The organism is Paenibacillus sp. LK1, assembly GCF_002750415.1.
Lineage (GTDB): Bacteria > Bacillota > Bacilli > Paenibacillales > Paenibacillaceae > Paenibacillus > Paenibacillus taichungensis.
Genome location: NZ_PEII01000007.1, coordinates 343,331 through 384,112, shown reverse-complemented (window position 1 = coordinate 384,112; position 40,782 = coordinate 343,331). Strand labels below are relative to the sequence as shown.

Annotated in this window: 30 protein-coding genes (1 of these 30 running past the window's edge); 2 read left to right on the top strand and 28 right to left on the bottom strand. The window is 44.8% G+C overall.

Translation table 11 applies throughout. From position 1 onward, the window contains the following. Together CS562_RS18050 and CS562_RS18045 are read right to left on the bottom strand one after the other, a co-directional pair. Positions 1-1,947 (bottom strand): S-layer homology domain-containing protein (locus tag CS562_RS18050; RefSeq protein ID WP_180287174.1); only part of this gene is annotated, 1,947 nt, incomplete at its 3' end. Between the two features lie 799 nt (positions 1,948-2,746). Further along, the gene (locus CS562_RS18045; RefSeq protein WP_024631599.1) at positions 2,747-2,944 is read right to left on the bottom strand and encodes a cold shock domain-containing protein; all 198 of its coding nucleotides are present in this window, start codon (positions 2,942-2,944) and stop codon (positions 2,747-2,749) included. Between the two features lie 326 nt (positions 2,945-3,270). Here CS562_RS18045 and CS562_RS18040 point away from each other — a divergent pair, with 326 nt between their 5' ends. Together CS562_RS18040 and CS562_RS18035 are read left to right on the top strand one after the other, a co-directional pair. Continuing rightward, complete coding sequence (locus CS562_RS18040) at positions 3,271-3,834, top strand: hypothetical protein (RefSeq protein ID WP_099857677.1); 564 nt, start codon at positions 3,271-3,273, stop codon at positions 3,832-3,834. Positions 3,835-3,847: 13 nt separating this feature from the next. Beyond that, on the top strand, positions 3,848-4,174 hold the full coding sequence (locus tag CS562_RS18035; protein ID WP_099857675.1) for a hypothetical protein: 327 nt from the start codon (positions 3,848-3,850) through the stop codon (positions 4,172-4,174). A 309-nt stretch (positions 4,175-4,483) separates the two neighbouring features. Here the strand turns inward: CS562_RS18035 and fliT are convergent, their stop codons facing one another. From fliT to CS562_RS17900, 26 genes are all read right to left on the bottom strand, one after another. Continuing rightward, positions 4,484-4,819 (bottom strand): flagellar protein FliT, encoded by a 336-nt coding sequence (fliT, locus tag CS562_RS18025; protein WP_099857671.1) that lies wholly within the window; start codon positions 4,817-4,819, stop codon positions 4,484-4,486. Next, entirely contained in the window at positions 4,812-5,207 is a 396-nt protein-coding gene (gene fliS, locus CS562_RS18020; RefSeq protein ID WP_099857670.1) for a flagellar export chaperone FliS, read from the bottom strand. The genes fliT and fliS overlap by 8 nt, the downstream gene beginning before the upstream one ends. A 30-nt stretch (positions 5,208-5,237) precedes the next feature. After that, on the bottom strand, positions 5,238-6,782 hold the full coding sequence (gene fliD, locus CS562_RS18015) for a flagellar filament capping protein FliD (RefSeq protein ID WP_099857668.1): 1,545 nt from the start codon (positions 6,780-6,782) through the stop codon (positions 5,238-5,240). A 45-nt stretch (positions 6,783-6,827) separates the two neighbouring features. Beyond that, complete coding sequence (locus CS562_RS18010) at positions 6,828-7,211, bottom strand: flagellar protein FlaG (protein ID WP_099857666.1); 384 nt, start codon at positions 7,209-7,211, stop codon at positions 6,828-6,830. Positions 7,212-7,346: 135 nt separating this feature from the next. Beyond that, on the bottom strand, positions 7,347-9,008 hold the full coding sequence (locus tag CS562_RS18005; RefSeq protein ID WP_099857664.1) for a flagellin N-terminal helical domain-containing protein: 1,662 nt from the start codon (positions 9,006-9,008) through the stop codon (positions 7,347-7,349). Positions 9,009-9,153: 145 nt separating this feature from the next. Further along, complete coding sequence (gene csrA, locus CS562_RS18000) at positions 9,154-9,399, bottom strand: carbon storage regulator CsrA (RefSeq protein ID WP_099857662.1); 246 nt, start codon at positions 9,397-9,399, stop codon at positions 9,154-9,156. A 1-nt stretch (position 9,400) separates the two neighbouring features. Next, positions 9,401-9,832 carry a flagellar assembly protein FliW gene (fliW, locus tag CS562_RS17995; RefSeq protein ID WP_257219530.1) on the bottom strand — a complete coding sequence of 144 codons (432 nt, stop codon included), beginning with the start codon at positions 9,830-9,832 and terminating at the stop codon, positions 9,401-9,403. Between the two features lie 103 nt (positions 9,833-9,935). Further along, complete coding sequence (locus CS562_RS17990; RefSeq protein ID WP_099857660.1) at positions 9,936-10,505, bottom strand: DUF6470 family protein; 570 nt, start codon at positions 10,503-10,505, stop codon at positions 9,936-9,938. Between the two features lie 17 nt (positions 10,506-10,522). After that, positions 10,523-11,443 carry a flagellar hook-associated protein FlgL gene (gene flgL, locus CS562_RS17985; RefSeq protein WP_099857658.1) on the bottom strand — a complete coding sequence of 307 codons (921 nt, stop codon included), beginning with the start codon at positions 11,441-11,443 and terminating at the stop codon, positions 10,523-10,525. A gap of 24 nt (positions 11,444-11,467) precedes the next feature. Further along, positions 11,468-13,021 carry a flagellar hook-associated protein FlgK gene (gene flgK, locus CS562_RS17980; protein WP_099857656.1) on the bottom strand — a complete coding sequence of 518 codons (1,554 nt, stop codon included), beginning with the start codon at positions 13,019-13,021 and terminating at the stop codon, positions 11,468-11,470. A gap of 19 nt (positions 13,022-13,040) precedes the next feature. Then, complete coding sequence (locus CS562_RS17975) at positions 13,041-13,544, bottom strand: flagellar protein FlgN (protein WP_072733605.1); 504 nt, start codon at positions 13,542-13,544, stop codon at positions 13,041-13,043. An 11-nt stretch (positions 13,545-13,555) separates the two neighbouring features. Further along, positions 13,556-13,840: a flagellar biosynthesis anti-sigma factor FlgM gene (gene flgM / locus CS562_RS17970; protein ID WP_053779526.1), complete on the bottom strand. Its 285-nt coding sequence runs from the start codon at positions 13,838-13,840 to the stop codon at positions 13,556-13,558. Between the two features lie 153 nt (positions 13,841-13,993). Then, positions 13,994-14,401 carry a TIGR03826 family flagellar region protein gene (locus tag CS562_RS17965; RefSeq protein WP_072733606.1) on the bottom strand — a complete coding sequence of 136 codons (408 nt, stop codon included), beginning with the start codon at positions 14,399-14,401 and terminating at the stop codon, positions 13,994-13,996. Positions 14,402-14,550: 149 nt separating this feature from the next. Further along, entirely contained in the window at positions 14,551-19,536 is a 4,986-nt protein-coding gene (locus CS562_RS17960) for a fibronectin type III domain-containing protein (RefSeq protein ID WP_099857654.1), read from the bottom strand. Positions 19,537-19,851: 315 nt separating this feature from the next. Continuing rightward, positions 19,852-20,334, bottom strand: coding sequence for a ComF family protein (locus CS562_RS17955; protein ID WP_099857652.1), 483 nt, complete (start codon positions 20,332-20,334; stop codon positions 19,852-19,854). A 728-nt stretch (positions 20,335-21,062) separates the two neighbouring features. Continuing rightward, positions 21,063-22,955 carry a helicase-related protein gene (locus tag CS562_RS17950; protein ID WP_099857650.1) on the bottom strand — a complete coding sequence of 631 codons (1,893 nt, stop codon included), beginning with the start codon at positions 22,953-22,955 and terminating at the stop codon, positions 21,063-21,065. A gap of 563 nt (positions 22,956-23,518) precedes the next feature. Then, complete coding sequence (locus CS562_RS17945) at positions 23,519-23,932, bottom strand: hypothetical protein (protein WP_125477297.1); 414 nt, start codon at positions 23,930-23,932, stop codon at positions 23,519-23,521. A 292-nt stretch (positions 23,933-24,224) separates the two neighbouring features. After that, complete coding sequence (locus tag CS562_RS17940) at positions 24,225-24,947, bottom strand: response regulator transcription factor (protein WP_063567747.1); 723 nt, start codon at positions 24,945-24,947, stop codon at positions 24,225-24,227. A gap of 4 nt (positions 24,948-24,951) precedes the next feature. Further along, on the bottom strand, positions 24,952-26,112 hold the full coding sequence (locus CS562_RS17935) for a sensor histidine kinase (protein ID WP_024631628.1): 1,161 nt from the start codon (positions 26,110-26,112) through the stop codon (positions 24,952-24,954). A gap of 47 nt (positions 26,113-26,159) precedes the next feature. Beyond that, a complete protein-coding gene (locus CS562_RS17930; protein WP_099857648.1) occupies positions 26,160-28,883 on the bottom strand; it encodes a stalk domain-containing protein in 2,724 nt (907 codons plus the stop codon). Positions 28,884-29,477: 594 nt separating this feature from the next. Continuing rightward, complete coding sequence (locus CS562_RS17925) at positions 29,478-33,209, bottom strand: Ig-like domain-containing protein (protein ID WP_180287173.1); 3,732 nt, start codon at positions 33,207-33,209, stop codon at positions 29,478-29,480. 206 nt (positions 33,210-33,415) lie between these two features. Further along, positions 33,416-34,618: a methionine adenosyltransferase gene (metK, locus tag CS562_RS17920; RefSeq protein WP_063567744.1), complete on the bottom strand. Its 1,203-nt coding sequence runs from the start codon at positions 34,616-34,618 to the stop codon at positions 33,416-33,418. Between the two features lie 257 nt (positions 34,619-34,875). Further along, a complete protein-coding gene (locus CS562_RS17915; protein WP_099857644.1) occupies positions 34,876-35,148 on the bottom strand; it encodes an alpha/beta-type small acid-soluble spore protein in 273 nt (90 codons plus the stop codon). A gap of 137 nt (positions 35,149-35,285) precedes the next feature. Further along, a complete protein-coding gene (locus tag CS562_RS17910) occupies positions 35,286-35,855 on the bottom strand; it encodes a hypothetical protein (RefSeq protein ID WP_099857642.1) in 570 nt (189 codons plus the stop codon). Positions 35,856-35,999: 144 nt separating this feature from the next. Then, complete coding sequence (locus CS562_RS17905) at positions 36,000-38,600, bottom strand: hypothetical protein (RefSeq protein ID WP_099857641.1); 2,601 nt, start codon at positions 38,598-38,600, stop codon at positions 36,000-36,002. A 168-nt stretch (positions 38,601-38,768) separates the two neighbouring features. Beyond that, a protein-coding gene (locus CS562_RS17900) for an S-layer homology domain-containing protein (RefSeq protein WP_180287172.1) crosses the window boundary here: on the bottom strand, positions 38,769-40,782 show its 3' portion. 1,565 nt of this gene lie beyond the right edge of the window; 2,014 of the gene's 3,579 nt are visible here — the last part of the coding sequence; the start codon falls outside the window, past its right edge; the stop codon is at positions 38,769-38,771.

Genomic DNA, 40,782 nt, shown 5'->3' with positions numbered 1-40,782 from the left:
CATTGCAATTTTAGCGGCTTTGACCTTCGTACCATCCTCCACCAAGGTAATACGGTACGGAATTGTTTTATTGCCGTTCGCCTTCACTTTGGCCCAATCCGCTGGACTCAACACACTTCCTGTAATGGAGATTTTTCCATCTACAACCGAAATGACATTTGCATTGAATGATACTTCATACTTATCCTCGATATAATCTTTGATTTCTCCCAAGGTGCTCGGCACTTCGGCACCACTCTCATTAACTAAACCTGCTGCGAGGAACTTCGCTCCAGTTTCGGTTACTCTGGCAACGTTAAGCGTTTTTAATCCGTTCGCTGGCGCGGCTAAATGCCATTGTGCGTATAGCATAGTGTTCTCGTTGATCACTGTTGTACCGTTTACAGATGTTCCGCTTCCATCTGCTACTGTGTTCCAACCTGCAAAAGCATATCCCTCTCTCGTAGGTGCAGCTGGCAAAGTCACTGTTTTTCCTGCTTCTACGGTCGCTGCAGTTGGGATATTACCACTTCCTCCATTAAGGTTAAAGCTCACTGTATACGTCACCTTCGGCTGGTCACCGCCTCCACCTGAAGAAGACCCTCCGCTAGGAGCTGAAACCGTAGTTGATGGTGTGTTTACAATAATGCTACCTTTCTGGTCACCCTGGACATTGCTCGGTCTTGCATCAAAAGTAGAATTTTGAGAACCAAAATTAAGTGTTACTGTTGTAATATTGGAAGCACCCAGTAGTTTAGAGATGGCGTTCAATACCAAGTTTACAACTTGCGCACCACTGCTCAGTTGGATTGTATTGTTAACAGCTTCAGCATCAACTGTTACATCCTGAATCGAACCACTGAGCAATTTCACGGATACGGATGCGCTAAAGATATCAACATCGTCAAATTTACCGTTCAATTGTACTGTTGCGTTGGCTGGCAGTTCTTTGGCCAATTCAACATCGGTGAAACCTTCGCCGTTCAGATCGCTCTCTTCCAATTTAGCTGATGATTGAACAATAACCTTCTGGGCTTTAGTGGTACCTTCAGCTACTAGACGAACTGTACCATCCTTTTTATTAACTAAAATGTTGACCAGCACTGAATCCACGAAATGAATAGAGTTCTCACCGCCACCCTCGACGTTGGTGGTGCCGTGAACTTTTACGTTTTTAATTGTTACGTCTCCACTGCCAATACCTGCTGCAAGTAACAGATTCCCCTTAATTTCGTAGTTTTCCAGAGTTACACCAGGCACATTAATAATCACATCGCCGTTGACTATCTTTGTCTCTTGCGTACTACCGTAAATTCCAGCCTTATCAATAGTTACTGTTTCTGCAGCAACTTCCCGGTTACTCATGGCAGATTCAATAAGCACAACCGCTTCTGCACGAGTTAACTGCTTCTGGGCTTGGAATGTACCATCTGGATACCCTTTCATGATTCCTTTCTCAATTACTGCCGCAACGCTCCCCTGGCTCCACGTAGGAATCTTTCCTGCATCTGTGAATTGTTTGACCCCTTCGGTGTTGCTAGTATTCAATCCAAGAATATTTGAAATCATTGTCGCAGCTTCCTGACGACTTACGTTGGAACCAGGGTGGAAGGTGTTATCCGAGTACCCTTTCACATAACCAGCATTGACTGCTTTTGCTACATCGTTATATGCCCAGTTGGACGGGGACAAATCTTTAAAATTAGCTGCGCTTGGGTCTGTGAATCCAAACATGCGATTAACCAATGTAATGAATTCGGCGCGCGTAATAGAATTATTCGGTTTTACTGAACCATCTTGATAACCTTTCAAGGTACCATTCTCAATCCAGCTTTGAATTTGTTGCTCTGCCCAGTGTCCTTGTACATCATTTACAGATTGTGCAGATACAGCACTCAGCGAAGACAATGCCATACTCAAACTTAGAGCACTAACAACTGCTCCTTGTAGTTTCTTCTTTTTACTCATGTTATCCTCCTAAAGTCTTATGTAATATCCATCCAAAATCGTTTTAACAGGTTGTTAGCTGATTGATAGAAATATAACAATCTGTTGTATGAGTCTAATTAACTACCAAACTAGATCTATACTACCATATGTTAATAGAATTATTCTACTATATTTTAACTTTTTAATAATAGTTCAGGAAGGGAACTAGTATTCTTTCCCACAAAACCTCACTATTTACAAGCCTTGTCCAGCTACTCAGCGTCAAATTTGCATATTTACCCCATATACCTTTCAGTTTTGTGCACTGATATAAATGATACCAAGTCTGATTCCAGAATGAGCTCTTAAAGTACCTCAAGTAGCATGATATAACTATTAAAAACAATTGGTACTATAAAATCATGTTGAAATCGTTTTATCCAAATAGTCTTGATATATCACTAGTTCTAGAGATTTTTGTTATTAGTAGAATAGGAAACAGAAATTTCATTGCAGGGGTAAGCCCTCTGTTTTACTTTTCTATTTTTCTAGCTCCCCTTCATCAAACTGCGCATGAGGTTTCAAACTGCTTTCTCATGTTCTTCTTCTTGTATCAATACGATTTTTTTCATACTTCAAAACATAACAATTAACCACCGGTTGCCTGCCAACTACGAGGTAACTTGGCTCTTTCCTCAACCGGAGTTTTACCGGCTTATTGTGTCTAACTTGGCTAAACGCAAACAAAAAAAGACCCCGGAAAAACCGGAGTCTGATGCTAGCGATAATTCAATTGGTAACCATCTAACCATATATGTAGGTCGGATTGTCCGGATGATTATAATTTGATTACGTTAGCCGCTTGCGGTCCACGCGCGCCTTCGACGATGTCGAATTCTACGGATTGACCTTCTTCCAAAGTTTTGAATCCTTCGGATTGAATTGCGGAGAAATGTACGAATACGTCGCCGCCGTCTTCAGTTTCAATGAAACCGTAACCTTTTTCTGCGTTGAACCATTTTACTTTACCTTGCATGCACTAACATTCCCTTCGTCATCAAATGAAGTGAGGTTGTGTCAAAGACCCTTGCCCACAACTCAGATAATACCATCCAAAGTTATCCATTGTCAATTGGTAAAGTAAATGTTTTCTTGGAATTTTTTGTAGATTAATTGGGGATTGTGTTGAACGATGGGGTATTGCTAATATATCAGTTTACTAGACGAGTGATAAGACAATTTTTAAATATTAATTACAGATTTATTGGAATTCTTCTACTGTGCGAATAACATCAAAAATGATACAATTTATAAAGTTTAAAATTACATATTTTAACTACAATAGCCAGAGGATAATCAACGATGATCTATTCAAAGTATTACAGAAAGTGGAGCTTACTAGCAATACTAATTTTCGCCAGTATCACATTATGCACATTACTAATGCTACCGACAACTGCCGCTGCTAAAGAAAAACAAATCTCAGCCGATCAACTCAAAAGTAAAAGCCGTCTCTCCTTCACACTGCGGGATGCAAATCAAACGCCTTATACCGTTTATCTATTCGCGGACGATGAAAAGAAATCTACCCTTACAGAGCCTAATGACTGGACAAACAATAAAACAGGCGACAAAAGTTATTCTGGAACGTATCGTGCAGCGCTTCTAAAAAAAGGTGCCAAGTATGGAACCGTTCAAACCACTAAGTTAACCATCGAAACCATTATTTTGCCTCAGACCTGGAATTACACAATTAAAGGGAAAGAAGCAGGAACACCTGACATGTTAATGCTTACAGATTGGGGAACTTCCAACTTCAATGAGGTGCACACTTATATAATCCGTTCTGGTGTGTTACAACCAATAAAATTCACCGACAATAAAGGCAAAAAGATTTCCGACACATACTGGGCTCTAAAGAAATAATGGTATCCGCAGTTTGTCAGGCTCCAGAATACAATTCAAATATTATAACAATGTGCAGTTCAAGTATGCAGTCGATACGTTCAAGCTAAATGTCAGCAAGCTGGAGCTGCGTCTCAACGATACCCGCTATCTGGATCAATCATCTTGGCCAAACTCCGGGATGGGGGATCGTGCCTATCTGGAGAATCTTAAGGCCGCTGCATCAAAGGGCATGTTGCCAGGTCGCTCTGACATCAAGATTGGAATGACTCTCAAGTCTGTGCAGAGTAATCTAATTAAACCTAAATCTCGTGGAAACGGGGAATGGGGAGCCTTTTATTACTCCCTCAATTTGGCTTAGGCTTTGATTCATATATGCATGGACTGAATGCCAAGTCACGTATAGCCATTCTGCAACTTTACAACGAGAAACAAAATCTTGCTCCACAAAATGTGAGGCTATGGCTGGGTAAACCTAATAATGAATATTATAACGAAACAGCCGGTGGATATGAAATGACCTGCAGACTGGGGAAACATACAATAGTGTTTAATTATGAGGAAGAGGACGATTTAATCGATTTTACAAATATTTATTAGAAAACATTAGAAATTAATAAAAGGATGAAGAAATGTCCCCTCAGGGATATTCCTCATCCTTTATCATATTTTAATACCTTTTAGTATCTACAATGATACTGTCTACTGCGTAAGATATCTCATATGCGTTCTTTTGCACCTTAGCCTGTTTACGTTGGATGAGCCAATCTTTGGCTTCAACCTTCAGGCTACTCATCTTCATCAGAATTGCATGATCGTTTTCCATAATGCTTTTAAGCCTAGCTTGTTGAGGTAGAGAAGCCTCACCTGAGTATTGTTGTAACATGGCATCAATAATGACCTGACGCTTGTCCACGAATTGCTCCAATGTTTCTGAGTCTGCCTCTTCAATGGTAAGCATAATATCATGTGTTAATTGTTCTAACTTTGTAATCAGATCATCCATGAACGGCTCCAAGCTCAGATGAAGATACCATTTTGCTTGCCTGAACCCAAGTTTCTTTCAACTCTTTCAAATAACCCAAGGCTTCCTCAGCAGGTTCAGCATTCTTCTTCGTGTTGGCATCAATAAGCAGAAAATTAATATATTCGTACAGCGCATTAAGATTCTCTGCAATATCAGCAGAGCGATCCAAAGTAACTGATAATTCACTTACAATGGTTTGTGCTTTCCCGAGGTTTAGACTAACCTTCTGATAATCCTTGGCACTTAATCCATCAATCGCTGTCCGCACAAAACGAATAGCTCCATCATACAACATAATCAACAACTGACCCGGGGAAGAAGTCTGAACGGACGACTGACGATATTGATCATATGGAGACTTAATCATATTTACACCCTTTCACTCTCAAGTAAAAATTTAACTAGCAAAGAAGCTGGATAAACTAGACGACTGACTTTGATATTTATTCATTGCAGTTTCCATTGCAGTAAATTGCTTGTAATAACGATTTTCAAGATCACTCAGACGTTTTTCCAAGGCTGTGATTTGAGTATTGTAACCTTTGAGTGTTTTACCCATAACACTTTCTTCCTTGTAAATGCTGTTAACATCACCGCTATATTTAGTCGTACCCGCACGTTCTGCAACTTTGGTCATTGCTGTATCCATCTCTTTGTATAACTTACCAAAAATGGAGCTATCAGTATTTGTCCCTGTACCTTGCAATATATCGGAGACCTGCTGTGGATTTCCAATTATAGCTTTTTTGAACTTCTCTTCATCTAGATAGATTTTCCCATTTTCATAATACTTACCACCCGTGATGCCAATGTTGCTTAGTTCCCCCATTTTCTCGCCCATAATAATTCTCATTGTTGAAGCGAGGTTTGAGAGAATATCATCGTTCTTGAGTAGACCACTCTTGGCCTTTTCCTCCCATAACTTAATATCACTCTCTGTCATGGCACTTCGTTGTTCTGAGGTAAGCGGTTGGAAGCTGCGATACTTTTCTTCACCAACCTTGGTGTTCAATAAGTCCAACATCGTATTATAATCCGCTATAAAAGCCTTCACCGTCTCTAGTGCTTTGTCCGGATCGCTCTGGATATTTATCGTAAAAGGCTTGTCGCTAGTTATAATTCCGTTAGAATCTCTTGTAACAGTCTCTGCCAAAAGATTCATTTGCACACCGTTGTAGGTAATTATATTACTAGTAGGTGGAGGATCTAACTTTTTTCCATTAATTAGAACAATAGCATCTTTCGCCGCGATGTCTGTGACCACTGCAGTCGATCCTTGTCCAAAAACATCCATTAATGAATTATTCCCAGCATCCGGTGCCTCAACGTCAAGTTTACCTGTAGAACCTAGATCTTTAGATGCGATGGTAAACTTGCCTGTCAGATCATCGAAACTAGCTTTTACATTCAAGTCAGTTTTACTATTGATTTTCGCAATAATAGAAGAAACCGTATCTTGCCCGGTAAACGTCATTTCTACATCATTAATTTTAATTTTGTATTCTTTGGAATAATCACTAGTACCTAAACTTGTTGTTGGTTGTCCAAATTTTATACCGTTAGCAAGTTCGGCAAGTGACTGCCTTGAGCTATAGCCTTGACCCTTACCGTCAGTTTCTTGCGCTTTTGCAGTAGCTAATTGTTCAATTGACACTTCCATCTTAATACCATTAGCTGTTGCACCCGCTTCTGCTTTAACGGCATCCGAGTTACCTGTAACAACAGCTTTTTGTGTATTAAGTGCCGCAGACTGTCTGTATGTTTGCTGTAACTTGGTGTTTCGGAATTCATACATCTTACTATTCAATTCTCGATAACTATCACGCTGCCATTCCAGCAATGTTTTTTTCTGGTTCAACTTATCTAGCGGAGCTCGTTTGGCTGTCATAAGTTCTTTGACCATGCTATCAATATCCATACCGGAGAACCCGTTTATACGCATAAATTCAACTCCTCGCACGTTAGAATATAATTTGTACTTTGTACTTTATACTTTCTCGTCGATCAGGATTCCAGCTATTTCCATCATCTTGGCTACCAGATCCAGTGTCTTCTCAGGCGGAATCTCGCGAAGCACTTCACCTGTTTCCTTATTTAGCACCTTCACCATAATATCATGTGTCTTCTCATGGATGCTGATGTCCAGCGTCGTTTCTGGACCTTGGAGGGCTTTTACCGCTCGATCAATGTTACGGATCAGCAGTTCTTCTCCCACAGATAGATTCATACCCTGTTTTTCTTTGTTATAGGCTTCTTTCGCTGTCCTGATGTTTGCTATGTCGGCTCCCGCTTGAGAAGCGCCCGCCGGGTTCTGTAATTCTATAGCAGGGTTTGCAGATGAGGCAGCAGATAAGGAAAATTGAATGTTCACCCTTGAACGACCTCCAACTATTTCGCATTTATAGTATATATCGGCTTATGGACTATTTAGCTTTAGCAAATATGTAAAATCTAATAAAAAAACCTTGGATCATAGATCCAAGGTTTAGGATGAAGCAAGATAAAATTAACGAAGCAATTGCAGAACGCCTTGTGGCTGTTGGTTTGCTTGCGCCAACATTGCTTGAGCTGCTTGAGCCAAGATGTTGTTTTTCGTTTGGCTCATCATTTCTTTAGCCATGTCAACGTCACGGATACGGGATTCAGCAGCTGTCAGGTTCTCAGAAGCTGTTCCTAAGTTGTTGATTGTGTGCTCCAGACGGTTTTGAACAGCACCCAGTTTAGAACGCTCGCTGGATACAGTTGCAGTTGCTTTATCCAGAACTGCGATTGCAGCAGCTGCACCTTCTTTAGTGGAGATGTTCAGAGCAGCTTCGCCTTTAACATCGTTAGTTCCATCAGTTACAGTGTTTTCTTTAGTGAAACCAGCATCGCCAGCTTTACCAGTGATACCCAGAGCGGAAGAACGCATGTCGCCGATAGAAAGGCTCATGGATTGACCAGTGTTAGCACCAATTTGGAAAGAAGTTTCAAAGTTCTTCTGAACTCCGCCATCTTTCAAAGTGATTCCGTTACCAGCTTCACCTTTAGCATTAGATGTGATCACCAATTTATTTGCATCAGCACCTGTACCTACGGAAAGTGTTACACCTTCAATTTTAGTAGCAAGAGTGTCAACAATTGCTTGAGCAACATCACCAGCACCTACAGTAGCACCAGCCTTAGTCAAGGCACTAATATTAACTCCTAGTGCGCTTCCTTTGTACTCACCTTTTGTTGCATCGTAGAACTCAACCTGTTGACCATTAATAGTCACACCAGTACCAAGCAATTTCTCTGCTGCTGCCGGAGAAGTTATGCTCGAGAAGTCAAGTGTACCTTTTGCAGCGGTATAAGTTGTAGTACCAACCGAAACTGCACCACCTGCTGCATCTGTACCATTTATTTTCGCAACGGTCATATTACCCTTGGATCCATCAAATTGACCGCCATCTTCTTGTTTAACTGCAGAGATAGTAACTTTACCAGCTGCATCAGCTGTTGCTGTAAAGCTACCTTTCAATGTATCATTTGCATCAATAGCTTTTTGTAATTCAGCAGCATATTGGGCTCCAGTTGCAGCTTCATCAGCAGGCAATGTAGTCAACTTAGCAGACAGATCTTGACCATTGATAGTAACTGTCAGTTCATCACCAATTGCGCCAACAGCAGCAGGAGCATCAAGGGTTTGGCTTGCTTGTGCATGAGTAGTCAAACCACCACTTACAAATCCGTCTTTAGCAACGCCAGTACCTGTAAGGTTAGTTTTACCATCACCTTGCAACAATTTTTGAGTATTGAACTCAGTCGTGTTACCGATACGGTTGATTTCGGAAGTCAATTGGTTCATTTCGTCTTGCAGAGCTTGACGATCGGAATCCGTGTTTGTTCCGTTTGCGGATTGGTTAGCAATCTCGCGTTGACGTTGCAGGATAGAGTGAGTTTCGTTCAAAGCACCCTCAGCTGTTTGGATCAAAGAGATACCATCTTGAGCGTTACGGGAAGCTTGATCCAAACCGCGGATTTGACCGCGCATTTTTTCGGAAATTGCCAGACCTGCAGCATCGTCACCAGCACGGTTGATGCGAAGACCGGAAGACAATTTTTCGATATTTTTGTTAGTGTTAGCAGTGTTTGCAGACAGTTGACGGTGTGTGTTCAATGCCGCGATATTATGGTTGATAATCATTAGAGTGTTTCCTCCCTGAAAATAAATTAGTTCCACATCCATGTGGTAAACGCCGCGACATTAAGGTCGGCCGCCCTGCCGAAGCAGCGTCTAAATTATATATCGACGGAAGGTGAACAACTGTTTATAGCAAATTGGAATATTTTTAATCTTTTTTTATTCCACCATTACGTAGTCGCTCCATAAATGCCTCAACATTGGCTGCCAAAGGCGTAGCAGACTCACGATTTGTCTCCTGAATGGACGCATAAATCTCTTGGCGAAAGATATCAATATGCTTAGGTGCAGAGATCCCGATGCGGACGGTATCTCCTTCTACAGCGAGTACGGTCACCTCAATATGATCCTGAATGACAATGGACTCACCCTTTTTTCTTGATAGTACCAGCATGTCAGACCCCACCCTTCACGGATTTAGCTTCTTCGTCTTCGGTCCAGATGAGATGACGCGTCTCATATAGTGACTGATGGAGTACAACTTGCTTGCCCAGGCGCTGCTCAGGATTGAGGACAACAGGTGCAAGAAGGTTCATTGTGGATTTATTTGTTTGCGAATGGATCGTGACCATAGAGTAGACAGACACCCGTTCAGCAATCTCCAATTCTTCCTTATCTACCTCGCTCAGCTCAAAACTATAATTTGGAACGAACGTAAACGGGCTTACCAGCAAAAAAGAAAGATCCTTTTCTCTAACAGACTGTAGATAACTAAAAGGCGTATCTTCCCATGCAATTAATGCAAATTCAGTTTCTTCTTCAAATCCAGGTAACCCTTTGGGAAATTGATATATGTCTTTCTCTTGAACCTCTACTTCTCCCCACATGCTTGTCTGAATATGAATAATAAACGCCTCCTTGGCGGTGAATTTATACAAAAAGAGCTATAGAGGGCTGCATCCGAGACCGTCTATAGCTCTACATTATAACTTACAACTCCATATCTATGGCAGGTGGAGTATATTGTACTGATGCATATTGTTTAACATAAATATCTAGCTTACCTCTCTGATACTCAATCTCCGGTTTATTCACAATAACATTCATTTCAGAGACTGCTGGTTCATAGCTGATGTTAGGTGGTCTTTTAATAACTCGAGTATCTACGTTATCAAATGAGGCCGGGGTTCTTGTTTCTGGAAACGGTTGAGGCTGCCAGTCTGAACCAATGATGTTGGCAATTGTGTTGCCAGGTTTGTGAATCGCGGCCAACTGGTTGCCCTGTTGTACACGCGAGGCTATATTTTGTAAAAAGTTTTGTTCAATACCTGAGTAAATTCGAGCATTCATATCAATCATATTCCCACCTGTATAAGCAGAAAAAGCTTTGCTCTGATCCACATGGAGCTCGATTGGATGGCTCTCGACCGTCAGTTTCGCCGGCTTAGTATTTAACTGAACTTCCGCTTTAGGCTGACGAATCGAATATTGTCCTGGGTCGGCATCAATATTTAATATAGATGGCGTAGTTCGGAACTGAACGATAGGAAGAGTCTTCATAAGTTAACTCCTCCTTTTTATCTCAGGAAGTCCACCAGAGATGGCGATATAATTTTCGCACCTGCAGACAGAGAAGCATTATAAATATTTTCCTGAATTTTAGATTGCATTGCAAGTTCCGCATAATCCGCGTCTTCTACCTTGGATTGCAGATCTGTTAAGTTAATACCAAGATCCTCCAATCGACCCATCATGAGGTCAACACGGTTGGTTTTTGCACCAATCTCGGAGCGAATTGACAGCATTTTATCCATACGAGTATCGATGTTATTCAACTGATTGGATAGCTCCTTTTGATCGCCCTCAGTCAAAGCCTTCATAATCGTGTTTACTATAGTAAAGAAATTATCTTCTTCTGTCTCCGTTCCAAACACTTCATTTCCGCTCACATTGATAGGCAGTTGTACACTCTCACCTACAATAAAATTAATTTTCCCTTTATCGGTCACAACGGAAGCAGCGTTTGTTGTATCTAGAGTACCATCAGCATTGGCCGGGAAGTCATACGGTTTTACATCATAGGTTTCACCATTAAAAATGTACTTGCCGTTTAGCTTACTGTTGGAGATATCAATGAGTTGTTCCTTAAGCTGCTTCACTTCCTCATTAATGCTATCAAGCGCAGACTGAGGGTTCGTTCCCGTCGATGCATTTACTGTTAATTCACGCAGTCGCTGCATAACTTCCCCTGCTTGGTTCATGACGGTATCGTTAAATTCAAGCCATGATACAGCAGTGTCCACGTTTTTCTGATACTGCTCATTGGAAGATAGTTCAGCACGATATCGAAGGGAGTACGTGATCCCTACTGGATCGTCAGAAGGCTTGTTAATTTTACGACCTGTCGCCAACTGGGTTTGGGTGTTGTTCATCTGCTGTGCATTCCGGTTCAGGTTCAAAAGTAGTTGTGAACTGAGCATATTATTAGTTATTCTCATGGTCTGTTAAGTCACTCCCTTCTATTATCTGCCTACCGTTCCGGTGGAGTTAATCAATTTATCTAGCAATTCATCATATGTGGTCATAAAACGAGCAGATGCGCTGTAGGCATGCTGGAATTTGATCATATTTGCCATCTCTTCATCAAGGGATACGCCGCTGACCGATTGCCGTCTAGTATCCACTTGCTCCACCAGGAATTCAGAGTTCGAAGTCTGACGAGCGGCTTCCTGAGACTGAACACCAAGTTGACCTACAATTGCGCTGAATTGAGCACCAATTGTTGCATTACGAAGTCCATCAGCTGACTTCATTGGTGTATCCTTGAGGTTAGCAAGCAGAATAGCAAGTGTATTATTCCCTTTAATTACGGTCTCCGTTCCAGAAGCATCCGTTGTCCGTAGCGAGGTAGCAATCTTGTTAGGATCAGCCAAAATTTCGGCATTCAATGAGATATTTCCAGCTGTAATCGTAGGCCCACCACCAGCTGCTGTAAAGAACGGTACTCCTGGTGAATTGGTTCCGTCCATGCTGTACCCAAGCTGATGCAGACCATTCAAACCTTTAACCGTAACCTTCAGATCTGTAGCCAATGTCCGCGCCGCACCAGTATATGTAACACCATCCAGTACAGTATTATCTGGTAAGACAGAACCGGCAGGAAGCGTGATCTCAATATCTCCGTTGGCAAGCGTGTTAGCCAGGTCATCCATTTGTTTCTGGTAGTCACTGACCAATGTATCTCTGGATTTAATCATCCCGTGAACTTCGCCGTTGGTAAGATTACCTGCCGTGTAAGCTGCATTGAGGTAAGCGGGGTCAACGACAGCCTGGACCGCCCCACCTGTAACCAGCGCTTGTCCATTCATCTGAATGGAGTATCCTTGTGGCGAGTCGGTAACGGTAATATTCATAATCTTGGACAGCTTGTCCGCCATCAGGTCACGCTGGTCACGCAAATCGTTGGCATTGTCGCCAAGCGATTCGATCTTAACGATCGAACTATTCAGGTTAGCAATGTTACCCAGGTAGCCTTGGATTTCACTACTTTTCACAGAGATGTTACTGTCCAGATCCTCACTGAGTGCACCCAACTGACGGCTAATCTGATTCATCGCATCTGTCAGAGCCAGCGTGGTTTCTTTAACAATACGACGTGCCGTTACATCCTCTGGATTTTTGCTCAGATCGGACCAGGATTTATAGAAGTTATCCATTACAGTCCTAAATCCGGTGTCCGAAGGTTCATTCACAATGGCTTCAAGTTTTTCCAACGTATCTCGCTGAATGGACCAACTTCCGAAGTTGGTATTTTCATTACGATATTGATCATCAAGGAACTTTTCACGCACACGGGTAATGGAGTCGAACTCCACCCCTGTTCCGAGTTGTCCTGGTGTTGTACTGTGCAAAAATGCAAACGGCTCCATAGGAATAGACGCCTTCATGTTTACCGTTTGCCGGGAGTACCCTTCCGTGTTGGCATTTGCCACGTTATGTCCTGTTGTGCTAAGCGCTGTCGTCTGTGTGAACAAGCTGCGTTTAGCCGTTTCGATTGAATGAAAAGTAGATGTCACCTTGTTTCCCCCTAATTAATCAGGCACGTGTATCAAAAAGACCAATTCGCCCTGGATTACCGTTCTTATCAGCAGGATGCTGATATGTGGCATCCTGTTCCGGCCGAGAAGCAAATATGTCCATTGAGAGATCAATAAACATCAATGATTGCTCGATCAGTTTTTGATTCAATTGATTAATTTCTTTCAATTCCTGCAATGTTCCCGCTAGCTTCTTCTGGACTTCAAGCAATCGCTGTTTATCAGCCGGATCAAAGATTAGCTTGGAGATCTCTGTGATATTCAGGTTAAGCATCGACTTGATGCCCCGCTCCTGAAGCAGTTCATGAACTGCACTCAGTCGTTCGCTCTCAAGTGGCTCCTGCTGTTTCATAAACTTGGATTCCTTATTCATTACAGCAATGAGTTGATCCACATCGTTTTTGACAATAACCTGTCTCTTGATCTCGCTGAGTGCCAGCATCTCGCGGTGACTTTGTTCCATTTGCTGCAAAACTGCAATTAATCTGTCCAGTGCTGCCATTACGTGATCACCTATTCCTTATCAAAAGACTTAAAGTACGGCAGTAACTTGTCAGCAAGCTTGCTACTGTCCACTTGGTAAGTTCCCGAACTTACCTGTTCTTTCAGTTCCTGTATCCGTTGTATACGTCCTGCATCCTGTGTACGACCTTGTTCCTCAAGCATCTTCATCGCCTCCGGAGAAATGGATACCTCGTCCTTACGGCGGCTCTTTTTGGCATCAGCCTGCTGATTGGATTCAACGTTCCTCTGATATGAATTGATTGCACCAATTCTACTCGGTTCATTGATTTTCATACGAATTGCACTTCCTTCCACCTTAGGATTTTTAACATTATCTTTATGTTCTCGAACGATTAGGATAATAAAAAAAACCGATAATCTTTAATAAGTTTATCGGTACGTTCCAAAACATTTGTTATAGCAAAACTTGTATTTAAGCCCTCATTCCTATAGATCCCGTAGTTTGTCGACAGCATTATAGGTTCGTCCGCCTATGCTGCCGTTATCCTTCTGACCTACTTCTCTAGCCGCTCCAGCCAAATCTTTGGTCAAACGATTCCGGCAAGAGTCGCACATATGGCCATCACGAATCAGGGTTCCGCACACTTCACAAGGATACATCATATTTGGGGCGTTTTCGATGGAAATACGTCCCTCACGAATGAACTTGGTAATATTTTTAATTGAAACGTCTGTTGCATCAGATAGTTCCTGTATGTTAGTGCCCTTGTTTTCGCGCAGATATTCCACACAAGTCTGGTATTCCAGTTCAATTTCCTTGATACAGTTCGAGCACACATCCCGAAAATTCAACGCATATAATTTGCCACAACGCGGACAATTACCCAGATTCATCGCTAAAACGCCCCTCTCAAACTTCCTCTTCCGAATGGATAATAACTATACATTACCTTATTTTCTCACTTCAAGTCCATAGCCTCTTTGCGAATAAAAAAGGGGTATAGGGTGCATGTATGCGCAACCTATACCCCTGATCTAAATCCTTAATTCAATGTTTTGATGCTTAGTACAGAAGTCCATGCACTTATATTTTGATCGTTCAGTGCACGAATGCGATATTTATGAAGGCTTGATGGAAGCAAATCGGAATGAACAAAGGTTGTATCATTTATAGTCGCTACGATTTGACCATCTGCTTCAATTTCATATGAAGAGGCACCGTTCACTGCATCCCATGTTAATACAATACCCGTTCTGTCTGAGGTGCCTTTCAATACTGGGGTGCTCAATTGTGTTGTTCCTTTAATCAAATCACTCCATGTCCCTACCCCAGCTGCATTCTTCGAGCGGATGCGGAAGGTGTGATCCGTGTTGGCTGTAAGACCACTTTTCGTGAAGGCAGTAGCAGTTGTGGATAATACGGTGCCATCTATCTCCAGATCGTAACCAGTTGCTCCAGTTACTGCGTTCCATTTCAAAGCTATTGCCACATTCGTGACGGAGTTTATAGTGAATCCAGTAACGGAAGCAGGCAATGTGCTTTGCGTCAAAATGGCTGTCCACGCACTTGTATTGGTGTCGGTCAGCGCACGTACGCGATATTTATGTGCTGTTCCTGCGAACAGACTGCTATGCGTATATGAAGGGTTGTTCACTGCCCCCACGACCACGCCATCAGCTTCTACTTCATATTTGGTAGCGTCGGCGATTTCTGCCCACGTCAGGTTAATAACCGTTTCTTCCGATGTCGCTTTCAACACTGGGGTGTTCAATTGCGTGGTTCCACTAATCAAATCACTCCATGTTCCTACACCTGCAGCATTCTTCGAGCGTATGCGGAAAGTGTGATCTGTATTGACTGCAAGACCACTTTTCGTGTAGGCAACTCCGGTGACAGCAACAACTGTTCCGTCGATCTCCAGATCGTAACCAGTTGCTCCGGTTACTGCGTTCCATTTCAAAGCTATTGCTGCATTCGTTACCGAGCTAATAGTCAATCCGCTCACGGATGCTGGAATTGTACTTTGTGTCAAAATGGCTGTCCACGCACTTGTGTTGGTATCGGTCAGAGCACGTACGCGATATTTATGCGCTGTTCCTGCGAGCAAGCTGCTGTGCGTATACGATGGTTCGTTCACGATCCCCACGACCACGCCATCGGCCTCTACCTCATATTTCGTAGCGTCGGCGATTTCTGCCCATGTCAGATTAATAGCCGTTTCTTCCGATACAGCTTTCAATACTGGTGTGTTCAATTGCGTGGTTCCGCTAATTAAATCACTCCATGTTCCTACGCCAGCAGCATTCTTGGAACGGATGCGGAAGCTGTGATCTGTATTGGCTGCGAGACCACTCTTCGTGTAGGCAACGCCAGTAACAGCGACAACTGTACCGTCGATCTCCAACTCGTAACCTGTCGCTCCAGTTACTGCATTCCATTTTAAAGCTATTGCCGTATTGGTTACGGAGTTTAAAGTGAATCCAGTAACGGAAGCAGGCAACGTGCTTTGCGTCAAAATGGCTGTCCACGCACTTGTGTTGGTATCGGTCAGAGCACGTACGCGATATTTATGCGCTGTTCCTGCGAGCAAGCTGCTGTGCGTATACGATGGTTCGTTCACGATCCCCACGACCACGCCATCGGCCTCTACCTCATATTTCGTAGCGTCGGCGATTTCTGCCCATGTCAGATTAATAGCCGTTTCTTCCGATACAGCTTTCAATACTGGTGTGTTCAATTGCGTGGTTCCGCTAATTAAATCACTCCATGTTCCTACGCCAGCAGCATTCTTGGAACGGATGCGGAAGCTGTGATCTGTATTGGCTGCGAGACCACTCTTCGTGTAGGCAACGCCAGTAACAGCGACAACTGTACCGTCGATCTCCAACTCGTAACCTGTCGCTCCAGTTACTGCATTCCATTTTAAAGCTATTGCCGTATTGGTTACGGAGTTTAAAGTGAATCCAGTAACGGAAGCAGGCAACGTGCTTTGCGTCAAAATGGCTGTCCACGCACTTGTGTTGGTATCGGTCAGAGCACGTACGCGATATTTATGCGCTGTTCCTGCGAGCAAGCTGCTGTGTGTGTACGAAGGTTCATTCACTGTCGCTACTACCACACCATCGGCTTCTACTTCATATTTCGTAGCGTCGGCGATTTCTGCCCACGTCAGGTTAATGGTCGTCTCTTCCGATGCGGCTTTCAAAACTGGTGTATTTAATAATGTGGTTCCGTTAATCAAATCGCTCCATGCTCCTACACCTGCAGCATTCTTCGAACGGATGCGGAAGGTGTGATCTGTGTTGGCTGCAAGACCACTCTTCGTGTAGGCAGTAGCAGTAGTGGATACTAACATGCCATCAATCTCCAGGTCATATCCCGTAGCTCCAGTTACTGCGTTCCATTTCAAAGCTATTGCTGCATTCGTTACCGAGCTAATAGTCAGTCCGCTCACGGAAGCTGGAATTGTGCTTTGCGTCAAAATGGCTGTCCACGCACTTGTGTTGGTATCGGTCAAAGCACGTACACGATATTTATGTGCTGTTCCTGCCAGTAAGCTGCTATGCGTGTACGAAGGTTCGTTCACTATCGCTACTACGCCATCAGCCTCTACTTCATATTTCGTAGCGTCGGCGATTTCTGCCCATGCCAGGTAAATGGTCGTCTCTTCCGATGCGGCTTTCAAAACTGGTGTGTTTAATAATGTGGTTCCGTTAATCAAATTGCTCCATGCTCCTACACCTGCAGCATTCTTCGAACGGATGCGGAAGGTGTGATCTGTGTTGGCTGCAAGACCACTCTTCGTGTAGGCAGTAGCAGTAGTGGATACTAACATGCCATCAATCTCCAGGTCATATCCCGTAGCTCCAGTTACTGCGTTCCATTTCAAAGCTATTGCTGCATTCGTTACCGAGCTAATAGTCAGTCCGCTCACGGAAGCTGGAATTGTGCTTTGCGTCAAAATGGCTGTCCACGCACTTGTGTTGGTATCGGTCAAAGCACGTACACGATATTTATGTGCTGTTCCTGCCAGTAAGCTGCTATGCGTGTACGAAGGTTCGTTCACTATCGCTACTACGCCATCAGCCTCTACTTCATATTTCGTAGCGTCGGCGATTTCTGCCCATGCCAGGTAAATGGTCGTCTCTTCCGATGCGGCTTTCAAAACTGGTGTGTTTAATAATGTGGTTCCGTTAATCAAATTACTCCATGCTCCTACACCTGCAGCATTCTTCGAACGGATGCGGAAGGTGTGATCTGTGTTGGCTGCAAGACCACTCTTCGTGTAGGCAACGCCGGTGACAGCGACAACTGTGCCGTCGATTTCAAGATCGTATCCAGTGGCTCCAGTTACAGTTGTCCATTTTAACGCTATAGCCGTATTGGTTACAGAGTTCACTGTTAGTCCTGCAACAGAACCTGGTAGCGTATTTTGACTCAGTACGGCTGTCCACGCACTTGTATTGGTATCTGTCAAAGCACGCACACGGTATTTATGAGCTGTACCCGGTGTGAGTCCGGTATGCGTAAATGTCGGATCTACAACAATACCAGCAATTACTCCATCGGCTTCCACTTCATATGAAGTAGCACCCTCAATAGAAGGCCAAACGAGAATAATTTCTTCCTGTGAAGGACTTGATTTTAATACAGGTGTGCTCAATTGAGTTGACACGGTTAACAGATCAGACCAACTGCCTGCCCCTCCTGTATTTTTTGGTCTCAACCGGAAAGTATGTTCTGTATTAGGAATGAGTCCTGTTTTGCTATATGTGGTACCAGTCACAGCCACGATGTTACCGTCAATCTCCAAATCATAGCCCGTCGCACCTTTTACAGCGGTCCAGGATAGTGCAACTTTATTAAATGTTGCTTCTGTTACTTTCAAACCACTGACGGAGTCCGGAACTACCAGTTGCGTTATTGTTTTACTCCAGTCGCTCTCATTGTTGGAGGACAGAGCTTTTAGCGTGTACGTATGACTTGAATTTGCTGCGAGACCCTCATGCTCATACGATGTCACATGGCCAAGCTCGATAGGCTGCTCATCATCAATTTTTAATTGATAATGAGTAGCTTGGTCAACTGCATTCCACTGGATAATATTTTTACCTTCCTGGGAGCTTGCCGAAATCACCGGTTGTTGGAGCAAGGTTTTGATCTCATACAAAGGGCTCCATTCACTTGTACCTATTGAATTTAGAGCACGTACTCTATAGGAATACAACGTATCAGGCAATAGTGAATTGCTGCCAAAGGTTGTCCCATAGTAAGGCCCCTTAATGATTCCATTCTCCTCAATTTCATATTGCACGGCTTGCTGCGCATGCTGCCATATCAAGTTAACTGTATTTTCACTTTGTTTTCCTGTGACCCCAGCCGGAATAGAAGGGATGTTGCTAATCGTCACCGGGTCTACCAGCTGTTTGGTAAAAGAAGCCGGTTCCGCTTTGCGTGTATAATACGGGTTCAGTTCAGAATAGAAGTCCACTACCTCCCCCGTATCCGCATTAACGACCAAACTTAACTGCCTAACATCATAATTGTATACATCAACCGGTGTAAGCTGACCCAGAACATTATAGTTCGAGATCGTCCATTGCCCCACTTCCATGCCGGATTGTCTATACGTCATCTCAGTGAAGTAATCACGAACTTTACTTAGATCAATAAGAAATGCATTGTCGATCTGTCCAGTATACTTGGATGTATACGAGCCGAAACTTATATTCGTAATATCACTGGTAAATCCCAAGATGGACTGCCTTCTTGTAAAAGAGTAACCTGTTGTTGAAATATTGTAGGATCTAACCCAACTGAGATTAACATCTCTCTGGTTCACCTGTAATTTACCGTTGTTATTCGTCATTACATATTGATAATCATTACTTGATGAAACAATACCATTACTCGTTGCGGCATCAGCACGGTTCCCCCCGTACACGCCAAACTGTCCGAATACCAGCATTAGCACCAGTAAACGGACGGTCCATAAGTAAAACCCATTTTTTCTTTTTCCTGCAACCACCGTTGTTCTCCCCTTCAAAAGATATGTTGTGCCACTCCCTGTGCTGTCACCAATGGTGAACGGCAGAACTATCTATTCTACACGGCAGAACAAATTCCTCTTTTTTACATGTAAAATTATTCTTGTCTAATTCATGTTCAAGGTTTCTTCAAACAACTAACATCCAAATCATATGCATGTATATGAAAATCCATAATAGTGATGACGCTGTACATACAAGAACGTACTTTCTCTTTTCTATATAAAAGATATTAATTATTATCATCATATAATTTGAGTATGATAGCCATTTATTAAGTAATATTCATATTCCGGTCAGGATCTGGCCAAAGTCAGCGTGTAAATTTCGATTGGAATGTTCAAGGAATATCCAGCGTTCAAGATCACCTGTCCGCAAGCATCCAAGGTGCTACCGGTTGTGTAAATATCATCAAGCATCAGCAAGCGTAAGGGACCAATTTCCCAACCTTGTTTTGTTGGTCTGAAATTCGAAGAGGCTCCTTGAATCGTAGATGAATTAGCTGGCTGTGAATGCATCTCCTTTTGCGCGAATTGAGAGTTGGCTTGATAGAGGTCATATATCAACTCCAGTCCATCCGGCTGCATTGCAAATGCATCTTGCATGGTCTGAATACGCTCGCCGCGTGTTTTGAAGCTTTGTTTGGTCGTGTTGATCCGACGCTGGAGCAGATCAACAACAGGTAGCCGGACGGCTGCGGCAAGTCCTGCTGCGAGCCGCTCGGCCTGGTTGAAGCCGCGCTCGGCAAGACGTTCGTTGCTGACGGGGACATAGGTCACCGCGTCTGGCCGCCATCGCGGCTTGTTGTTTTGGAGCAGCGACTGGCGGCTGAGGGTCGCTGCTCCGGTAAGAGCGTGCGTGTAGTACGCGTCTGAGCTGTGGTTGTTGTGTTGCGCGTGTATATGCACAGGCGCTAACGCGGTAGGTAAGTGAACGGGCGCGGGCGTTGTTACGCGCCCGTTAGTTCGGTGAATGAGTGCGTTTGTTGTCGCGCTCGAGCCGGGTGGGTGTGAACCAACATCCACCTGGTATTGAGCAGGCGTGGCGGGATGAGCCACGGGAGTCAGGGTCTCTTTTGCCACAACAGGGTTGAGTTCTTCACTCATTGCTTGAAATGCTTGAACAGTAAGAGCCGTTAACAGTGGCGCGTATCGCTCGTGGCCTCTGAATTTGTATATCCCAATCCATTCCTTCATTAAAGCGTTATACTGGACGGCGCTGCGGTTGCATATGAAAGAACGGTTTTGCATGTGTGGGCGGACGCAGTCCGGGCAGCCGATCCCTCGACCACAACGCAGACAGCGAATGGAACGAATCCATGGAATTTGCTGCACACAACGCGGACAGATGCCGGGGTAGATCGGAGACAATATCGCTCGTGTACCACAGGTTAGACAAGTCGCTCCGGGTGGAGCGAGCAATCCATGCAGGCGATGGGTGAGTTGGTGCACGTGGTCTGTTATGCTGCTTAGCCAGTTCGACATTAGGTTGTTGCCTCCCTCAGTATCTATTGGTGTGTTGGCGGGTGAAGGTAGCCTTTGCGTTTTGCGATGGTGTTCATTTTTTGGATCTGGGCCACCGCTTTCACCTGGGAACGCGTACGACGGGATGATGCGAAGACGACTCTTCCTGCTGGATCATCCATAGATCGACCCGCTCTACCCGCCATCTGTACCAGAGAAGCTTCGTCAAAGAGACCATTATCCGCATCCAAAATAAATACATCGCTACGTGGAATGGTGACGCCCCGCTCCAAGATAGTGGTGGTCACGAGCAAACGTATGGTCCGTTCACGAAACGCAATCACTTTGCTCGCGCGGTCCGGATCTTGGGATGATGTTCCTTCGATATGGATGTGTGGAAACATGCGACGCATGAGATGTACAAACTCCTCGATCTGAGCGATCCGTGTCACAAATACAAATACCTGAGCTTCCCGCAGCAAGGAGGTTTGAATACTCTTTTTTAGTGTTGTGGGCAGCTCCCGCTTCCGAATACACTCGGCGACGGTAGGCATTTTCAGTAACCACGGTACGGGTAAAGGGTGGCGGTGGAAGCGGACCGGAACTTTGGCGTGAGTGAGTTTCCCTTGCGCTGCTTTCCGCTGTAGCCTAGCTGGCGGAGTAGCGGACAGGTACACAAAATGACCATCAGGCTTGCATGAGGACGCCGCCGCATGAGCGAGCATGGGATCATTATGGTAGGGAAATGCGTCGAGTTCATCGATAATAACCAGATCGAATGCCTGGTAAAAACGCATCAGTTGGTGCGTGGTCGCGAGTGTGAGCTGTGCGTCTTTCCAGCGCTCGGTGCTGCCTCCGTATAGCGTAGCGAGTGAGATGTCGGGGAACGCCTTCGCCAGACGAGGGGCGAGCTCCAGCACGACATCCCGGCGCGGCGTAGCAACAAGCGCTCGTCCACCTCGCTCCAATATGTATTGGAGCAAAGGGAATATCATCTCGGTTTTACCGGCCCCGGTCACGGCCCACAGCAAAAACCGCCCCGGCCCATCCCCTGCGGATGGCTGGGCCAAAAACGCCAGCGCCGCGGCAGCAGCCGCGCGCTGCGCAGGGCTAAGTCCCCACCGGGCAAGTCCGCCCTCGGTGGGGGCAACGGCCGTGCCACGCTGCGATGCATCGCGTGGCACGCCCCCTGGCGCTGCGCTACGCAGCAGCAGCGCACAGGCACGGCTGCGCCCCAGCGCGAGGCAAGCCTCGCAGTAGGCGCAAGCCGCCAGGCCGCAGGCAGCGCAGGGCACGCGCTGCCCGGCAAAGCTGCCGCATCGGCGGCAGCGAGGCGCGCTGTGCGCGCGACCAAGCCAAGCGAGGCGTTGCCGCTGCGTGGCAGGCCCTTCCAGGGCGGCTGTTATGCTCAGCCGCCCACGCAGGTGCGCGAGCTGTGCAGCCGCGCGCCAAACCGAGGCAAGCTGCGGCGACGTGTCCGCCAGCATCGCCTCTGCCTCGGCCGCCAGCAATTGGCGGCCGCGAAGTCGCTCAGCCAGCAGGGCCGCGCCCCGCTCCAGCTGAGCCCACTCCCCTGCGGGATAAGGCTCAGGCATCCCGCCCACCTCCGTACCTCTTTCTGCGCCAATCCCCGCTTTGCCCGCCATCTCTCCCCTAGCCTCCAGTTCCCCGGAAGCCCGCTCGTACTTTTCCAGTTTGCCCTGCATATGCGCCTGCCAGTGTTCCTCTCCCCACTGATCCATCCCCCGCTCCACCTCAAAATTCTCTACCATCCAAGATGCCTGACTTAAAGGCAGCTCCCTGCCTAACAGCAACCATCGCAACACCCGCTGTCCGCTCCCCCCCTCAAGCCACCACGCTACATCCACTCGGACATCCAGTGACAGCATCATCTTCCACTCTTCTCTCACTCGGCACACATACAACCCAACCTTCATCTGCTCTCCTCCCTCATTCTCCATGTCCCGAAACGCAAAAAAGCACATGCCAACCGACTATTCGTCGGAGCATGTGCTTCATGTCCATATCTCATTTATTCACTATCCATTTGTATTATCACTATATCAATTATGCAGTTGTCCCACAAGTCGTGTAGTTTCCAAAAGCAATCGTTACGATCATTTTACCCATTCAATGAGTAGCGATAATCTTTCTTTGATCATGCGAAACTTTTTCCAATCTACATCGTCTATACTTTTAACTTAAGAGTTCTGATTTCAAAAAGGTTCTTGCTGCGATCCCTGCAAGTCTCCAACAGGGACAATAACCATAGATTGCATAAAAACCCATATTTAATTTAACAGCAAGCTTGGCTACAATGACAAAAAAAGACTACAGCATAAGCTGTAATCTTTAACCTCGAACATGATGAAATTCACGCTTATTTTGGCAAGCAAGTATGACTTCATTTGAAAGTGCATTCTGACTGATGACACGCTTTAGCCAGTCTGTCTCAGCAGCTTGCACGATGAATGAGCACAACTGTTGCAAAAAAAAGCATCTATTGCTTTGGCTCACGCAAATCGATAAGGCGAATAGAATGACTCCCGGTTTGATTCCACTGTTCCATATCAGTAGGGACAGCGGACAAGTAGGATAACTCCATTCCTTGCCTAAGCATAAGCTTCTCAATAATACGAACCGTTTCGGCTTCCGTACGATCAGCGACAACCGTCAATGTGAAGCTCTTTCCACGGTAAAATAATTCCCGGCAAAGCGCTCTTACAATGCCTTCTATCCGCTGCTCCTGATTGGAAGGAATGAGCATAATCTGCTCGTAGCCCTCGGGGTCCGGACGGGAAAGATGGCGCTGGTGCATGGCATGAACGGCCATTGCCGCCAGGAAGTATATGAGCAGAATCATAGTCAGATGAGCAACCATGGCAACTGCACCTCCTCGGAAGGTCATGCTCACCCATGGCGAACATCCCTGTATACAGCAGTATATGCTGCATTCCCCGAAGGGTTACACTTGCAAATCCTAAAGCGCATATTCCATTCTGATCGACACCGGACGAAGAAGACAGGCCAGGTCGTTCACTCATTCATGCCGAAGCTTGAACATAAGTTCGCCTAACTTCATACTTTGCTCATTTGCAGTAATAAAGTCCATTAACCCGCTAACCAGTCCAACATTCTGGAATGGGCGCGAGTAAACAGAATCCTATAATTGCTATAATCCAACTGCATCTAAATACAATCGTATATTAGAGGGTAACCCAACCATATTTGATCGAGTTGATAACCGCTTGTGTACGATCGTCCACTTCCATCTTCTGCAGAATACTGCTGACATGGTTTTTTACTGTTTTCTCACTGATGAACAGGAACTCACCAATCATTTTATTGCTCTTACCTTCAGCCATCAGACGCAATACTTCAGCCTCACGACGAGTAAGCGGATTATTGTCGCCAGCGACAAATTTAACGCCTGCTTCCTTCGAAGCTCCTTCGCTCATTGCCCCTGTCTCATTAAGGTACGTCATACGACGCAACTGCATGATCAGTTTGCCAGTTACTTTAGGGTGGATGAATGCATGCCCTTCATGAACAGAACGAATCGCATTGATCAGGGACTCGGCCTCCATATCTTTCAACAGGTAGCCATTAGCACCTTTTCGCAGCGTCTCGAACACATAACTCTCATCATCATGAATAGACAAGATAATGACTTTGACATCTGGGAACAGCTCACGCAATTTCTCCGTCGCTTCAACCCCGTTTTCCACAGGCATGTTGATGTCCATCAATACGATGTCCGGTTTATCCTGATTACAGAATTCGAGCACCTGAATCCCATCGCCGCATTCGCCGATGACCTCAATGTCGTCCTCCATATTTAAAATGCGTTTCAGACCTTCACGGAACAGCTGATGATCATCAGCCAAAAGAACTTTAATTGATGTCTTTCCAGTATCACGGTTTTCCATCCTGCTACTCCTTTCCCTTATCCACGTTTGTCGGGATATGAATCACTATTTTGGTTCCTTGATTTTCCGCGGACTCGATCTCTATTCTTCCTTCTAACAGTTCAACCCGCTCTCTCATCCCAATCAGACCGAAGTGGGTATGATCCTTGCTCTTCTTCGCAAGAAGCTCCGGTTTGAACCCAAGCCCATTGTCCTGCACGACAATCTTAACGAGCTGAGCCTGGTATGTAATTTCCACTACAACATAAGTGGGATAAGCATGCTTCGCAGCATTGGACAGACCTTCCTGCACGAGGCGGTAAATAGCAGCCTCCATTGCCGAAGACAAACGGTGTTCCTTGCCTCTCGTTTCAAAAAGCGAGCGGATTTTTGTTTTTTCTTCAAAATCCTGCACGTACTTCCGAAGCGTTGGAATCAATCCCAGGTCATCCAGTGCCATAGGACGCAAATTGAAAATAACTTTTCTCATTTCTCCAAGACTCGAACGAACCTGGCCCTTCAAATCTACTATTTCGGCCTGGACCATCTTAAAATCCTGCTTTATGAGCATTCTTTCTACAATTTCCGTCCTAAGTACTAGATTTGCGAGCATCTGCGCAGGTCCGTCATGGATCTCACGGGCAATACGTTTCCGCTCTTCTTCCTGGGCCAAAATTATTTTCAAACCAATCATTTGTCGATTTTTGGCGGATTCAATGATGCGGGTCACTTGACCCAGCTCACCCGACAGATACTCCAGTACAACCCCCATCTGGGAACCGATCGTCTCGGCGCGCTCCACGGAAGCTTCCACATTTTTGGCACGCTTCTGCAGATCATCCCGACGGGCTTTCAGATACATTTCCTTCTCACGGTAAATCATCAGATCCAGCTGTAACTGCGTCGCTTTCTCATACGCCTGCTTGATATCATGCTCGGAATAACGGACGAAGTCGCGGCTAACCTCAGTTAGCCGGATCCGAGAGCGGCGGTAGTTCAGCTCCAATTGATCTACTTTCTCGATCGTTTCCGCCGTCTCTTTCAAAACCGACTTCAATTCCTCGTTCAGCGTTTTTAGCTCATTCCGAGTCGAGTCCATAATCTCAAACATTTGATATTTACTGTTTTCCATGACTTGTATGGCGTTTTTTATGACGCGGTCTATGGCATCGGCTTGTAAATCCACGTTTGTTCGACTCCATTTCTATCGTTTCCGGTATATATCATACCATATCACGATGAGATGGTAACGGTCTTCGTGTTCTGTTCCCATTTTACAGTCAGTCCAAGCTGCTCCGAAACGAGTCTAAGAGGGACTAAAGTCCTACCACCAGATACGTAAGGTGCTACTGTTGCACTTTGTCTTTTGCCATTGATGATGAATTCTTTCTGGCCTACAACCAGATCAATCAACTTGCCGCCACGTACAACGGTAATCCGTTGATTTTTGCTATCCCAGCTCGCCTGCCCGCCAAAAGCATCCAATACGTGCTTGATTGGGACATATGTTGTACCATTTTTCAGTACTGGCGCAGCATCGATTGCTTTTTTCGTTCCGTTTACGGTCATGGATTTTTGTCCAAGCACGAGCGAAGCAGTTCCTGTAGGCAAGCCCACTTCGCTGGATTTCGATGGCATGGTGAAAGCAATGTTGTCAAAAGCAACCGTGCCTGTCTTCGCACGCTCATCCTGACCTTCTTCCACATTCACCACATAAACCCGTTTCAGCTTCGCTGGATAAGAAATATTCAGCCCATTCAGGTCCACATTCAGCTTTTTCCAACCATCCCAATCAATCGCCTTAGCGAGATCGGCATATACCGTTTTGCCATTGGCATCGGTAAATTCGGCACGTAGCCAGTTCAGGCTCTTATCTCCCATAACATCCATCGACATGGATGTCGCAGTTGCAGATACCTCTTTGCCAGTGGAACCGTTCAATTGGGCATATGCATACATTTTCCCTATTCCTGCGGTCATGTCATAGCTCAGCTGCAGCACCTTGGAGCCAGCCTTTTCACCTGTTCCTGTTGTCACGGAAGCCGATCCAGTTACACCTGATGCGTTAGTCGTGAAGTTGATCGGGTAGCTTACATTCTCGAAGTTCTCCCATATCGTTTCACTTGCCGCAGCGGAAAGCACAACCACCGTGCTGTAGCCGTCATAACGACCGATCGCATAGCCAACTTGAGCGCCGGAGTTCACGGAGGATACAGTTAATTGGTCTGCAACCACTTTACCTTTGAAACCAATAAATTCCCAAGTTAGCGAGTCCGCCGGAACCGTTACACTTTGTCCGTCTTTGGTCTTCGCCGTTACCGGAATGGAAATCGTTGTGCCCGCTTGAAGCGATCCCAAGCCAGATCCGGCTGTCAGTGAAGCCAGTTCACTTCCGCCCAACACGGTAACTTTAATGGAAGATGAAGCACCGTTACTTGTTGCAGTCAGCGTCGCTGTACCTGGTTTCACACCTTTAATCGTTCCATTGCTTACACTCACGATGCCGTTGTTGCTCGATTTCCATGTCATCTTGATATCGCCTGTCGCAATCGGGTTATAGTAAGTGTCATATCCTTTGGCTGTATACTTGCCCTCTTGCCCTACCAGCAACGTTTGGCTGCCACTCACGGCAAAGCCTTTCAGCTTACCTTCTGGAGCCGTAGAGAACACGCCCAGCGTGTTTACGACCTGACGCTGCTCTGTACCGTACTCTGTGTTGAACGTAAGCCCTGCTGTCTCCTCGCCAAGCGGACGAGTTACCATCGTTGTGGAGCCGCCTCCGTCCAGATTCATGCCTTTCCATACACCAATGCTGGTCATGAAGGATTGCAGTTCTGTCAGCGACAAACCGCTGCTGTTACTGTTTTTCTCCGCTGCAATAATGTAGACATAACGACCATCTTGAGAGTAGCCAACTGCCGTTCTCGCACGAATGCCGCCGATACCGGAAGCAGCAATATCGCGTGAAAAGGTAGCCGCCTTGCCACCATTCACCAGAATGGTATGTCCACCGATCATCATCTGCAGATTGCTTGGATCAACGGTCTCCCCCGTCGTTTTGGCTTTCAACTTGTAATCCGCATTCAGCGTCTGGCCTACCGCCAAGTGAGTCATAATCCATGTCGCTGCCGTTCCATGCGCACGCAAAATGTACCCATCTGCCGGTACCGTCATGTTTAACGCTTTTTTATCCGAAATTTGGGTTATTACGCCGTTCTGCACAAGTACCTCAGTTGGTGTTGTGGAAGGATCATTTGGCCGCTTCGTTGACGTCCAAGCCGGTGTATAAATATACATTGAATTGGCATGACTGTACTTCACCGAGCTCGATTCGACCGTGTAGTCCTCTTTATTTATCCCACGCAAAGCAAACGTTGAACCATCATCTGCCTTCACTGTGCCATCGAATGAATATTCATCAATCATTGGCTTGCCGTCCTTGGTTACGGTGAGGGCATACATCCCTGACAGTTCGGATGGAGTAGATACGAGGACCCCATCCGAGACCTGTCCACCGATTGGGGCAAGTTCCCCGGATACATTGAAATAATCGCCGTTCACGGCGGCTACTGCACCATTTTCCTTAGCCATGCCACCCGTGCTTTGTTTACTATTCAGATTGCCACCCTTGCCTGTCATGACATCCAGCTTCACATAGGGATTTTGCAAATCCACTTGAATGACATCTGCCAGTACGTTCACCTTTGAGCCGGAACGTGTCGTTGTATAATTGTATTTCATCAACTTCGCACCCGAAGTCAGAATTTCTTCACTTAGTTTGCTTGTTGTTGTAGAGGCTGCTGCAGCCACCGACTGCCATGAACTTCCTGACCACACCAGTTGTCCCGCTCCCAGAACCGGTGCAATCCAGATCACGCCTGCCAGTGTCACAATCGCCCATTTCTTCGCCTTGCTACCCTTAACGTCGTTCAGCCGTTTCCCTTGTTTCCCCAGCATGTTTGAAACGTCTCTCCCATCTTGTATATCAATCTTAGATATCACGATCTCTCCCACGTGGCAGCAGATAGCGAGATTTCTAGTATACTCTTCTATTAATAGACTACTTTTTGTGGAAAAAGTTACGCCCCGAGCCTGAATTCAGGTATTTATTGGGTTACGCGACATCCTATTGTTTTGTTATACGTTTTTACAGTCAAAAAATAAACTTCAGTTATGCTCGATTTAGCACAACCAAAGTCTATTTGGAGTAGATCTAGCTGTTGAAACAATTGATGTAACCAAATCAACGTTAGTTTCTACATTTAGGAATGTTGAAGCTAATATTTACGGTGACGGTTTTGAAATGATAAATTCACCAATAATTGTTGTTCCATCTTTCTCGTACACAGGTATACTTCGATCCATCTTCTGCTGGCTCTGCCATTGCAACGCTTCTTCAGGGGTTCTGTGATCTGGTCCAAGACCAGAACTATCTAGTATTAAATATAAAAAAGGACCATTTCAAGAAATAAATTTCCTTGAAATGGTCCAGCATGTTACTTTCGTTATCATGACTATTCTTGGATTGCACTATTGCAATATCACTTCGTTTTACAAGTATCCTAACTTATCCAACACACGCTTCAACATTACCGCTGCTTGTGCACGAGTAGCATTACCTTGAGGGACAAACGTTTTTGACGTCATACCTTGGATGATTCCTTCTTGCACTGCTTTGGCGACAGAATCCTTGGATTGGATTTTGTTGCTATCCTTGAACTTCGATAATGTTGAGGAAGCTGAAGATTGGAGTGAGACCGTTTTTCCACCATAATTCATGGCACGAACCATCATAATGGACATCTGTTCACGGGTAATTGGACGGTCTGGCTTAAAGGTACCATCCGTATTCCCTGTGATGATTCCTGCTTCAGCAGCTGCACCGATATAAGCACTCGTTGTGCCACCGCCCAAAACATCACGGAAACGACCTGCTGCTGTTTGGTTCCCCGGCAGCCCCAATCCTCTAGCTACTAATTCAGCAAATTCTGCACGTGTAATATTCTGATTCGGTCCATAGAAAGAACCGTTCGGCGTACCGATAATCCATTTGGCAGAAAGCTCTTTAATGACTGCACTAGCCCAGTGGGATGATGTATCCTGGTAGTTTACAATATGTGTAACAGGAACAACCGTTTGATTGCCATTCAACTGTCCTTGGATAACCACACCATTGATCGTGGTTTTAAACGAACTAGGCACGTTAGATAGGATAAATGTACCTGGATCCATATAGGTTAGCCCTGAAGTTGTCGTCGGTGTTTTCAGTGGCAATTGTATAGCGAGCAGGCTTTTAATGTTCTGCTCCACACGTAGGTTGTTATTTCCGTTAAATGCAGATAAGTATATATTCGTATTATTGCCTAACTTCTGTGCGCCTGCAGCTAGTAACAAGCCATCCAATGTACCTGATCCGGATACCGGTACTGTCTCGATCTGCACGTAAAGATAGGAAGAACCTACACTCGTTGATCCCCCCACGTCTTGAATCATGGAGGACACATCCAAACCAGACAGGGGAAGTGTCCATAGGCGATCACCATATTTGATTCCAATTGAACCCGTGCGATTGCTCGATGCCAACTGAGCCAGTGCGCTTAGTGGGAAGCCGACATATGCTGAAGATTCATCAGCATTCATCTCAAATACAACAGGCTGTGCCGTTTTTCCAGCTGTCCTTGCATACTCAAAGGCCTGTAGCAATTTGGCAGCATCTACGTTAAATTGGCGAGTGGAGAGATTGTTGCGAGTCATTGCTGACACATTGGTAGCCGTATCGTTACTCATGACAAGAACAGCCTGACCATAACTCGATGCATCTAATTCTGTCAACCAGGAAGGACGGCCATTCGTCTGACTGCCTGTGGAATTGCCATTTACCTGTAAGTTAAGCGGCCCGAAGGCTACAATTGTGTTATTGGATGCATCTCTTAAAGGTACGGCTCCCGGTACGTAACTAACCGTTCCCGTCTGTCCCGAGGTAGCTGAACTTGAAAGCTTCAGAGTTACTACGGAACCGGAACTTGCAGCTGAAAGTACACTTACCGTGGAACCACCAAGCTGTACATTGAACTGTGACGATGTAAGTGCTGTCTGAGCCTGAAGTGGGTCCTTAAAGTTAATGGATACGGTATCTCCCTGAAGGACAGCCGAAAGAATTTTTCCGTTTCCATAGGTGTAGGTCACTGGCGCCAAATTAATGTAACCAGCCGGGTTGCCATTCAAGTCGGTTAATCTCAATGTTCCAGGCACGTAGGATAAACTAACGTTTTGCGTACTGGAGACGGCACTTGCCAATGTTAAGGTAACCAAGTCATCCTCAATTTCTGTATCATTTACAAACACTGCCTTCCCATCTACCAATACGGAGTATTGACTCTTTAGGGGCTTGTTCGTCCTGCTCAGCGGTTCATTGTAACGAATCCATAACGTAGATCCGCTTACTTCTGCGTTTTTAAATTCGGGAGCTTTCGTATCAAGACTATTGCGTACGTAGAATCCACTAAAGCCCGCAAGTGCTTGTCCACGAGTGTCTTTTACAGGCCATGAGCCTGGTTCATACGATACTCTAACCACTTCCCCATTTTGTATGGAACGACTGAGGCTAAGTGTCACCAGAGAACTGTTGTTGGTAGAAATGCTGTTAATTCCCACCGCTGTGCCGTCAGCCGTAACACTAAACTGTCTTACAGCATCACTTGAATTGATATAGACCGTCTCTGGGTAATACAAGCTAATCGTACTATTATAAGCTGTACCTTCACGTGGTTTGGACATGATGGAATCCAGATTATTCTCCACATCTCTGGCAGAGAATGCTGCTGCAGCGTTAAAAGACAAATCTTGAATTTTACGAGTTCCTGTTCCCGGGGCGTACGCAATTCTAACAACCTGTCCTACCGCTACACCCGTGTCCAGTACAACATAGACACTATCTCCTGAGACATAGGAAGTACTCACATTCCGGTTCTCTCCGTTAACCGTGACCGTGAAGCTGGAAGCAAACGGATCAATACTTGAGAGCAACTCGTCATATGTCAAACGTATGATGCTATTGCTGTACATTTTAGCTGTCTTTAAAACTGGAGCGGTGGTATCCGAACCCAATGTCCTGAATGTCCATGAGTTTGTCCCATTCAATCCTGTAAACAAGTTTCCCGCGTTATCCCGCAGAAAGCCTCCTAATATATCCACAGTGTAGGTGGTATTGCTTGTTAGACCATTTAACGGAATAATCCGTAATTGTCGGTTGTTAGTACTGTTGAGTAATACTGTTGCGGGTATTGCAACACCATTTGCATTTTTTAATATAACCGCTCCAGTAATGTAAGCTGAGCTCAACTCTTTGCTGAATGTCACTGTAAGTTCACTCGTTAAAGAAACATTGCTTGCTCCATTAGTCGGAGATAACGAGGATACGGTTAATGCTGATGGATCAGAAGAAAACGCAGTGAAGTTCCATTCTCCTCGACTAATCCCTTTTACATCATTACCAACGCTGTCCCTTAATACCCCTTCAGGTATCACAACGGAGTATGTAGTGTTATTCGAAAAGTTGTTCGTTGGATCAATGGTGAGCGTTCTACCATTTATCACAATTCGCGGTGCACCTGCACCTATATCCAGTTCTTCAACAACTGTACTTCCTTGTAGAAGCTGAATTTTGCCTACACCCGCTGAAATACTATCACTGTAAGTCAGTTGTATGTTGGACGTAGTAGGAACAGAAACTGCTCCTAGATTGGGGAAATAGGAGGTTACCATAGCCGTTCCGATTCCCTTTGTACTAAATTTCCATTGTTGCGATGTCAGGCCTTTGACCGCAGTCCCTCCATCAGCAGTTAGCAGGGAGCCTGAATCGAATTGTACATAGTATGTTCCTCCACGTAACATTGGATGAGCAATACTTACTTCTTTTCCTACCCCTTCAACACTCTCAGGTGCATCCGGATCTGCTAGAGTTCCCTTGATCTTTACATCCGGGCTATCCATTCTAACAGTAGCCACTGGTGAATTATCCTGAAAACGTCTGATTATTACATTTCCCACAGCGTTTTCAGACTTCTTAACCGCTTCCTTGAATCGAATTACGAGCGGTGCTGCACCATCAACCTCCGTTGATCCCACCGCAGGGATTGTAGTTTCAATCAATGTGTCGTTAAATTCATCGGCGGCATACACCGTATTTGTGTCCATAAACGGGATACCTTGCCAACCTTGAATAGACATTAGCACGATTAACAGACCGATAATCCCTCTGCGAGCCGTTCTTTTTAAACTCACCGTTCCTTCCTCCTCATCCTGTTTCATTTCAACTGTCTGATGTACAGACCTCATTATGTATGTCGGTTACATTACCAATTTTATTTAGTTAAAAGGAAATAAAAGGAATATTATTACGTTTCTCCAAAGTTCTTAATGTTTGCATATAAAAAGCCCCTGATTCCATATCGGAATCAAGGACTTTATTTAAAGATCGTATCGCTAACTCACAGACCTGCTTGCTCTTTCAAAACGTCTGCTTTGTCCACTTGTTCCCAAGGTACATCCAGATCTGTACGGCCGAAATGACCATAAGCAGCCGTTTGTCTGTAAATTGGGCGACGCAGATCCAGCATACGGATGATACCAGCCGGACGAAGATCGAAGTTGTTACGTACAAGCTCAACCAATTTCTCTTCGCTGACTTTGCCTGTTCCGTATGTATCCACGTTGATCGATACCGGGTTGGCTACACCAATCGCATAAGCGAGCTGGATTTCCACTTTGTCGGCAAGACCTGCAGCAATAAGGTTTTTTGCAACATAACGAGCTGCATAAGCTGCGGAACGGTCTACTTTTGTTGGATCTTTACCGGAGAACGCGCCACCGCCGTGACGTGCATAACCGCCGTAGGTATCTACGATGATTTTACGTCCAGTCAGGCCTGCATCTCCCTGAGGTCCGCCAATAACGAAACGTCCAGTTGGGTTGATGAAATATTTAGTCTGCTCATCCAGCAATTCAGCTGGAACGACAGGCAGAATTACGTGTTCTTTGATGTCTTTTTGGATCTGCGCAAGTAGAGTCTCTTCAGCATGCTGAGTAGACACGACGATTGTATCAACACGCACCGGTTTGTCACCGTCGTATTCAATCGTTACTTGAGTTTTACCATCCGGACGGAGATATTCCAATGTACCGTTCTTACGCACTTCAGCCAAACGGCGAGCGATACGGTGGGATAATGCGATTGGCAAAGGCATGAGTTCAGGTGTTTCATTCGTTGCAAAACCAAACATCAGACCTTGGTCACCAGCACCAATGTTCTCTGTTTCGCGAGCCATTTGTTCCGGGTCACGGTTCTCCAGAGCTGCGTTAACGCCTTGTGCAATGTCAGCAGACTGCTCGTTCAGAGAAGTCAGGACTGCACAAGTATTATAGTCGAAACCGAACTTGGCACGAGTGTACCCAATTTCCTTAATCGTATTACGAACGATGGACGGAATGTCCACATATTCAGACGCGGAGCTGATCTCACCGATGACAAGCACAAGTCCTGTTGCTACGGAAACTTCGCACGCTACACGAGCGTTTGGATCATTCGCCAGGAACGCATCCAATACGGCGTCCGAGATCTGGTCGCAAATTTTATCCGGATGTCCTTCAGTTACAGACTCCGATGTGAATAGATGTCGGCCTTTAATAGACATTGAAGTTTCAACCTCCCATAACGAGTAGTATGGCGATTGCCCGAACAAAACATTTACGTTGATTCGTTCACTGTACCCTCGAAAGCTTTCCGGGCGGAATAAGGACGCAGGGTCCGCAGTTACGAAGATAAGGATTTTTCAGGTAATGGCCTCAACAAAAAATCAACCTTTCCCTAGCGGAAAAGGTTGCGTACCTCAACTGCCATCTTAACGTATTTGTCAAGACGTGTCAAACGGATTGGGATAAGGAAAACACCCTATAAGTGCTGCTGTGCCTGGCGAATCAGCCTTTTGGTAATCTCTCCACCGACCGATCCATTCTCACGGGAAGTCAGATGGCCCCAGCCTTTATACTGGCCATAGGAGTGATCACTTACATCACCCAGTTCAGAACCAAATTCGGTATCTGCACCAGCAAGTCCTCTACCGCCATATCCCACATTCAGACCAAACTCAGCGGCAATTTCATACTTCATCTGATCCAACATCTGACGACTTTCGGGTACCACTTTGCGGTTGCTTCTAGCCATGATTCCTGCACCTCCGGTTATTGGTTGTGTACAGTTATAGAGTGAGCAGGAACAAGGCTGGCTAGCCGTATTAATGTTTGTTAGAACTGGTTAATCTGAACAAATGAAATGAATAAAAAGTCTGACAAGTGCTCATCCTATTTCAGAGAATATCCACCACGTACCATGACAGTCAGGCTGTACTTGTTACCATCCAATACCGTTATACCCCGTCCATCTCTTGGAAAAGAAAGCAAGTGATTAGTCGGCGCTGTCTGACCATTCGTCAAATCAACCCCGTCCGTCAGATCAGCTACACCATTCGTACCTTCACTGACGATCACAGCTTTACCGCTACGCACAATGAACTCCGCGCCAGATGCACCGATCAGCTGTTGACCAGGCTTCACGGTTACAATCTCAACAGCATCAGAGGCGCCAGAGACCAATGGAGGTAACGATGTATCTCCACCTGTACTGCCCGAGTTGCCATTTCCCGTAGAGCCGCCGCTGTTACTACCTGATGTATTTCCAGACCCTGTGTTCATGCCTCCACCCAAAGCTTTCTGAATTTGCTGATCAACATAACTCTTCGTCACGACCGGATCATCTGCTGTTCCCGGTTGGCTAGTGCCTGCACCTATTGCTGTATTGCTGTATACTGACCCAACCCACACGCCAACACCAATCGCGAGCGCAGCCAGGGATACTTTCATATAAGGTTTCATGTGATTTATTTTCCTCCTCTGGTAATCTATTAACTTTAACTATAGAGAAAAAAAAGTGCTGCGACAAGCAAAACCTCGTTTCCGTTAGGGTGGAAACGAGGTTTTGCCACTAATCCTATTAGATTATTAAGTCTGCAAATACTATTATTCTATAACTGGTTCTTCTTTTGGTAACTTGGAAAGATCATATCCATAAACTTGCTCTGCAAGAAGCAAACGTTGTCCTTGAAATTGATCATACAAGCTTAGTCGGTAAGAGCCGCCTCGTAATTTCTCGAAGAAGCTATCTTCGACGCTCCAGTTCAGTGTCTGGTTAGTTCCCACTTTCAGATCAGTACCAGGAGTTAACTCTTTCTCGAATACTTTTCCATTTTGAGCTATAAAGGTTAAAATCCACTTGTGTTCATTCTCAGCCATCTCTATCTCTTCGCTACGAGTAAGCGTGTAATTCATATCAACTTGTACTGAATTACTGCCGGCCAGATATGCGCGCACACTATTAGCTATCAACGTATATGGATAGAGGTCAATACTCGAAAGATTACCTTGAACACTCAAGGAGATTGGCGGTACCTCGAATGCAATTGCATTTACATAAGCAGTCGCTTCCCCTTCACCCGTTACAAATTTGCTGTCTGCAATACCTTCACCCACAATCAGGCGCAGGTCTGAGAAGGTAACAGACTTCGGAATCTTAGCCCAGAACGTAACAATCGACTTCTGACCCGGCCCAGGCAGACGCTCTGCTTGCTTCGCAGTTGCTCTGTAATACTGGCCATCGGAAGTTTTGAAGTATCCAACAAGTTTACCTAGACCACTCTGACGCAGTGACTTGTTCGTCATTTCAAATTCGGTATAAACAATGTCCGATGATGTCCCTGGGTAACGAATTGTTCTTCGAACACCCATCTCAGTCTCTTTATCTGCAATACCAGTTGTATAGGTCTTACCCGTTGCTACGTAAGATACGGGCTGGATCAACCCCGACGTATTTAACGTGATCCACTCATTCGTTTCTTCTTCACTTACCTTTTCAATCAGACTTACTTCTAACCGCCCCATACGAAGTTCAGAAGGAATTTTGGTCAAGAGATAAGCCTCCGTTGTCATACCCACCCCAAGTAGTTTTCCGCTTTGCGTATAGATTAACTTTTTATCTCCATCAATTTGAGCCGAATCAATAGTGAACATGGCTTCGAGCTCTGGGAGTTGTACCGTTTTGCTGCCAGCATTACGAATCGTTACTTTCGCAGCCACAATGTCACTATCAGACCAAGGCAAACGCTGTATCGTGCCCAATGAGACACCAAACGTTCCTTTGCTATTCTTAATGACCGTCTCTGTTGTCAAACCGTCTCCAGTGGATACAGATTGCGGAATTGCATATACGCCTACAGGATAGGAGAAAACAAAGCTACTTGTACTTGTTGGAATCGTTGACTCCGTGCTCTCAGTTTTATCCACAGGGCTCATAGCGTACAGCTTAATTTTGCTCGTATCTCCATCACCTTGTATGGTTGCGTTAAGTTTAATCGTTTTAATATCTCCCGGGTTCAGCTTTAATGCGTCTAATGCCTTGGTTTCAATCGGATAGATTGTTCCGTCATCAGTTCGTACTTCAAATGTATAGGTTGGTACTTTAACGGCTTTCTTACCTTCGTTCTTAAGCACAAATTGCATATTCAGATCATATTCACCGTCATCGATACGTACCTTTGCTGATTCCAGCAATGTAGATAATCGTTGTCCCTCAACAGATATGATATTCGGTTGATTCGCAGCCACCTCTACGTTCGTAGCTTTACTTGCCTCAGGCAGCTGCAATGCAGCAACAGGTAAGACCGTTTTTTCTTCACCCTGCTCTTCCACCAGCAATAGTTCGGACTTTTGCAACTTCACCGATGTTGGGAGAGAAGCCATCAGACTCAGAGCCTTATTAGCCTGCGCCTGAATGCTAACGCTTGTACTATCCTTGTCTGGCGTCAACGGATAATTCGTGCCACTTGGCGTACGCAAAATCCATTTGATATTCGGGTTTTCGAGTAATTTGTAACTAATATTGTTTAAATTCACCCCGATTTTGACATACTGGTTCTTATCTTCACCAGGAAATACCTTAATACCAGATACTTTCACCTTCACGGCAGAGTCGCTCAAACGTACCGTCTTCGGTTTGCCTACAGGTGTTGTAATGCTATAGGATGCGGGTACATTAAACTTACCCAGCGTTCGTTCATAGTTAGCTTGACTAAAATCCCATTTAACGATCAAAAAGTTCAGATCACTCAGCTTAACTTCGCGACCAACTTTCATTGTATAAGTAAGCTCTACACTTGATCCGGGGGCAACGCTTTTCTTTTCTTGGTCCTTGGCTAGTAATTTTGGAGAGAATAATGTCCCACCCTTGGTTTTCACTTTGCTCCAGTAATCGAGCATCATTAATGGTTTGCTATCATTATTCTTATATGTCAGTGTGTATGTAACCACATTACCATCGTCTTGAGATAGAATGTTTACGTCAGTTAATTTAACTGAACTACGTGCGGTTACCTTAACAGGAGCCAAATTCCCTAAAGTATGTACTACCTTGTTCTCTGATGCTGATTTACTAGATGTGGTATTGGAACTATTCGTAGTTGTTTTTTCAGTATTATTACCAGTGTTCGCTGCAGCTGAAATTCCTGCAGTTGAACTCAAAACCAAGGCACTCGCCAAAAGACTCACTAAAACTTTCCTTTGCTCCACTTCCAAACCTCCCATATAGTTGCTTGTTACTTTATAGTATAAACGTTTGGGGAGGGGAAAAGGTTACGATGTTGTTGTACAGATATCTGAATAATCTATGTAAAAAAGAACTGCCCCTATTTTAATAGGGGCAGTTCTTTTTTACAGTTTTAACATTTGAAAATTTTATTACTCAGCATCATAAGCTTTCAAAGTACGTACAGACTCAGCTTCGCCTGCTTTAGTTACAGTTACAAACACATCACCTGCACCTGCACCCAGTTGTGTAATGTTTACCACAGCGCTAGTTTGACCCGCAGCTACAGTAGCAGTACCAATTGCAGTACCACCGGTAGAAGTAGCATATACTTTGACTACATCTGTAGGAGCCAAACCAGATACAGTTACAGTATCATCAGTTCCAACTGGGTTGTTAACTACTGTAATGCTTGCTGCTGTAGGAGCAGTAGATTGTACAGTTTCAGCTGTATAAGCTTTTGGAGTCGCTACAGATTCAGCTTCTCCCACTTTAGTTACAGTAACGTAAACGTCACCAGCAGTTGCACCCAATTGTGCAATTGTTACTGTTGCACTAGTTTGACCACTAGCTACAGTTGCAGTACCTAACAAAGTAGTTTTAGCTGCATCTTTATAAACTTTAACTACATCAGTAGGAACAAGACCAGTTACAACTACAGTATCGTCGCTATTGTAGTTGTTGTTAACCGTGATATTACCTGCTACCGGAGCAGTTGAAGGATTTCTTGTGATGGACAAAGTACCAGTTGCAGTATCTGAGTCACGGGTATCAAATGCCGCAAGTTTCAGATCTGTTTTAGCAACGCCATCAGTTCCAACAGCTGTAGCATCTACGAAGTTACCGTTGTCGTTAACGAAAACTACGTTAGCAGTACCAGTGTAGTTTACACCAGAGAAATTGAGAACGATTTTGTTATCTCCATTAGTGCTAGTAAGATCAGCTACGTTTTTAACTTCGTAGTTCCCGGATGCACTTCCATAAGTAAAGGAAGTTCCATCAGCTTTGTATACTTTGAAGTTGTCTTTGAGGTTAGCAGTATTTTTAACTTTAACTGCTTCGTCAAGATTGATTGTAAGTTCCAATGTAGTTGGGTTGAAAGCAATATCTGTACCGAGATCGATTTTCCCACTTGAAGTTTTGTTTACAGATGGAGCAATCGTATCTTGGATTATAGCAGAAGTTCCTGCCAGTGGGGCATTTACAAGGTTTTTAGCAGCATTTGCAGTGAACGTCAACGTGTCACCAGCATTAGCTCCAATTTTCGCACCCAATGTCAGTTTAACAACAGTGTTATCACTGGAGTCAACAACAGCATTCGCTACTCTAGTACCACCAACTGAGAACTCAGCACTGTTAACGCTAGATACAGGTTGGTTAAATTTAACCAATACAGTGTCTTTTGCAGTTGCGTTTGCACGAACTACTTTAAAGTCAGCATTGATTGGGTTAGTTGCTGTACCAAATGTTGTTGAATATCCGCTCAAGAATACACCCGCGGCACTCTTAACACCTTGAATTGTAAGTTCGTTAACACTTGCAACATTAGTAGGCAAAGTGATAATTACACCTTTATTATCATTTACTGGAGTAATGTTAGTACCTGCTGGCAATTTACCAGTTACAGGTGTAGCATTATTAGTTCTTACATACTTAACGAAATAGTTCTCTGGATTAAGAATGGATGCAGTAGAAGTTGTATCCATAGCTTTATCAAATGTTACATAATAAACATTTGCATTACCAGTTACACTTGAAACAGCTGGTGCTGCTGCGTCTTTAGCTTCAAGTGAAGTTGTGTAAGGAAGCATCGTATTTTTCAAAGTTGTAGTATCTTGCAATCCTGACAACTCAACAGTGTATTTACCAGACTCAAGAGCCTCGGAGAATACAAGTGTGAATTCTTTAGTAGCGCCTGTTGCTCCACCCAAGATAGATACACCATAGTCTGTTACAACTTTACCGTCTTTATCTTTCACAACTACATTAGAAGTTTTGAAAGTAGTCAGGTCAACTGGTTTAGTGAATGTGTATTTAACACGATCATAAGTAGTTTCATCATAGAGAGCACTTACTACTTCTGGACGAGTTTGGTCAACTACAGGGTTGATGGACACTTTAGTGTCAGCTGCAATTACGTTGCTGCTGAAGTCAACAATGTTTTGA

Bases quoted from the DNA above. Each gene is read 5' to 3' on its own strand.
- metK (WP_063567744.1), bottom strand. From the start codon at position 34,618: ATGTCTATTAAAGGCCGACATCTATTCACATCGGAGTCTGTAACTGAA.
- CS562_RS17965 (WP_072733606.1), bottom strand. From the start codon at position 14,401: ATGAATCTGGGTAATTGTCCGCGTTGTGGCAAATTATATGCGTTGAAT.
- fliS (WP_099857670.1), bottom strand. From the start codon at position 5,207: ATGATTAAGTCTCCATATGATCAATATCGTCAGTCGTCCGTTCAGACT.
- flgL (WP_099857658.1), bottom strand. From the start codon at position 11,443: ATGAGAATAACTAATAATATGCTCAGTTCACAACTACTTTTGAACCTG.
- fliW (WP_257219530.1), bottom strand. From the start codon at position 9,832: ATGTGGGGAGAAGTAGAGGTTCAAGAGAAAGACATATATCAATTTCCC.
- CS562_RS18005 (WP_099857664.1), bottom strand. From the start codon at position 9,008: ATGATTATCAACCATAATATCGCGGCATTGAACACACACCGTCAACTG.
- fliD (WP_099857668.1), bottom strand. From the start codon at position 6,782: ATGCGTATAAACGGGTTCTCCGGTATGGATATTGATAGCATGGTCAAA.
- CS562_RS17910 (WP_099857642.1), bottom strand. From the start codon at position 35,855: ATGAAACCTTATATGAAAGTATCCCTGGCTGCGCTCGCGATTGGTGTT.
- fliT (WP_099857671.1), bottom strand. From the start codon at position 4,819: ATGGATGATCTGATTACAAAGTTAGAACAATTAACACATGATATTATG.
- CS562_RS17990 (WP_099857660.1), bottom strand. From the start codon at position 10,505: ATGAAGACTCTTCCTATCGTTCAGTTCCGAACTACGCCATCTATATTA.
- CS562_RS17940 (WP_063567747.1), bottom strand. From the start codon at position 24,947: ATGGAAAACCGTGATACTGGAAAGACATCAATTAAAGTTCTTTTGGCT.
- flgM (WP_053779526.1), bottom strand. From the start codon at position 13,840: ATGAAAATCAATGAACCGAGTAGAATTGGTGCAATCAATTCATATCAG.
- CS562_RS17930 (WP_099857648.1), bottom strand. From the start codon at position 28,883: ATGCTGGGGAAACAAGGGAAACGGCTGAACGACGTTAAGGGTAGCAAG.
- csrA (WP_099857662.1), bottom strand. From the start codon at position 9,399: ATGCTGGTACTATCAAGAAAAAAGGGTGAGTCCATTGTCATTCAGGAT.
- CS562_RS17975 (WP_072733605.1), bottom strand. From the start codon at position 13,544: ATGGCAGCACTGGACAGATTAATTGCAGTTTTGCAGCAAATGGAACAA.
- CS562_RS17915 (WP_099857644.1), bottom strand. From the start codon at position 35,148: ATGGCTAGAAGCAACCGCAAAGTGGTACCCGAAAGTCGTCAGATGTTG.
- CS562_RS18040 (WP_099857677.1), top strand. From the start codon at position 3,271: ATGATCTATTCAAAGTATTACAGAAAGTGGAGCTTACTAGCAATACTA.
- CS562_RS17950 (WP_099857650.1), bottom strand. From the start codon at position 22,955: ATGAAGGTTGGGTTGTATGTGTGCCGAGTGAGAGAAGAGTGGAAGATG.
- CS562_RS18045 (WP_024631599.1), bottom strand. From the start codon at position 2,944: ATGCAAGGTAAAGTAAAATGGTTCAACGCAGAAAAAGGTTACGGTTTC.